Below are 57,413 nucleotides of genomic sequence, written 5' to 3' on the forward strand. Positions count from 1 at the left end.
TCAGGGGTGGTGGCGGCTCGCGGTGCCGGGCCAGGATGTTCAGCACGACGCCTGCGGAATGGACATTGTGCGACAGGGCTTCGGCGCAGGCCGCCTCGACCGCATCAATCCCGTCGGTCAGCACGGCGCTCAGGATGTCGACCATCTGCCGGTCACCGCCCGGCTGGCGTTCCAGCTTGCGCCACACGCGGCGGATTGGCACCGGCAGCTCCCATTCCCTGAAGGGCGCCCCGTTGCGAAGGGCGCCGGGTTTGCGGGCCAGAACGGGGATGTAATGCAGGGGATCGAAGATGGTTTTGTCCCGCCCGAAGGCCCGCTCATGCTGGCCAACGATTTGCCCATCCTGCCAGCATTCCAGCCGGGCGGCATAGGCCCTGATCTCCACCGGCCGCCCGACCGCCCGGGCATCGACCGAGTAGCGGTTCTTGTCGAACCGCACGAGGCAGGTCTTGGACACCGATGCGGGAACTGCATGGAATCCATCGAAAGGGCCGACGTAAGGCACAAGGCTCGGGCGCTCGTCCTCGAACACCTCCCAGATCGTCTTGTCGCGCAACTCTGGATGTTTGTTCGCCTTGGCATAGGCCAGGCAGCGATCCTCCAGCCAGGCGTTCAACTCGGCATAGGATTTGAACTTCGGACGCGGCACGAAGAAGCGCCGGCGGATCACGCCGACCTGGTTCTCGACTTGGCCTTTCTCCCAGCCCGAGGCCGGGGTACAGGCCACCGGGTCGACCAGGTAATGGCCGCACATCTGCTGGAACCGCCGGTTATAGGCCCGATCCTTGCCAATGAAGATCGCGTCAACGGCGGTCTTCATATTGTCGTAGATGCCCCGCGCACAGGCCCCACCGAAGAAGGCAAACGCCTTGTCGTGGGCGTCGAACACCATCTCCTGTGTCTCTCTGGGATAGGCCCGCACAAACGGCATCCGGCTGTGGCTCAGGCGCACATGCGCAACCTTCACCGTCGTGGTCACGCCGTCAATCAGGACAACCTCATGGCTCCAGTCGAACTGATAGGCTTCGCCCGGGTCGAAGCTCAGCGGCACGTAGGCAGCGGCGGAAGCTTCCCGGGTCGCCTTCGACCAACTCGCCGCATAGCGCCGCACCGCATCATAGCTGCCGTCATAACCCCGGTTGCGCAGCTCTTCGTAAATCCGAACCAGTGTCAGCCGCTGGCGTTTGGGTTGCCGGTCATTCTCAGCCAGCATCTCATCCAGATCGGACCGCCACGGGTCGATCTTGGGGCGGGGCTGCGTGGACCGGTCATAGCTGAACTCGGTTGCCCCGGACCGCACCACCTTCCGCACCGTGTTCCGTGATACCCGCAGCTCCCGGCAGATCTGCTTGATCGACTTCCCCTGGATGAAATGCGCCCGCCTGATCTTCGCAATCGTCTCCACAACCAACATCCCCAAATCGCTCCCTCAATCCTTTGAGGAAGCTTCTGAACAGAAATATCAGGGGGGTCACTTTTGGACGCCGATTACCCCAATACAGGGGTCAATCTTGCATGCCGGTTCACACGCCAGAGCCATTCTCCGGGCCGTAGAGTGCCGGTCTCGCGTTTTCGGCCGTCAACCGCTGGACTAGAAGAAGCGCGCCTCTACGGCCCGTTCTGGAGCGATTTTGGCGGGTGCAAGAACCTGCGTAAGTCGCCACTCGTGCACAGTTCTGCTCCAGTGAGAAGAGTGGCAAACGGCACACAGACCAATTTCATCTACACCAGTAGATCCATCGGTCTTGAACACTTGCCGAGTGCTGATGTGGCCATCTAAGAAGACGTAGAAGGGTCCTTGATCTGTGGCGGCTTTTCGAACGGTAAAGGCGACACGCCCACGACGGCACAATTCTGCGGAACATTGTTTCGCAATAGTCTAGGCGTGCGGATCTGTTTCGCGAATACTGCGGTCCGCCTGCTGTCAGGAGGGAATGATAGTGACGAATGACGACCCAACCTTGATCCGATCCGCAAAAAGCCAACGGATTCTGGTCGACGGGCTCCCGTTTGCGATTGAGATCTTTCGCCTTGATCATCACGCCGACTGGACACTCGAGGTTGTTGATCCGGATGGAACTAGCCACGTCTGGGACGACACGTTCAAGAAAGACAAGTCCGCCCGGGATGAGGCCATTCGTGCGCTTCAAGTTGGCGCAACAGCATTCATGTCAGACTTGGGCGATAGGTCGGTTTCCCTGCAATAGGCAACTCGTCCAGAGGTCACGAGGATCCGGGTCTTTCTAACCATGCTGGATCAGCAGGGCCGCCGCGTATGAGATCCCTCGTTCCCAGGACGCCATGACCGAATAGTGATCATCTGAACGTTCCAATAGGCCGCGAACAATCCCTCCATCAAGCGTATCCTGGTGCGGTTAGGTGCGCTCCTTCGTTGGCGCAGCGGGAGAGTTGCGGCGCGACGCCAAGACGTTCAGGTGACGCACTCAGCCAGCTCAAGGGTCTTTTCGTGTAGCGGGGTCTCAGTCGTCTTCCTCAAACGATGCTGTTGCTACTTCGATCTGATCAAAGGTGTCGAGCGCCCGCTTGACACTGGAAGCAGTCCAAAGCTTGTGCCGGGTGGTTCGAAAACCCCTTTCATTGGCCGTCTTGGCAATCGAATCGAGTGTCGCCTTGCCGCCCCCGCTCACAATTTCGTCGCGGACTTCTGCAAGCATGATCGCTTTTTCTTCCGCTTTTCTCTTGCGCACAATCAAGCTTGCTTGGGCGGCGATCTTTACAGAGTCGTGCCGTTTGTCTGCATCAAGCACCTGACGCTTCACCCCGGCGATGTTGAACTCACTCCGGCCAGCGCCCAAGACCAATTCAATGACTTGACCGTCTGAAAGCTCATCAAGGCGTTTGCCTTGCCGAATGCCCAAGATGTGCCGACGATAGGGCGAGATTTCCCGAAGGAAAGGTTCTCGATATTGATTGGGAGAGTTGCGAAAGAGCCTACCAAGGTCATCCACCAAAACGAGGCCATTTCCGATGCGTTCAGCCCTTTCAAGCAGACCTCGCAAGATGGGAAGATCATGAAGAGATCTAGGTTTGCGTCGATACTCATATGCGCAGGGTAGTTTCTCGAAACCCGAAACATCCCGCCAAGCAGCGAGATTTGCGTTTTGCATGCGCGCTCCGGGGAGTGTTCCGATTGATCGGCCGTTCTTTGCACCATGGGAAACAAGAACATAGCCAATCAAGCCGCCGATCGGCATTGTGCTTTGCGTAGTCATACGTAAATGCCAAATCTCCCTGAGCCCAGCTTTCACAATCGCTGTTTCTCCACGGGGATAGCTAGGGGCTATGAGGGGTATCAGCTAGGTGTGAAACGAAACAAATGAACGTTTGAGTAGTTGGTTGACGGAAAAATACAAGAAATTTCAGTGGCATACTGGGATTCACCCCGACGGCGAACATCTTGAATGCTATAATATGTTCATCGTCGCAAATCGAAGGAAATCCCCGTATGACTGGGTCCCCAAAAACCGTCTATGTCGCGTGTGAAACGTGGCTTAAATCCTGTGAACGCAACCAACTCGAACGGTCGACCTTGAAGGCATATCGTAGCCATGCCCGGGTCCACATTGAACCGAAGATAGGGCATCTTCTGCTCACTGAGCTCAAACGCAGCGACGTCCGCGACTTCAAGGACAGCCTGATCGACAGAGGTGTCTCTCAGGCGCAAGTCAAGAAGATCATGGTTAGCCTACGGGCAGTCATTTCAGAAGCGGTTGAACGCGAATGGGTAGACCGCAATGTCGCTTCTGAGGTGAAGTTCAAACGATCAACACGCCGCGATAACAAGCGAGTCGAAGTCCCGACGAAAGACGAGATCCGCACGATCATTGAGAAGGCGCCGGACTCCCATCGCGCGATGTTCGTCACTGCGATCTTCACTGGCATGCGGATCTCCGAACTTCGGGGACTGAGTTGGGCCGGTGTCGATTTTGACCGGGGCACAATCAAGGTCTTCCAGCGCGCAGACGAATACTGTGTGATTGGAGATCCTAAGAGCCGGGCAGGGGTGCGTGAAATCCCGATGTCGCCGACAGTGCTGAAGACGCTCCGTGAGTGGCAGCTTTCATCGAAACCGAACGAACTCAATCTCGTGTTTCCGAACGGCGTTGGAAAGGTTCAGAACTACTCCAACATCTACAATCGCGTGTTCAAGCCGATGCTCGTTTCGAATGGTATTGTCAATGAAGCTGGCGAGGCGAAATTCGGCATCCACGCGCTTCGCCACGCGGCGGCATCGCTGTTCATCGAACAGGGGTGGAATCCGAAGAAGATCCAGACGCTCCTGGGGCACGCGTCAATCACTATGACGATGGATACCTACGGACACCTGTTTGAGAACGCGGAGGAAGACGTTGCTATGTTCGAAAAGCTGGAGCGTGACCTCCTTGCCGCTTGAGCACTTTTGACAAAGCAGGCGAGCTACGGTGCGGAGAGAACCTGTGCCCTCGGATCGGGAGCCTCGGCGTTGCATGCGCCGAGGCTTCGTCCTTTCCCACCAGACATTCCCTAACCCCTTAGGATGGATTGAAAATCCTCGTGTCGGTGGTTCGATTCCGCCCCCGGGCACCACTTCACCAGAACGCCTCGCACCTGAACCGGCCCCTCCGCCGCCCTGGCCTTCACGGACGTCCCCCCGACGAAACCCGTTGGCCACAACCGCCGCGCGGCGCCCATCATCCGGCCTGAACGATTGACAAGCCCGCCGGCTTCCCCTTCCGTGGAGGGGGGACGCAAATCGGGGGGAGCGCGGTGACGACGACATTTGACAGGGTGGCCGGGATCATTGCCGAGTGGTCAGATGTCGAGAGAGACGAAATCCGGGAGGACAGTCACCTCGTCGAGGATCTCAAGCTCGACTCGGTCGATCTTTTCGACGTCGTCTTCGCGCTGGAGCGGGAATTCGACATCGAACTGCCCATCGAGGATTTCGGGGAAGAACGCGACGGGCAGGAGGCGATACAGGCGCCCGAACTTCTCATGAACGCCTTCTGCGCACGGATCGACAGGCTGGTCGCCCAGAAAGCCGAAGCCTAGTGGTGCATCACGGATCAACGACCGGGCGCGTGCAGTGACGGGGCGCGCGACCGACGTCGTGATTTCGGGTGTCGGTGTGATTTCGGCCTGTGGTGCGACGGGCGCGGCGCATCTTACTGCCCTCGACGGCACTCGTTCCGAGCCCGACATGGCGACCTTCCGCCCGTATTCCGTTTACCGCGCCGCTGCCTTCGACGTCGCAGAGGCGATCCCGAGCAAGAGCGACCGACGGCAGATGGAACCGTGGCAGCATCTTGGGGTGGCGGCCGCACGACAGGCGCTGGGCGATGCCGGTCTGATGGACACGGCGGCGCTCGACGGCCTTTATCTCAACATCTGTGCCAACGGCGGTGCACGCGAGGTCGAGGTGGATTTCGAGGTGCTTGCCGATCTGCGTGCCTCGCCCGATCCCGACGCGGATCTCGTGGCGGCGCAGGCGCGAAAACTGCGGCCTTCCTTTCTGCTGGGGCAGTTGTCCAACATGCTCGCCGGAAACCTCGCGATCATTCTTGGGGTCGGGGGTGGCGCGCGGACGTTCATGGGGGACGACATGGCCGGGGTCGATGCGATGGCGGATGCGATTGCGCGGGTGGCCGCAGGCCAATGCGACAGGATCATGGTCGGCGGGGTTCTGGATGCCGAACGTCCTGACCTGATGCTCGCACATGCTCTGGGCGACAGGCTTGCGTCGGATGCGGTGCCCTCCGTTCTCGACCCAGCGCGTCGGGGCGTGGTGCCGGGCAGCGTGGCGGCCTTCGTCGTATTGGAGAGCGCGCGGGTCGCGCAGGATCGCGGGGCGGGGCCGCTTGCCGGGGTGTCGCCTGTGAGCGTTGCGGCGGAGGGCCCGGCGCTCGTTGACATCCTTGGTCAGGTGGCGTCCGGCCCGTCCATCGACGCGATCTACACCAGCGTGTCCGGCGCGCAGCCCGTGACCGCCGATGCGGTGAAGGGCCTCAGGTCAGCGCATCTCGACACGCCGGTGACCGCCACAGCCGATCTCGTCGGACATGCAGTCGAAGCCGCGTTTCCCTTCGCGGTCGCGCTTGCGGCGCTTTCGGTGCGGTCCGGCCGTGAACGGCGCATTCTGGCGACCACGGCCTGCGAGAGCGGGGCGGCGGCCCTTGTGGTCGAGGCGATGGCATGAGCGGGACCGGGTCCGTCGCCGTCACCGGGATCGGCATCGTGACCGCGCTCGGTCAGGGCGCTGCGGCGAACTGGGCGGCGATGCGCGCGGCGAAATCGGGGGCGGCGCCGGTCCGCCGTTTCCCGACCGAAGGCCTTGCCACGCGGTTCGCCGCAACGGTCGATGCGTTCTGCGACCCCGCGCTCAGACCGACCGAGCGCACCGCCGAGCTGGCCCTCGTGGCCGCGAACGAGGCGCTGGCGCAGGCCGGGCATGAGCCGGGGGCGACGTTTCCCGGCAAGCTCGTCGTTGGCATCCCGCCGATCCAGATGGAATGGTCCGACCGGATCGCGCTGGACCGGGCGACCGGGGGCCGGGCCACTGGCTATGGCGACCTGATCCGCATGGCCGGCGCGGCCAAAAACAACGGTCTTTTCGATGTCCTGCGGTTCGACGGCACGACCCGGCGGCTCGCGGCCCGCGTGAAGCCTGTCGGGCGGCCCGTGACCATCACCACGGCCTGCTCGTCCGGCGCGACGGCGATCCAGATCGGGGTCGAAGCGATCCGGCGGGGCGAGGTCGACCGGGTGCTCGCGGTCGGGGCCGATGCCTCGGTCAGCCCGGAAATGCTTCTGCGCTTCGGCCTGCTGTCGGCGCTGTCGCGCCGGAACGACAGCCCCGAAACCGCCTCGCGCCCTTTCGACAAGACGCGGGACGGGTTCGTGCCGGGCGAGGGGGCCGGGGCGCTCGTCCTCGAACGGGCCGAGGCCGCCCATGCCCGTGGGGCGAACGTCTTGGGGTATGTGCGCGGCGTGGGCGAACGGCTCGACGCCTATCACCGCATCCGACAGCGCCCGGACGCGGGTCCGGTCGGGGCGGCGATGGCCGCTGCGATTGCCGATGCGGGCCTTGCGCCGCAGGATATCGGATACGTCAATGTGCACGGCACATCGACGGGCGAAAACGACCGGGTCGAAAGCGTCGGCATAGGGCAGGTCTTCGGTCCGCGCGCCCCGGACCTTCCGGTGTCGTCGCTCAAATCCATGACCGGACACATGCTCAGCGCGGCGGCGGCGGTCGAGGCGGCGGCGTCGCTGCTGATGATCGCCGAGCAGACGCTGCTTCCGACCATCAACCATGAAACGCCCGACCCGGAGATCCCGCTCGACGTCGTGCCGAACGTGGCGCGCCCCGCCGATGTCACCCATGTTCTAAGCAATTCCTTCGGCTTCGGCGGGCAGAACGTCTGCCTCGTGCTTTCGGCCGAGCCGTGAGGCGGTCCGAGACAAATGCCCGCACGCGCCATGTGACGTGCTAGACAGAACAAAACCGATCAGGAGCGACATGCCTGCATATCTGAACGCAATCGGAACGGCGGTGCCGGCCCATGATGTCCATGCGCCGTATCTCGAAATCGCGCCCTATTTCCTGACCTCCGAGACGGATCGCAAGAGCTTCGCCAAGATGGCGCGGCGCGCAGGCATCACCCATCGCTATTCGACGCTGGAGCCTGCGGACCCGTCGCGATGGACCGACCGCTACGATGCCGAGGGGTTCTACCGCCCCGGCGCGTTTCCATCGACGGGCGCGCGCATGAAGCGGTATTCGCGCGAAGCCCCGGCGCTTGTCGACGGCGCCATCGCCGATCTGGCGGGGCAGGCCGGTCCCGACTGGGCCGAGGGGCTGACGCATCTGGTCATCTGCACCTGCACCGGGTTCTCGGCGCCGGGGATCGATCACCACATGGTCAACGCGCATGGCGTGCCCTCGACGGTCGAGCGGACGCTGATCGGCTTTATGGGCTGCAACGCCGCGATCAACGGCTACAAGACCGCGCGCCACATCGTGACGGCGGACCCGACCGCCAAGGTTCTTGTCCTCAACGTCGAGCTTTGCGGGCTGCACTTTCAGGAAAACGCCCCGCTTCAGACCGCGCTCATGTTCATGCTCTTCGCCGACGGGGCCGCCGCCGCGCTGGTCAGCGCGGAGCCCACGGGGTTCAAACTCGAAGCGTTCCGCTCCGACATGCTGCCCGACAGCGAAGGCCACATCACGTGGGACATCGGCGACAACGGGTTCGATATGTGGCTGTCCGGCCGGGTGCCGCGCACGATTTTCAAAAACCTGCCGGGTCACTTCGAAACCCTTGCGGCGGATGCGGGCGGGCGCGACATCGACCTCTGGGCGATCCACCCCGGCGGGCGCACGATCATCGACGCGGTCGAGGCGGCGCTGGAGCTGTCCGCCGAAGACGTCGCCTACTCGCGCGGTGTGTTGAACGACTTCGGCAATATGTCCTCGGCGACGCTTCCTTTCGTTCTCAGCCGGATGCTGGCCGAGCCGCGCTCGGGCCGCACAGGGGTCGCCATCGGTTTTGGCCCCGGCGTCAGCGTCGAAAGCATGGTGTTCTCGGAGGCCGAGGGATGAAGCACGCTGGCTTCGTGCTGCCCGGACGCATCCACGAAGAAGAGTTGATGGATACCGAGGCGGTGCCGCAGGCGGACCTTGCCCGCTGCCTGCGTGACCTGTCCCGCGTCAATGCCCTGAGTATGGGCTATCGTCCGACGCTGCACTGGCTGGACCGCGCCGTTGCCGGACGGGATCGCGTCACCATCGTCGATATCGGTTGCGGGTATGGCGACATGCTTCGGCAGGTCGAACGCTGGGCCGCGCGGCGTGGGGTCGAAGTCGATCTGCTGGGCATCGACCTGAACCCCACGACCATCCGGATCGCCGCCGAGGCCACGCCCGACACGTCGAACATCCGGTGGGAGGTGATGAACCTTTTCGACATGCCAAAGGACCGGCGCCCGGACATCGTCATCAGCTCTCTCTTCGCGCACCATCTGGGGGATGCGGAGCTTCTCGACTTCGTGCGCTGGCTGGATCGGAACTGCCGGGTCGGCTGGTTCATCAACGATCTGCACCGCCACTGGATTTCCGCCTGGGGTCTGACGCTGATCTTCGCGGTCTGGCCGGTTCATCGCTTCGTGCGTAACGACGGCCCTGTTTCGGTGCGTCGTGCTTTCGTGCGTGACGATCTCAACCGCGTGGCCGAGGCTGCGGGGCTGCCGTCTGACGGTCTCACGCTCCGGTGGTGGTTCCCGTTCCGCTTCGGCTTCGGCCGCCTGACGGGAGGGGCCGGGCCATCGTAGAGTTCGTGGTGATCGGCGGCGGCCTTGCCGGTGCGGCGACCGCGACCCACCTCGCACGTGCAGGCCGCGAGGTCATCCTGCTGGAACGCGACCGAACGCCCAGCCACAAGGTCTGCGGCGAGTTTCTGGGGCAGTTGGCCTGCGGCGAGCTGGACCGCTTCGGCGTCGATCTCGCCGCGCTCGGGGCCGTGCAGATCGCACGAACACGGCTTTTTGCGGGTCGGGCCAAGGCCGAGGCACCGTTGCCCTTTCGGGCGGCGGGCCTGTCGCGCGTAACGCTCGACCCCCATCTGCGCACCCTTGCCGCCGGGGCGGGGGTGGAGCTTCGCACCGGCATTCGTTCCACGGGTGTCACCCCGGGGGCGGTCGAGGTCGAAGGCGGCGCATCCATCGCCGCCGACCATGTGATCGTCGCCACCGGCAAGCATGAGGTGCGCGGTGCCCTGCGCCGAACCGTGGCCAAGGCGAAGGATTCCAAGATCGGGATCAAGGAGCATCTGCGGCTGACCGGCGAGCAATTCGATGCCCTCGGCCCAGCGGTCGAACTCCACTTCATCCCCGGTGGTTATGCCGGGCTGATGCCCGTCGGGGCCGGGGCCGCGAACCTGAGCATCGCCATGGAAACCGGGGTTTGGCGCGAACACGGGCTGACCCCTGCGAGCTATCTCGATTGGCTCCGGTCCGTGTCGCCGTCCCTTTCGCTGCGGCTCGACGGGGCCACACGCCTTTTCGAGCGGCCCCTGATGGTCAGCGGCGTGCCCTACGGTTTTCGCCTGTGGGGGGCCAAACCGGACCAGCAGGGGATCTGGCGCGTGGGCGATCAGGCGATGGTGACGCCCTCGCTGACGGGCGAGGGCATGTCGCTTGCCCTCGGAACCGCCAAATGCCTTGCCGATTGCCTGCTGAACGGCGCCTCGACCAGCGACTATCGCGCGGAGCTGAAACGGAGGTTCGGCAGGCAGATCGCGGTGGCCCGCGCCTTCGATGTCGTGCTGCAACGCGAGTCGCTGCATCCGCCGATCGTGGGCGGGCTGGCGCATTGGCCCGCGTTGCTGAGTGCCGGGGCAAAGTGGTCGCGTGGCGGCTGACAAAGCCTCTTTTATGGGCGCGTGCTTCTTCAAGAGCACCTACGACGCGGCCCAAGATTATGAGCCCGTCTCATAATTCTGTGTAGATTTATGAATTTGAATGCTTGTGGCCGGTCGCGTACACCGCCCACAAGAAAGCAGGACACCTATGCGCGCATTCAACATTCCGCCCACGGACACCGAGGCGGCCCTGAAACGGGCGGCCCGCAAACGTATTCTCATTCTCGACGGTGCGATGGGCACGCAGATACAATCGCTCGGCCTCGATGAAGACGCCTTTCTGGGGCATGGCGGGCATAGCTGCGCCTATCACTCGGACCATCCGCAGAAGGGCAACAACGACCTTCTGATCCTGACCCAACCGGACGAGATCGAACGGATTCACTACGATTTCGCCATGGCCGGTGCCGATATCGTCGAGACGAACACGTTTTCGTCCACGACCATCGCGCAGGCCGATTACGCGATGGAAGAGGCGGTTCACGATCTGAACGCCCAAGGTGCCCGGATCGCACGCCGTGCGATGGATCGCGCGACCGCCGAGGACGGCAAGCCGCGCTGGGTGGCGGGGGCGGTGGGGCCGACGAACCGCACCGCGTCGATCAGCCCGGACGTGAACGACCCCGGCTACCGCGCCGTGACCTTCGACGATCTGCGCCGCGCCTATGGCCAGCAGATCCGGGGGCTGATCGCGGGCGGGGCCGACCTGATCTTGATCGAAACCATCTTCGACACGCTCAACGCAAAGGCGGCGATCTTCGCCTGTTTCGAGGCCTTTGCCGAGCATGGCAAACGCCTGCCCGTGATGATCTCCGGCACGATCACCGACGCTTCGGGGCGCACCCTGTCGGGCCAGACGCCCACCGCCTTCTGGCATTCCGTGCGCCACGCGCGGCCCTTCACCGTGGGCCTCAACTGCGCGCTCGGCGCCAACGCGATGCGCCCGCACCTCAAGGAATTGTCCGACGTGGCCGACGCGCTCATCTGTGCCTATCCCAACGCCGGGCTGCCCAATGCCTTCGGCGAGTATGACGAGGGGCCGGACGACACCGCGCCGCAGGTCGAGGAATTCGCCCGCGAAGGCCTGGTGAACGTCGTCGGTGGCTGTTGCGGCACCACCCCGGACCATATCCGCGCCATTGCCGAAGCCGTCGCCAAGTACGAACCGCGCAAATTGCCGAGTTACACCGATGCCTGAACCGCTTCTCCGCCTCTCCGGACTCGAACCCTTCGTCCTGACGAAAGACATTCCTTTCGTGAACGTGGGCGAGCGCACGAACGTCACGGGGTCGGCCAAGTTCCGCAAGCTCATCACCAATCGTGACTACGCGACCGCGCTCGACGTCGCGCGCGATCAGGTCGAGAATGGCGCGCAGATCATCGACGTGAACATGGACGAGGGGCTGATCGACTCGAAACAGGCGATGATCGAGTTTCTGAACCTGATCGCCGCCGAGCCCGACATCGCCCGCGTGCCGATCATGATCGACAGTTCCAAGTGGGAGGTGATCGAGGCCGGGCTGCAATGCGTGCAGGGCAAGCCGGTGGTGAACTCCATCTCGCTCAAAGAGGGCGAGGAGGCGTTCATCGAACAGGCGAGCCTGTGTCTGGCCTATGGGGCCGCCGTGGTCGTCATGGCCTTCGACGAGGACGGGCAGGCCGACACCTTCGCGCGCAAGACCGAGATTTGCGCGCGCGCCTACAAGGTGCTGACCGAAATCGTGGGCTTCCCGCCCGAAGACATCATCTTCGACCCCAACATCTTCGCCGTGGCGACGGGGATCGAAGAGCACGACAACTACGGCGTCGACTTCATCGAGGCCGCGCGCTGGATCAGGCAGAACCTGCCGCATTGTCATGTGTCCGGCGGCGTCTCGAACCTTTCGTTCAGCTTCCGCGGGAACGAGCCGGTACGCGAAGCGATGCATGCCGTGTTCCTCTACCACGCGATCCACGCGGGCATGGACATGGGGATCGTCAACGCGGGTCAGCTTGCCGTTTACGACCAGATCGACCCCGACCTGCGCGAGGCCTGCGAGGACGTGGTCCTGAACCGCACACCCGCAAACGGCGGCAGCCCGACCGAGAACCTGCTGGACCTCGCCGAACGCTTCAAGGACGCGGGGCGCGAAGAGAAGAAGCGCGACCTCAAATGGCGCGAGTGGCCGGTGGAAAAGCGGCTGGAACATGCGCTGGTCAACGGCATCACCGAATTCGTGGACGAAGACACCGAGGCCGCGCGCCTTGCCGCAGACAAGCCGCTCGACGTGATCGAGGGGCCGCTCATGGCGGGGATGAACGTCGTCGGCGACCTGTTCGGCGCGGGCAAGATGTTCCTGCCGCAGGTGGTGAAATCCGCCCGCGTGATGAAACAGGCGGTCGCGGTGCTGCTGCCCTATATGGAGGCCGAGAAAGAGGGCGGGCGCGACACCGCGGGCACCATCCTCATGGCCACCGTCAAAGGCGACGTCCACGACATCGGCAAGAACATCGTCGGCGTCGTGCTGGCCTGCAACAACTACGAGATCATCGACCTGGGCGTCATGGTCCCGCCGCAGAAGATCCTCGAGGTCGCGCGCGAGCGGAAGGTCGACATCATCGGCTTGTCCGGCCTAATCACACCATCGCTCGACGAGATGGTTCATCTGGCCTCCGAGCTGGAGCGCGAGGGCTTCGATCTGCCGCTTCTCATCGGCGGGGCCACGACCTCCAAGGTTCATACGGCGGTGAAGATTTCGCCCCGTTACGCCCGCAGTCAGGCGATCTACGTCACCGACGCCAGCCGCGCGGTCGGCGTCGTCTCGTCGCTTCTGAGCAAGACGCAGAAACAGCCCTATATCGACGATATCCGCAGCGAATATGCCGAGGTCGCGGAACGCCACGAGCGCAGTGAACGGGCCAAAGAACGCCTGCCGCTGGCCAAGGCGCGGGCGAATGCGAAGAAGATCGACTGGTCCGAGTACAAGGTCGAAACCCCTTCGTTCTTCGGGCCGAAAGTGATCGAGAACTGGGATCTGGCCGAGATCGCGCGCTATATCGACTGGACCCCGTTCTTCCGCACGTGGGAGCTCAAGGGCGTCTATCCCCGCATTCTCGAAGACGAGAAGTATGGCGAAGCGGCGCGCGGCCTGTTCGCCGACGCGCAGGCGATGCTGCAACGGATCATCGGCGAGGACTGGTTCGCGCCGCGCGCGGTGGTCGGGTTCTGGCCCGCGAACGCGGTGGGCGACGACATCCGGCTCTTCAAGGACGAGGGGCGCAAAGACCCGCTCGCCACGCTCCATACGCTTCGTCAGCAGCATTCCAAGCGCAAGGACAGCCCGAACGTGGCGCTGTCGGATTTCGTCGCGCCTGAGGGCACGCCCGATTACGTGGGCGGTTTCGTCGTGACCGCCGGGCCGGAAGAGATCGCGATCGCGGAACGGTTCGAACAGGCGGGCGACGACTATGGTTCGATCATGGTCAAGGCGCTGGCCGACCGCTACGCCGAAGCCATGGCTGAAATGCTGCATGAGCGCGTGCGCAAGGATCATTGGGGCTACGGTTGTGACGAAGGGTTCGCCCCCGAAGAGCTGATCGCCGAACCCTACCGCGGCATTCGTCCCGCGCCGGGGTATCCGGCCCAGCCCGATCACACGGAAAAGCGCACCCTGTTCGCGCTGCTCGACGCCGAGGCGACCACCGGGGTCACGCTCACCGAAAGCATGGCGATGTGGCCGGGGTCGTCGGTGTCCGGCCTCTATATCGGCCACCCCGAAGCCTATTACTTCGGGGTGTCGAACATCGAACGCGATCAGGCGGCGGACTATGCCGAACGTAAGGGCATGAGCCTCGAGGAGGTCGAGCGTTGGCTTGCCCCGATCCTCAACTACAACCCGAACGAGGCGTCCAGCATCGCGGCGGAGTGACCCGCGCCACGGCGGTTCAGCGCGATACGAGGCCGAGCGCCACGGGGTGCACGGCCATGATACCGGACCCGCCCTGATCCAGAACCCAGAACCCGGCATCGCGCAGGGCTTTGCGGACGGCGCGCCGGCTGCGTTGCGGGATCTTGCGGCCTTCGACCTGAATGTAATTCGGGGTCGGCAGGTCTCCCGCGTCGATCGCCGCGAGGCACGCCTCGACCGCTTCGGGATCGCGCCCGGCAGTCGCCAGCGCCACGACCTGCGGATCGTCGATCCCCGCCAGTGTCATAAGCTCGGGCCAGACCCTTGCCGGGCGGCGGGTGCGCACCCAGTCGGGCCTGCGGCTTGGAAACAGGCGCTGTAGCAGCCCCTCGATCCCGGTCGCGGGGTCGATCACTTCAACGGTTGGCACATCGTCCGCGCGGCGCACGACCTCCATATCGCCGTTCTCGACGGCGAAGGCCGCCTCGACGATGCGGGCGAACGGGCTGGTGATCCCGGTCTCCAGCCGCTCGATCCAGCTTTGATCGGTGACGCAGATCGCGGCTTCGGCGTTCGCCCGGTTGATGAGGTCGAGGATCGGCGCGACCGGATTGCCGATCTGAAGCACCTTCAACCCGGCGTCCTCGGACAGGATGTCGAACACCTCGTTGCGCAGGTTCCGGCCCTCGCGCGCGCGGTCCCACATATGGCTGGCGCGCAACGCGGCGGCCAGTCGGGCGTCCGACAGGCTGCGGGCGACCTGCGGCATCGCGGCGACTGTGGGCATCTTGGTGAACTGCACCGCGATATCGTCCTCGTCGCGCAGGAAGGTGGCGAAACGGTCGTCCGACAGCTTGCGGATCAGGTCGTCGGTGCGCTCCCGGTCCATTTCGTTCACGGCGTGGGAGTGGATGACCTTCACCCCCATGTTCGCCCCTTTGGACTGGTTCGAAAACTCCGCCCGGAAATTGTATTCCGGCGGCAGGACGAGGAACCGGACCCGCGACCGGTAGAGCAGGCGGTTGAACGACGGTTGGTCCTGCCGCGTCACCTCCGACGTGTCGCGGTAGGCGTCCTCCCAGGCCGCGACGAAGGCGGCGGTGTCGGGGTCGGTCAGGTTCAGGCCCAGAACGCCGCCGTTCAACCCGGTGAAGCATTCCGGCAAGGACGCATCCCAGGCCCCGACGGGCGAGCGCCGGATGGGCGCGTGGCTTGCGGCAAGGCCGAAGTCGTCGAGCGCGGCAAAGATCGAACCGACATCGCCCGCGAAGATCGTATCGGTGTCGACATAGATCACCTTGTCGTATGGCGCCGTCGCGATGGCCCTGATCTTGCCGATCCGGGTGTGGTCGTCCGGGGCGACCTCAAGCTGCCGGATGGCGTCGAAGCCATCGACCTCCACATCCGCAAGCGTGGTGGCGAGGGTCACGTGGACCTCCGGCATGACGCGTCGAAGCGAGGCGACCGACCGCTCGGCCTGCGCGATATAGCGCGGCGCGTCCGCGTAATAGAGTATGCCTTCAGATGCCACGACCCGTCCCCCGTTGCGCCCGTTCAGGATGGCAGAACGGGCGGGGGGATCAATCCTTCGCCCCGCCGCGCCCGCCGCACGGAAGCCTGCGACCGGCACGCCTTATTGCGGATGCAGAATTTCCTCGCGTCGTGCCCGCTCGATCTGCGCGAAGTGCTCGAAGACCTGAAGCTGATCTTCGTTGAACCCGTGGGAATCGATGTCGAGCGCGTTCAGCGCCTCGGCGATCCTGCCGCGCAGGGCGAGCGTGTCGGCGGCGTGAACGCAATGGAGTTTCAGAAACCACGTCAGAAAGCGGTCGCGGAAATCCGGGTCGAGCCGTTCGGCATCGGCCAGTGCTTCGCCCAGCTCGCCCAGCCGGTTGAACGACCGCGTCGCGATCTCGAAATCCGACTTGCCGAAGGTCACGACCGGCTTGCCGTGGATCAGCGCCTCGAACAGCACGCCCGAATTGCAGCCGACGACCGCCTTCGACTGCCCGATCAACTGGTGCACCGACGCGGTCGAAAGCCTCAGGTTCGCGAAATCTCGGTTCAGGTCTTCGAGCCGTTCCTCCACCGCCTGCGATTTGCACAGCGGGTGACGCTTGACGACGACCGCGGCGCCGGTGTCCGCCGCGACCTTGGCAAGCTGGGCGGCCACGTCGAGCTGATCGAGATAGGCGAATTGCGCAACCGGGTCTTCGACCGTCTGAAGCGGCAGGAAGTAGAACTCGCGCGGCAGCTTCGCATCGCGCTCGGCCGGCTGTTCGTATTTCGACACGTTCCGGTCCAAAGCTTCCTGCCGGATGTCCGAGACGAACTTTCGCGCCTGACGTTTGGGGATCTTGCGCACCTCGTCCGCGACCGCATCCGGATTTCGCGCGAGTGTCGAGAACCCGGAGAACCCGCGCGGGTCGGCCGTGTAATAGGGCGGCCAATAGGATTCCTTCAGCCGAAGCACGTTCCCCTCGGCGCCCTGCGAATGAAAGCTGATGACAAGCTGCCCCCGTTTCGTCGCCCGTGGCGCGGCATCGGCGGCATAGGGCAGGCGGATCGGGCGAACCGTGACGCACAGGTCGGCAAGCGCCACGAGGATCGAGGCATAAAGACGCTGGTGCCGCAGGCAATCCAGCGGGTTATCGAACCACGCCGCCGGAACCTCGAGCACGACATCCGCGTCTTTCATGCCCAGCCCTACCGGATTTCGCCGCGCGGAAAGACGATCCGCGACAGGATGCGGCCCGGCTTCGACGGGCTGGCGCGCATAAAGGCGATGGGATCACGTTCCAGCGCCGGGATCATCCCGGTGTTCCCGGTCAGTTTGAGCGCGGTCCGGATGATCGGCACCCAGACCTTGAAACCGCCAAGCGCGGGCGTGTTCGGATAGAGCAGCCCGATGCGGAACGGCGTGTATTGCGCCCAGTTCTCGCGCGCGAAATCGGCAGGTTCGCGGCGGAAGGCCGGAAGGACTTCGGGCATCGCGCGTTTGACGTAAAGGGTCTCGAAGATCGGGGTGAGAAGCCAGAGCCGCCAGCCGAAATGGCCGTAATTCACCACGCGCGGCCCGGTCGCCCGTTGGGTCAGGCGATCCGGCACACCGTCGTCGACCACGTCCTCCGGCTTGGCCGCGTCATAGGCGGCCGCGACAAGGGCGAACTCCCCGGCATGCAGCGCATCGTCCTGTGCGGGCGGGCGCTGGGCCTCGCCGTCGAACAGAACCCCGTCCTCCCGCCCGAAATAGGTCCGGGCGATGGCCGCGTTCGTGTCGCGGGCGTTGCGCATCAGGGTCTCGGCAAGCTCCTCGGTCAGGAACCACGGGCGCCCCATCTGCAACCCGCGATCCGCGCGGAATTTCTGAAACCCGGTCGTCACCGTTTCGATGAAGGTGAAATAGGCATCGCGATTGCGGAACTCCCGCGCGTTGTACATGCGCACAAGCTCGACATGGGCGGTCGACAGGCGCGCGGAGTTGGCCTGTAGCGCATCCGGCTGCGGCAGGTCGAGCAGAACGGGAAGGTCGGTCACCTTGGCGAAATCCGTAAGCAGATCGCCGCCCTCGAACGCCCGTTTGTCGAACAGGCGCACCTTGACCTTGTTTCTGCCGATCACCTCGGCCCAGCGTTCGATGTTCGCGGCATAGTCCAGTCGCGCGATCGTCTCGGGCGTGGTCAGCCATTCGGCAAAGCTTCCGTCGACGCGGCCGACCGCGCCGCCCGCCACGAACTCGGCATATTGCGCATTGGCCCATTCGTCCTGCCGCCGCAGATAGACGACCATTTCGACGTCGTAATCCGCGAAATAGTTGGCGATCTGGTAAGCGTTCTCCTGAAGAAAGAACGCCTCGCTCGACAAGACGATGGTGTGGATGCGCTCGCCCATGAGCGCGAGGCCATGTTCGATATGGGCGCGCAGGCCGGGTTCGTTGCGCACCGCGTTGCGGGTGAATTCCGAATGTCCCGCCTGTTTGTGGGGCCGGACCCTTTGCCAGAACAGGCCGACCTCGGGATACCAGACGCCATCGCGCATCAGGGCGGGGCGGTTCGTCTCCATCAGGTGCTGGAGGAAGGTCGAGCCGGTCTTGGTCGCCCCGATGTGAACCACGATCCGGGGGCGCTTGCCTGGTTTCGGCGCGCGTCCGGCCTGTGTCTTGACCAGCCCGTTGCGGGCATAGTGGTTCAGCGCGGCCTGAAGGTCGCTGTCGTCTGGCGTCTCGGGCGCCTGTCGATAAACCTTGTAAAGCTCATCCTGCGGGATCGGGCGCAGGTTCACCGCCGCGTCGAGCAGGTCGGGACGGCCCGCGCGCAGCGCCGCGATGGCAAGCTGGAACGCCCCCGCGCGATTGTGCTGCACCCGGCGCTCGGTCGAGGTCGCGTCGTAGTCGCCCGCCCGGAAATCGTATGACTCGAGCGTCCCGCGCACCCGGTCCAGAAACGCCTGGAACGCCTCGCCGCCCATTTCCTGATAATAGGCATAGGGCTCGGTCAGGATCATATGGTCGATATACTGCGACATATGAAAGGCAAGGTGCGGGCGCAGGGGCGAGGTCCGGTCGCGCGCGCCGTGATCGCCGAGCGCCTGAAGCGTCGTCTCGAAATTCATGAACATCCGGTCGAAGTCCTTCGGCCCCCTCTTGCGGCGCGCGGTCGAGGCAGGCCGGATGCGATAGGTCGTGGTCGGACAGGTCGTCAGGCTCAGAACACGGGCATTGGTCAGCGCCCGGACCAGAAACGCCCGCTCCTCCCACTGGGTCGTGACGAAGCGCCCCTCGATCTCGTTCAGCCAGTCGCGACGGTAAAGCCACGTCCAGAAATGCCGGTTGCGCAGAATGCGCGGCGTCTCGGCATAGGTGGTGCGGTCGATCTGCTGGTCGAAATTGGCTTCCGACGCGTCGGGACGGTCGTAGATGTATTCGCCGTTCTTGCCGAAGACCGCCTCGGCCGCCTTCTTGCCCCGCACCATGTCGGAGCCATTGGCTTCGGCCACGGCGACCAGCGTTTCCAGCGCCTCGGGGTTCGGCATCCAGTCATCGCCGTCGATGAACCAAATGAAGTCGCCCTTGGCCTGATCGATCGCGATGTTGCGCGCAAAGCCCTGGCCCACGTTTTCGTCGAGCACGATGGGCTTGATCCGGGGATCGGCCTTGGCCAGACGGTCGATGATCGCCTGCGCGTTGTCCGGGGTCACGTCGTTCACCGGCAGGATCTCGATCTCGCGCAGAGTCTGGGCCTGCACCGAAGCGATGCAATCCTCGATATAGGCCTCGACCCCGTGCACGGGAATGATGACCGAGACCTTGGGGGCCGCGTCCAGTTCCGCCTGCGTCGGCGGAAGCGGGAACGGTCGGTGCGTTTCGATATAGTCCAGCGCATCCTCGACCTGCGAGGGCACCGCGCAGCCCGGCACATGATAGATCGTGTACCAGATGTAGAAGGCGTGGAAGATGTCCTCGAGCGTCCGGGCGCGATGGCGATGCGGGATCGCCTGCCGATCGTCGGTCAGACCCCAGCCGCCGTAGAAGGGCGCGCCGAAGGTCACGACCTTTTTGCCCGCGAACAGCGCCTCAAGCCCCATCTGGCTCGTGCCGACATAGACCGTGTCGACCATGTCGAAGATCGTGTAGGGGTTCACCGGATCGCGTAGGACGACGATCCGTCCGGTCGTTTCCAGATGCGTGTAGTAGCCCGACCGCTTGCCCTTTTCCCAGCTCGAATCCGGGTGCGTCTTGACGATCACCTGCGCATCCGGGTTCTCGGTCAGGGCGGCGATCAGCATCCGCTCGAAATCGCTCTCGGTCAGCTTGCCGTAAACGGTGGACGCATCTGCAAACGCCTGATCGCAGACCAGAACGGCGCGGTCGTAGCCCTCGGGCAGCGTCGGCGCCTCCATCGGCTGCGCGTTGTATTTCGAGATGCGGCGCTCGACGAGCCGGTCGATCAGGCCGCGCGCGCGCGCCCTTTCCGCGTCGCTCAGTTCGCGGTCGCTGTTCAGGCGATGGATCAGGCGGTTCGGGTAATCCGCCATGAAGTAATAGGCGATGTCGTCGTAGACATAGCCGAGGCAGGCGTATGACGCGTTGCCTTCCTTGAAGGAATGCGCCCAGCTGTGCGAGGTCGCGACGAAGCCCGCCTCGAAAAAGATCGGGTCCGTGCCTTCGGGCATCGCGTCCAGCGCGCGCACACCGCCTTTGTGGGAATGTTCCGGGTCGCGGTAGATCGACCCGGAAATCAGGAAATCCTGGCTCTTGGCGAAGGCGCTGTCATCGACGCCGACCGCCGCCGGGAAAAGCTGGCGCAGGTTCGCGCCGAAAAACCGTGTCAGGTTGTCGTTGATATAGCCCACGCCGATCTTGTGCGTGCGCCGGGCGAGGACGTGTTCACGGATGTCGATGGTCGGGTCGTGGCGGACCTGTCGCTGATCCAGAAGCTCCACGAAACGGCGAAAGGCGCGGTCGTTCTGCTTCATCTTCAAAAGGCCTTCTTGACCGGCGTGTCGACCTCGGCGGTGCCCCAGACCATTTCCCACAGCTTCAGCCGGACGATCTCGTCTCGGCTCGGTGCGGGCGCGACGGGACCGATGTCGAAGGCTTCATAAAACATGTCCTCCCACATCGCGAAGACGACCTCGTTCGAATAGTTCCCGGCATAGCGTTCTTGCCCGGCTTCGCCCATGCGCTTGCGCAGATCGCCGTCGTCCATCAGCGGACGCAGCGCCCCGGCCAGCGAGGCGACGGGATCGACCCCATCGGCAAGCATCCCGGTCTCGCCATGAACGACCTGAGTGTTCACGCCGTTGCAGGTTTCGAACCCGACCACGGGCAGGCCATGCGCCATCGCCTCACAGACCGTCATCGGGAACCCTTCCAGAAAGGACGGGATCGCGAAGATGTCGGCAGCGGCGAAGAACGGGTAGGGGTCGCTCGTCTCGCCATGCAGCACGACACGGCTTCCCAGACCGAGCGAGCGGATCTGTTTCTTCAACGCGCCGGTCATCGAGCCGCCCCCGACGATGTCGAGCGTCCAATCGGGAAAGGCGCGCGCCAGCGTCGCGAAGGCCCGGATCAGGGTATCGACGTTCTTGCGTGGCACGAGCCGCGACACGGCGAGGATCGACTTGCGGCTCCGACCCGCGCCGGGGGTCGCCATCGTCGCGGGCGGCGCGATGGTGTTCGGAACGATCCTGATCCGGTCGTGCAGGCTTTCGTGCAGCGAGGCGCGGAACGGTTCCACCAGCAGGTGAATGAGCGTCGCGCCCGCGAACGAGATTTCGCGTTCGACAGGGTCGAACACGTCGAGCCACTTGGGAAAGCGCGGGTCGATATGTTCGGACAGGACGATGGGCACGCCCACCTTCTGTGCGCAACGCACATAGCGGCAGAAGGTCCGGTTCATGTGCAGGCCGACGAGCAGGTCCAGAGACTTGGCGGCGACTGCGAGCACCATCTTGTCGTCAGCCTGCTTGTCGTCCGCTTCCGGCAGGTGCACGAGGTCGATGCCGTCGTCGAGCGGCCAGCAGGACGGTCCCTTGGCGTCGTCGAAGGTAAAGATCGTGACGTCATGCCCGCGCTGCCGCATGGCGTTCGCCATCATATGACCGACGTTCTCGGTGCCGCCCCGGCCCTTGGTGATCCACGGAACGAAGAAGCCGATGCGCAGGCGGCGTCTGTCTTGCGTTCCGGTCTTGGCCATATGGTCCTCGTCGTCTGGTGCCGCGGCGCAATAAGGATCAGTGGTCTACTGAATGAGTTCCCGCGTCAACGCGTCGTAGCGCACGAGCGCGCTGAGAACGCCGGCAAGCTCGTCGACCGGGATCATGTTCGGCCCGTCCGAAGGCGCGTTGTCCGGGTCTTCGTGGGTTTCGAGGAACACGGCGGACACGCCCACCGCACAGGCCGCCCGCGCGAGGATCGGCGCGAATTCGCGCTGCCCGCCCGAGGTGGTGCCTTGCCCGCCCGGCTGCTGCACCGAATGGGTCGCGTCGAACACCACCGGGTATCCGGTCTGGGCCATGATCGGCAGGCCCCGGAAATCGGTGACGAGCGTGTTGTAGCCGAACGAGGTGCCCCGGTCGCACAGCATGATCTTTTCATTGCCGGTCGAGGCGATCTTGTCGGCGACGTTCCCCATGTCCCAGGGTGCCAAGAACTGCCCCTTTTTGACGTTGATCGCCTTGCCCGTCTCGCCCGCCGCCAAAAGCAGGTCGGTCTGGCGGCACAAAAACGCGGGGATCTGGAGCACGTCGACCGCTTCGCCCACCGGGCCGCATTGATGCGCGTCATGCACATCGGTCAGGACCGGCACGCCGAACTCGTCGCGGATTTTCGACAGGATCGTCAGACCCTCATCCATCCCAAGGCCGCGCTTGGTTGAGATCGACGAACGGTTCGCCTTGTCGTAGCTCGACTTGAAGATGAACTTGGCACCCGCCGTCTCGCATGCCGCCGCGATCTTTTCGGCCATCATCCGCGCATGGTCGAGGCTTTCAAGCTGGCAGGGGCCGAGGATGAAGGCGACGGGGTTCTCGCCGCCCACGGTCAGGTCGAGGATGTCGACGGTCTTGGTCATTGTGCGATGGCCTCCAATGCCTGTTCGATCCGGGCGGTGTCATGCGGGTTGTTGAGTTCCCAGAACACCCGCCCGCGCCCGTCCACTTCGACGCAGCGCACCGACGCGCCGTTGGCGAGGAAACGAAGCTGCTCCAACCCTTCGAGTTGCTCCAACTCGCACTCGCCCCATGCGGCATAATCCAGCAGGGTCTGGCGACGGTACGCATACACACCGACATGGTGAAACACCGGGATCGGGTCCATGTCCGCGACCTTTTTCGGGTCGAGCCACGGGATCACCTCTTTCGAGAAATACAGCGCGTTGCCTGCATTGTCGCGCACGGCGGTCGTGCCGCCGACCATGCCGTTCTTGCGGTCCTCGACGAAATTCCCATAGGTCTCGCGGTCGCAGCGGATGATCGGCGTCGCCATCACCGCGTCCGGGTCACGCTTCATCTCGTCGATCAGCGCCTCCACGAACCACGGCGGGGTGAGCGGCGCATCGCCTTGCAGGTTCACGATCAGGTCCGCATCCAGCCCGCCGTTCGTCACCGCATCGGCACAGCGCGCCGTGCCATTTTCGCAGTCGCGCGAGGTCATGATGACCTCGGCCCCGAACCGCTTGGCCGCATCCTCGATCCGCGCGTCATCGGTGGCGACATAGACCGCATCCACGCCGGGCACCGAACAGGCGGCTTCCCACGACATCTGGATCAGCGACTTGTGGCTGCCGTCCGGCTGGCGGACCGTGACCAGCGGCTTGCCGGGATAGCGGGTGGAGGCATAGCGGGCAGGGATCAGGATGACGGTCTTCATTGGACACCCAAGCGCAGAAGGTCGTGGAGGTGGACGATCCCGATGGGCTTGCCATCCGCATCCACCACGAAAAGGGCCGAAACCGCGTGTTCTTCGATCTTCGACAGCGCCTGACTCACCGGCACGTCGGTCTTGGTCGTGATCGGCGTCTTGGTCATGATGTCGCGCGCGGTCTTGTCGAACAACCCGTCGATGTTGCGGCGCACGTCGCCGTCGGTGATGATCCCAACCAGCTTGTCGCCCTCCATGATCCCGGCGGTGCCGAAGCCCTTTTCCGAAATCGTCAGAACGGCTTCCTTCATCGGCGTGTCCGGCGTCAGGATCGGCAGGCGGTCGCCGTCATGCATCACCTGACCCACGCGCATCAACTGCACGCCCAACTTGCCGCCGGGGTGGAACACGCCGAAATCCGTGGGGCTGAAGCCGCGCTTCTGCATCAGGCTCGCCGCCAGCGCATCGCCCAAAGCCAGCGTCATGGTGGTCGAGGTCATCGGGGCCAGCCGGATCGGGCAGGCCTCCGGCACTTTCGGCAGAAGAAGCTGGCATTGCGAGGCGAGCATCAGGGTCGAGCCGGGCACGGAGGAAATCCCGATGATCGGAATGTCGAACCGCTGGCAGAATTCAATCATCACCAGAAGCTCGCTGGTCTCGCCCGAGTTCGAGATCAAAAGCGCCGTGTCATGCTCTTCGATCATCCCAAGGTCGCCATGCGCGGCCTCGGTCGGATGGATGAAGAACGCGGGCGACCCGGTGGACGACAGGGTGGCCGCGATCTTGCGCCCGATATGGCCCGACTTGCCCACGCCACCGACCACGACCTTGCCGTTCCGGTCGAGGATCAGCTGCGCGGCGGCCTCGAAATCTGCGGGCAGGCTGTCTGCAAGCGTGGTGAGCGCCGCGGCCTCGGACAAGAGCACATCGCGGGCGGTATCGATCACGGTCGTCGGCATGTTTTCCACAGTGTTTTCAGGCCGCCCCCGCGGTGGCCCGGTCGCGCGGACTCCTGTCACAATCGCCCCGTCGCGTCAACTTGGCCGCTCCCCCTGAACGGGGGTGCCGGGTCAGGCTGCGTGATGCCCGTCCAGCCCCGCGCGGATCAGCGCCGACAGCTCACCGGGGGGTGACGGCTTCTGCACGACGGGCGCGATCACGTCGCCCATCTGCTCGTCCGAAATGCCGGTATAGCCGGACATGTAGATCACCGGCACCTTCGGGGCCATCGCGCGCACGGCGGCGGCGATTTCGAAGCCGCTCATCCCCGGCATGACCACATCCGTGAGGAGCAAATCGCAAGGCCCCGCGCTTCCCAACCGTTCGAGGGCTTCTGCACCCGACCGGGCGGTGGTCACGCGGTAGCCGAACCCTTCGAGCATGTCGCGCGTGATGGCGAGCAGATCGGGCTGATCGTCGACGACGAGGATGTGTTCGCCCGCACCGGGCGTGACCGGCTGATCGGTGGAGCGGCTCGGCGCGGCGCCTTCGGCGCTCCCGCGCGGCAGGATCAGACGCACGGTGGTTCCGCGCCCGACCTCGGAATAGATTTTCAGAACGCCGCCGGATTGCTCGACGAAGCCATAGACCACCGACAGGCCCAGCCCGGTGCCGTCCTGCTGGCCCTTCGTGGTGAAGAACGGGTCGGTCGCGCGGCGGCGCACCTCGGCACTCATGCCCGGCCCGTCGTCGCTGACCGAAAACTCCACGAAATCGCGTGCGCCCCCGTCCAGCCCCGGACGCCCCAACTGGCGCGACGACATGCCGTCGAGCGCGCGCGCCCGGACGGTGATCGTGCTGCCATGTCCATTTGCCCGGATCGCGTCGCGGCTGTTCAGCACAAGGTTCAGGACCGCGTTTTCGAACTGCCCGTCATCGCATTGGACCCAAAGCGGCGTTTCCGGCTCGACGATCTCCAGCCGGATCGAGGCGTCGAGCGCCGGGCGCGACAGTTCCGCGACATTCGCCATCAGGGCCGCCACATCGTGCGACCGTGGCGCTCCCGGCTGGCGGCGCGCGAAGGTCAACATCCGCCGGGTCAGATCGGCGCCGCGCCGGACCGCGTTGCGCGCCGTGTCGAGATAGCGGTTCCCGGTCTCAGACACGTCGTCGCGGGCAAGCTCGACGGCGTATTCGATGGTGCCCAGCAGGTTGTTGAAGTCATGCGCGATCCCGCCGGTCAGTTGCCCAAGTGCGTCGAGCCGCGCCGCGCGCTCGGCCTGTTGCCTGTTGCGCTCAAGCTCGCTCACATCGTCCAGCAGCACGACCGCCTGCACATCCTCGGAGGGCCGCGTGGCGATCGGCGCGCTGGACACCTTGAGATAGCGCGGCATCTCGCCATCCCCGATGATGACGAGCGCGTCGCGGATCGTTTCGCCCCGTGCAGCGCGGACGAAGGGGTTCGCGGTCCCCGTCAGGGGTTCCATGTCGTCCACGCCGCGTGTCGGGATCAGGTCGGGCCAGTCGGCACCGGCCCCGAACACCTCCGGCGGAAGGATCGCCCGCGCCCCGGCGTTGTCGGCAACGATGGAGCCGCCCTTGTCCAATCCCAGAATACCGCTCTGCGCCGTTTCCAGAATCGCGTTCAGACGCGCGTTCAGCGCCGCGATCCGACTGGTGTCGCGCGCCTTGGCCCGTTGCGACGACACGAGGGTCAGGGCGATCAGAAGGTTGCCAAGGAAGAACGCCCCGATCAAGGACACGACGAGCGCCGTGATCCGCAGACGGTTGCGGTCGAGCTCGGCGCTCAGGGCGGCGTCGAATTGCAACTGGATGTCGACAAGATTGGCCACCGCGTCCTCATCCGGCAGGCGCACCGCCGCGTCGATCTCGCCCGGCGAGGCCCCGCTGGCGTGAAGCCTGTCGATCTCGTCCAGCATGGCGTGATACTTGGCCAGCGTCGTCCTCAGATCTTCGCTCTGGATCGGGACTCCGACCTCTGCGCCCAATTCGTCCAGGGCGTCGAGCAGCTCCATCGCTGTCTGATAGTCGGCCCGTGCCGCTTCGCCGTAGCGCCCGACATCCGCGCGCAGAACGTGGTTTTTGAAGTTGTGGATGAAACCGCCGTAGCCGATGGCCCGCTCCAACCCGCCGACGATCCGCGGCACCTCGCCGGTGACCAATTCCATGTCGGCTTCGGAGTCGAGAACGGTGCGGTAAAGCGCGATGGACCCGACCGCGAGGATCAAGACGATCAGAACCGCGACCGCACCGGTCCAGATCTTTCGGCCGGTCGACAGCATCGTGCTGGCCGCACGCCCCCGTGTCACTGATCGTTCCCCGCCTGACGGCGCGCAAGCAGGTCGCCGATGATCCGGTTCAGCTGCTCCGGGTGGAAGGGTTTCGTCAACACCTCGTCCGCGCCAAGGCTTCCGGCGATCCTGAGCAGATGTTCCTGGCCCGTGTGGCCGGTGGCACCCGACACCGCGATGATCGGAAGGTCCGGCGGGGCCATGATCTCGGACTCGGGCCCCGGTCGCCGCACCCGGTTGATGAGAAGCAGGCCCCCGTCGGCCACGGGTCGGCCAAGGTCTCTTACGTAGATGTCGGTGATGAGCAGGTCGACCGCTTCGCGCGAGAGGATTTCCAGCGCCGCCGCTCCCCGTGCGACGACCGTGACCCGGTATCCGATCTTGCGCAGGCTGACCTCGAGCAGAAACCCGAAGTCGGGGTCGTCATCCATAATCAGGATGTGAGGTTGGAACGGGTCGACCATGTCCGGGTTTCGCGCGCCTTATTCAACCGGGGCGAGGCCCGGCCATTCGTCACGCAACCCTCGCATGAAGCCTTGGGCGTGAAAAGGGGCACCGAACGCGTCGATGCCCCTGAAAAATCGTGAGTTTTAGATTACTTGGTGTGCCCGTCAAGCGTTTCGGCGAACCAGTCCGCGATCAGCGAGCGGCCGTAGGACATATTGTCGGCCCCGACATGCTCGACCCCGCCCTCGTAGGGGGTGAAAATCTTCATCTCGCGGCGCGGGCTGTTGACCAGTTGGTCGTAACTTTGGTGCGCGTATTCCAGCCCGATCTGGCGGTCGTTCTCGCCGTGGGTAATCAGGAACGGCACCTTGATCTTCTCCATCTGGCCTGTCAGGTCCATGCCCTTGGCCTTTTCCATGAAGTCGTCTTGATCGGTCGCATCGAACACCCACCAGACGTGGTGCCAGTAGTGCGGCACCGGGTTCTCGCCCTCGCGGCGCATCCGCTTTTCCTGCACTTCGGCCCAGTTGTGGTTGGCGCCCCAGACCGCACCGGAGGCATAGCGCGGCTCGTTCGCGACGACGCGCGGGACGTAGTAGCCGCCCAGCGAAATGCCCGAGCAGCCGACGCGGGCGGCATCCACATCCGGGCGGCTTGCGGCGTATTCATAAACCGGCGTGCCCCAGCGTTCGCTGTCATAGGTGGCGTGAAGACCCTGCAGCCGGATCGATTCACCCGTGCCGGGCTGATCGACGCACAGGGTCGAGATGCCGCGCCGCGCCAGTTCATGCGGCAGCCATGTCCAGTAAAGCAGCTCCTTGTTGGAATCGAGCCCGTTCAGGAACACGACGCAGGGGCCTTCGCCTTCGATGCCCTCGCCCTTGGTGAAATACGCGGGGATCACCTTGTCGCCGTAAGGGATTTCCACCCGCTCGCAGTTTTCGTTGCGATAGCGGGCGTATTTGTCGAAACATTCCAGCGCCTTGGCGAATGTTTCCTTGCGGCCCGGATGCCCGTGGCCCTGCATCCGCTCGGCGGTGAGCAGGTAGAGACTGGCCCGGCGCAGCTTGTCACCGGCCGAGAACAGCCGATCCTTGCCCTCGTCCTCTTCCGCCTGCGCGATCAGGTCGTTTGCCTTCTTCATCCATTCCTTCAGGAACTCCGCCGTCCCCGCGTCCTCGCCCGCTTCCGCCTTTTCAAGCAGGGGCTTCGACATATCCATGATCTCGCCAAGCTCGGCGCCGGATGCCATCGCGATCGACAGCGACAGGTTCCACACGTAGTTCGGAAAATACTCGAAAAGTGCCATGCACGTCCCTCCTCAGATGTTGGGCGGACGCTAATTAGACGAGCGACCAATGTGAAATTGAATCGGTGCACCCAAGGTATCTGTTTCGTGGATAGCGTGGATGGGAACAAACAATTTCTCCAATACCAAGCGGGATCATAGGTTGGCCGCTGACGACGAATTGGGAGGACAACCATGCGTATCATCGGACCCGATGAGATTGTGTTCGGGGTCGACGACCTCGACGCCTGCCGCGCGTTCCTGACGGACTACGGTCTTGACGAAACCGCTTGGACCGAGGGCAAGGGCGGCACGTTTTCCGCGCTCGACGCGACCTGCGTATCGGTCTGGAAACGCGACGACGCCGACCTGCCCGCTGCGCTGCCTTCGGGCAACACGCTGCGCCAGACGGTCTATGGCGTCGAAAGCGCGAATGTCATCGACGAGATCGAGGCGGAGCTGTCGACCGACCGCGAGGTGACGCGCCATCCCGACGGGTCGATCACCTGCGAGGACGACTGCGGTTTCGCCCTGAAGTTCCAGGTGACCAAACGGATCAAGACCGATCTGGAGCCGGAACGGGTGAACAGCCCCGGCGCGGAACCCGCGCGTCTGGAAAACCAGCTTGGCACCACGCAGGACGCCGCCTGCAAGCCGCGCACCCTGTCGCACATCGTCTACTTCTCGCCGGACATCAAAAAGCATGAAGCGTTCTACATGGACCGGCTCAAGTTCGTTCTGACCGACCGCTTCACAAATGTCGGCCCGTTCCTGCGCCCGCAGGCCTGCCGCGATCACCACACGATGTTTCTGCTCGACACGCCGCCGCACATGGCGGGGCTGGAACACATCGCGTTCCACATGCAGGGGCCGACCGAATTGATGCTGGCGGGCAGCCGGATGATCCAGAAAGGGTGGGAATCCTTCTGGGGGCCAGGGCGGCACGTCTTCGGCTCGAACTGGTTCTGGTATTTCAATTGCCCGCTCATGACGCATTTCGAATTCGACGCGGACATGGACCTGCACGACGACGACTGGGAGCCGCGCTTCGTCGAAGCCGGGCCGCAGACCGCGCAGGTCTTCCTCTTCGAGAACACCGAGAAGTGGTTCCCCGGTGCCCCTGGCGATTGACGACAGACCACCCGTCACCGTCGACGCGCCCCTGTGCCGGGTCGAGGATCTGCGCGATGGACATTCGCGGGGCTTCGATCCGCTGGGCGAGGGGCGGGACACCATGTTCATCGTGCGGCAGGGCGACAGGCTGGTCGCATGGCGCAACAATTGCCCGCACTACGACAATGCGCGGATGGCATGGAAGAAGGACGAATTCCTGAACGCCGACCGCGACCGGATCGTCTGCGGGGCGCATGGCGCGCTGTTCGAGATCGACAGCGGGGTGTGCGTTCAGGGGCCCTGTCTTGGCGACAAGCTGATTCCCGTCGCACTCGATATTCGCGATGGCGAGGTCTTCCTCGCCGCACCTTATAAACACGGGATGCGCCCAAGACCGGGCCGCCCCCATAATTGACCGAGGAGGCCCAGATGGCCCGTCGCATCGTCGACCTGTCCGTTCCGCTGAAAGCGGGGATCGCCAGCGATCCGCCACCGCTTCTGCCCAAGATCACCTATCGCGACCACGCCTTCGGTGCGGCGGAATTCGCCCCGATGGCGGGGCTTGAGGCGTCGGATATGCTGGGCGGGGCGGGGCCTGCGTCGGAGGATCTTCAGATCACCACCCATGTCGGCACGCATATGGATGCGCCGTGGCATTACCATCCGACCATGAACAACGGCGAACGCGCGATCACCATCGACGAGGTGCCGCTGGAGTGGTGCATGGGGCCGGGCGTGAAGCTCGATTTCCGCGGGTTGCCCGACGGCCATGTCGTCACGGCGGCCGAGGTCGAGGCGGAACTGGCCCGGATCGGCCATGACCTGCAACCGGGCGATATCGTGCTGGTGAACACCGCCGCCGGGGTGCGGTATGGCGAAGACGACTACCTCACCCGCGGCATCGGCATGGGGCGCGAGGCGACGCTATACCTGACCTCGAAGGGCATGAAGGTCTGCGGCATCGACGCCTGGGGCTGGGACGCGCCGCTTGCCTACCAGAAACAGGCGATCGCCGAGACCGGGGACAAATCGCTGTTGTGGGAGGGGCACAAGGCCGGGGCCGAGACGGTTTATTGCCACATGGAAAAACTCCACAACCTCGAAGACCTGCCGCCCACCGGCTACACCGTCGCGGCCTTCCCGGTGAAGGTCGAAGGCGGCTCGGCCGGCTGGACCCGCTGCGTGGCGATCTTCGATGACTGAGCGGCTGGCTGGGAAGCGCGCCGTCGTCACCGGCGCCGGGCGCGGAATCGGACGGCAGATCGCGGTGATGTTCGCGGGGCAGGGGGCAAAGGTGCTCGCCTGCGATATCGACGCGGATGCGCTGGGCCGGTTGGCGGGCGAACACCCCTCGATCCTGACCCATGTGGCGGACCTCACGACCGAAGACGGGGCCCGAGGGTTGGGCGAGGCGGCGGCGGAAGCCTTCGGCGCGGTCGACGTTCTGGTGAATGCGGCGGCCATCGTCCGCTTCGCACCGATCCCGGACATGACGCTCGCGGATTTTCACACGACGACGAAGGGCGAGATCGACACCGTTTTCCTCGTCACCCGCGCGCTCTGGCGCCTTCTCGAAGCCTCGGGTGCCGCGTCGATCATCAACTTCGCCTCCGCCAACACGCACACCGCGCTCAAGGGCCTGCCCGCCATCGCGCATACGGCTGGCAAAGGCGCGGCCTATGCCATGACGCGGCAGATGGCGATGGAGGGCGGGCCGTTCGGCATTCGCTGCAACTCCATCGCGCCGGGGTTCACCGTGACGGAAGAGACCGAGCAGCATCTGGATGGCCCGCTCATGGACAACGTGCGCGCCAAACTCATGGTCGGACGGCTGGGCACGACCACCGACATCGGCCATCTCGCGGTCTACCTCGCCTCGGACGAAAGCGGGTTCGTGACGGGCGCGGATTTTCGGATCGACGGCGGCGCAACCGCGTGGTGAGGGCAGATCGGGCTGCGCGTGGCCCGATCAAGGGGGCCGGGCGGGCCTAGCTTCCGTCGTGGATCAGGGTGCCGCCATCCACCACGATGGTCTGCCCCGTGGTGAACGCGCCGCCGGGCGAGGCAAGCCAGAGCGCGGTGGCCGCGATTTCCGACGGCTGACCGACACGGCGAAGCGGCGTGGCCTGCATCCGGCGCGCCATGAACTCGGCGTTCGACATAAGGCCGCGTGAGAACGGCGTTTCGATCAACCCCGGCGCGATGGCATTGGCGCGGATGTTGTCCGGCCCGTGGGCGACCGCGATGTTGCGGGCAAGCTGGGCGAGGGCGGCTTTGGTCATCGAATAGGTCGCGATCGCCTTGTTCCCCCGCACCGCCGACAGCGAAGCCATGAGGATGATCGCACCGCCGCCCGCCGCCGCCATGTCGGGAATGAGCGCGGCGGAAAGCCAGGTGGCGGCGTGAAGGTTCACCTCGAAGGCCCCCATATAGCCCGCTTCGTCGAGGTTTGAGAGGCCGGTGACCGGCCCCTCGACGCCCGCGTTCGAGACGAGGATGTCGATGGGGCCACCAAGTGCGGCCTTCGCGTCGCGGGCGAGCGCCTCGGCTGCGCTGCGGGTTCCAAGCACCGCGTGAATCCCGGTCGCGCCGATCCGGCCCGCCACGTCAGGCACCTCCTCCGCCCGGTCCCCGGCGATGACGACTCGCGCGCCCGCGGCCACGAAGGTTTCGGCAATGGCGCGCCCGATACCTGTTGCGCCGCCGGTGACCAAAGCGCGTTTGCCGGTCAGCCCGAAAATGTCCGAGATGTTCATCGCGATCCTCCCGCAGCCCTTGTGCCAGCCGCGCAACTATTTACAAAACCGCTAATTCGGATAACTTCAATCCGTTTTCCAGATAGGATGGACATGCGCTTCAAAGGGCTCGATCTCAACCTGCTCGTCGCGCTCGACGTGCTGCTTCGGGAGAAGAACGTCAGCCGGGCGGCCGAGAAACTGTTTCTCAGCCAATCGGCCACCTCCGGCGCGCTCGCGCGGCTCAGAGAGTATTTCAACGACGATCTGCTTGTGCAGGTCGGGCGGCAGATGGTGCTGACCCCGCGTGCCACGGCGCTGTCCGGCAAGGTGCGCTCGGCCCTCGTCCAGATCGACGGCACCATCATCCAGTCGCCGGAATTCGACCCCTCGACCGCTGTGCGCACCCTGCGCATCATCTCGTCCGACTTCATCACGATTTCCGTGTTGCGCGAGGCGGTGCGCGAGATCGGAAAATCCGCGCCGGGTCTGACCATCGACATTCAGCAACCCGCCAACAAACCGCACGAAAAGATCGAGCGGGGCGAAGTCGACCTTCTGCTCATGCCCGAGCTTTACATCTCGCCCGATCACCCGTCCGAGCAATTCTTCACCGACGATTACGTGGTGATCGCATGGTCCGGCAATACGCAGTTCGGCGATACGATCACCGAGGATCAGTTCTTCGCGGCCCGCCATGCGACCGTGATGTTCGAAAGCCACACGCCGTCCTACGAAGCGTGGTTCATCCAGAACAAGGACGGGCGCGAGCGCGACATCGCCATCGTCGTCGGCAGCTTCTCGGCGCTGCCCTTCATGATCGAAGGCACCGATTACCTTGCGCTCATGCACCGCTCGATGGCCGATATATTCGCCCGGCAGATGCCGCTCAGGCTTCTCCCCTGTCCGATCGACATTCCACCGCTGGTCGAGAGCATCCAGTGGCACACCTATTCCGACGGCGACGAATGCCTCGCCTGGGTGCGCGAAAAGATCCACGAACAGGCGCGCGGTCTGGCTATCGGCGCGGTGGATACGACGCATTAAATCAATCTATTTCACCGCTAGCTCACGGCCAGCTACTGTCGCGCGGTGAGGAATTTCCGTGGGAGGACACGATGAGCGGTAACCTGTCGAAACACGTCAAGACGGCGTTGATCGTCGGCGGCGGTGTGGGGGGACCTGCGGCTGCGATCCGCTTGGCCGAAAACGGCGTGACCGTCGATCTGGTCGATATCGAAGAGAACTGGGGTGCGGCGGGGACGGGCGTGACCCTGTCGTCGCTGACCTGCCGGGCGCTGTGCGACTTGGGTTTTGCCGACGACCTGATCGAGAAGGGGCACCTGCACGACGGCCTGACCATGTGCGACCCGGTCGGCAACGTCATCAACGATATCGAGGCCCCGCGCCTTTATTCGCCGGACGTGCCGGGCGAGGGCGGCGTGATGCGCCCGGTCCTACACGACATGATGGTGAACCGGATGCGCGATCTTGGCGTGACCATCCGCACCGGCACCACCGTCACGGCGCTGGAGCAGGACGGGCTTGCCGTCACGGCCCGTTTCACCGACGGAACGACGGGCACCTATGACCTCGTCATCGGGGCGGACGGGCTGTTTTCCAAGGTGCGCGAGATGGTGATGCCGGACGCGCCCAAGCCGGAATACACAGGACAGGTCTGCTGGCGCGCGCAGATGACGCTGCCGCAGCATTGGGAAAAGGCCAAGATGTTCATGGGGCCGGTCAAGGTCGGCTTCACGCCTTACGCCAAGGACCGGATGTATCTGTTCCTGCTGGAGAACGTGAAAGAAAAGCCGTTCTACAAGGAGGACGAGCTTCTGCCGAAGCTGCGCCAGCTTCTCATGCCGTTCGGGGGCGAGCTTGCGGGCATCCGTGACGAGATGGACGAAGACACGCCGATCCTTGCCCGCCCGCTGGAATCGATCCTGATCGACGGGCCGTGGAACGTGGGCCGGGTGCTGCTCATCGGGGATGCGGCCCATGCCACGACGCCGCATCTGGCCTCGGGCGCCGGGATGGCCGTCGAGGATGCGATCGTGCTGGTCGAGGAGTTGGACAAGGCCGACACGTTCGAAGGCGGGATCGAAGCGTTCATGGCCCGCCGCCTGCCGCGCGGAAAACTGGTCGTCGGCAATTCGCTGAAACTGGGCGAGTTGGAGCAGGAGGGGGCCGGGATGGACAAGATCGGCCCGCTCATGGGGCAATCGCTGGCTGCGATCGCGCAGCCCTACTGACGACGTGCGAATGGGTGGAAGAGGGCGGCCACGACGGCCGCCCTTTTTCGGTCAGCGGCTGGAAATCCCGGTGCTGAACAATTCGACCATGCGCGCGACCTGAACCGCGCGACGCGCACGATCCCCCGGTTGCAGGCCGAGGCCGAGGGTATCGACCAGAAGGGCGATGTCGTCGCGGTGGAAATCCGGCCGCAACTCGCCCGCTTCGATCCCCGACCGCCGGAACCGGTCGAGCACTTCGACCACCCGATCGCGCAAGTCGCTGAGGTCGCTTTCGGCCTCTGTCAGGGCAAGCGCCTGACCCAGTGCGGCATGGGCGGCGATGTCTTCGGCCAAGGCGTCGAGCATGAACCGGAACCCCTGCGGCGTGGCCGACACCTTTTCCGCCAATTGTTCGAAACGTGCTACGTTTTGCTCGAATACCGCCATGGCGAGGACGGAACGGTTCGAAAAGTTACGGTAGAGCGTGGCGCGCCCGACGCCGGCCTCGACCGCGATCCGGTCCAGCGCGATCACGAAACCGTCCCGCGCGAACACGTCGGCTGCCGCCTTCAGAATCGCTTCGCGGTTCCGAAGACCGTCAGCGCGCATCTTTTTCTGTCCCATACCTTTGATTATCTGGGCCTTCTTCGTTGAGCAAGTCAGTGCTGTCGCGGGGGGCGCGCCCGCCCCGGTCTTATACGTTCGGCACGGGCACCGTCTCGCCCGCCATGTGGCTGGCGGCGACGAAGCCGAAGGTCAGCGCGGGGCCAAGCGTCGCGCCGGGGCCGGGATAGGTGCGGCCCATGACGCTCGCCGTGTTGTTGCCGGTCGCATAGAGCCCTTCGATCACCTTGCCGTCCGAAGTCAGCACGCGGGCGAATTCGTCCGTCACCAGACCGCCCTTGGTGCCCAGATCGCCGGGGTAGATCTTGGTCGCCCAGAACGGTGCCTGTTCGATCCGTCCGAGGTTCGGATTCGGCTTCACGCGCGGATCGCCATAGTAATTGTCGTAGGCCGTGCGCCCGCGCTGAAAATCCTCGTCCACGCCGCTGTCGGCGAACCCGTTGAACCGCGCGATGGTGGCTTTCAGCCCGTCCACGTCCACCCCGGTCTTCGCGGCCAGATCGTCGATGCTGTCGGCCTTTATCAAGAACCCGCTCTCCAGCCAGTCCTGCGGCGTGCGCCCGCCCGGCGCGGTGCCGAACATGTACCGCTTGCGATGCCGGGCATCCATGATGAGCCACGCGGGGATCGCCGCGACCTGTTCGTTCCGGTCAAGCTGCGCGCGCCCCGCGTCCACGTAACTTTCGCTTTCGTTGCAGAACCGCGCCCCGGTCTGATCCACCATGATCGAATGCGGCAGCGACCGCTCCCACACCGGGAAGCCGGTGGTGCCGTCTGGGTAGAGCGTCGAGGGCCCCCACCACGCTTCGTCCATCAGGGCGAGGCCCACGTCCATCTCGTTCATCGTCAGGCGGATACCGTCGCCCGTATCCTTGGGGCTCGTTGACGACCATGTGCCGTCCACGGGCTGATGCGCCGCGCGGAATTCGGGATTGTGGGCGAACCCGCCCGCCGAGAGCAAGACACCCGTCTTGGCCTCGATCCGTTTGGTCGTGCCGTTCTCATCGACGACAAGACCCGTGACACGGCCCTCCGACTGCACGAACCCCGCAAGCGCCGTGTTGAGCCGGATTTCGGCATTGGTCTTCGTCGTGAAGATGTGCATGAGCTGCCCGGTCAGGGTCTGCCCGATGGTTTGGGGCATCCGCCCGGTGATCCGCCATGCCGCCGTCGTCAGCAGAATTTTCGCCAGCCGGAGCGCGGCTTTCAGCGTCCGGGTCGCAAGCGGCAGCAGGTAGACGTCATCGGTGGCAAAGGCCATCGCGGGGGCGTCCTGTTCGCCCTTGCGCTGACTGTCCTTCCACGCGCCCAGCTTGTTCGCGTCGAAGGTCTGGCCTTCGATGATCCGCCCGATCTTGCCGCCGGGCCGGTCGGGGTAATAGTCGGGATAGTTCGGCGCGCGCTGCCAGCGAAACCCCATCTTCTCGGCATATTCCGCCATGCGCGGCGCGTTGGCGATGTAGGACAGCTTGCGCTGGCGGGACGAGCAGGGGCCGACCTCCTCGATCACGTCCTCCATATAGGTCAGCGCCTCCTGCGGGGAATCCGCCGCGCCATCGGCCTTCATCAGGTGGTTGTTCGGCACCCAGACCCCGCCGCCCGACAGGGCAGATGTGCCGCCCCATTTGTCGGTCTTTTCGATGAGCAGGACGGATTTCCCCGCATCCGCCGCCTTGATCGAGGCCAGCAGCCCCGCGGCACCCGACCCGACCACGATTACGTCGACGCTTTCATCCCAGTTTTCGGCCATTTCGCACCCTCCCGTTCGCGTTGTGGACATGAGTGTCCACTTGTCGCGCGTTCCGGTCAATACTGTCCACTTCCGGGCCGCACAAAAAAGGCGGCCCGCAAAGGGCCGCCAGTCCATTGCCCGAGGGCAACTGGGAGAAATTCAGGCTGCGACGACTTTCTGGTCGATCGCGCCGAAAACCGATTGTCCGTCCGCGTCGAAGACTTCCATCTTCACCGTGTCGCCGAAGCGCATGAACGCGGTCCTGGCTTCGCCCTCGTCGATCATTTCGATGCCCCGACGCTCGGCGATGCAGGACGAGCCGACTTCGCGGTAGGTTTCGTTCGACACGGTGCCCGAGCCGATGACCGTTCCGGCCACGAGATCGCGGGAATAGGCGGCGTGCGCGACCAACTGGTCGAACCCGACGGACATGGCATAGCCGTTCGCCGCGCCGAATTTCTCGCCGTTCCACCAGACGTTCAGCGGCAGATCCACGCGCGCGTCGCGCCATGCGTCGCCCAACTCGTCCGGCGTCACGGCGATGGGCGCCATGGCGCAGGGCGGCTTGGCCATGACCCAGCCGAAGCCCGATTTCATCTCGAGCGGCGCGATCCGGCGCAGGGACCAGTCGTTGATCTGCACGATCAGCCGGATGTGCTTGCGCGCATCCGTGGCCGACGTGCCCAGCGGCACCTCGTCGGTGATGATGCCGAACTCGCCCTCGAAATCGATGAAATCGTCTTCGGTGGGGAATTTCACATCCTGCGTCGGCCCGTAGAACTTCGACGAAACCCCCTGATACATATAGGGAAATGGAGGTTTGAACTTGTCCTCCATGCCGAAGACCTTGTCCATCAGGTCGCCGTGGCTGTCAAAGGCCGACCCGTCCAGCCATTGCCATGCGCGCGGCAGGGGGGCGAGTGCGGCGGCGGGTTCGAACCCGCCGCCAAGCCCGTTGTTGACCGCTTCGTATTCCATTTCGAGCTGGATCTCGACCTCGTCCCAGCGTTCCATCAACTCCTGCATCGTGTGGGCGCCCTTGGCCGGTTCGATCCGGGTCAGGTCGCGACTGACGATGAAAAGCCGCCCGTCCTTGGTGCCATCGGGCATGGTTGCGAATTTCATTCTGTCCTCCCAGTGGGTTGTTCTTGTTCGGTGTCAGATCATCGCGGCGGCGACAAGGGCGGCCGCATCCGCATCGCGGGTAAAGCCCAGCCGGTCCGCCGTCTCGGTTTCCAGACGCGGGTACGATCCGAACAGCGCGACGACCTCGGGGTGCGGTGCAAAGGTGACGGTCGAAGGACTGCCCGGGAACCGGGATTTGAGCGCCGCCACCAGCTCCCCGAAGGTGAGCGAAAGTGCGGGCAGGGTGAATGCCCTGTCCGGCCCGATGTCCGTCAGCTTGGAACCGTGGACGAAGTTGGCGGCCACGTTGTCGACCGAGGTGAGCCATGTGCGGCTGTCCTCGGCCACCGGGAGCGTGATGTCCTCGCCGCGTTTCACGCACCAGAACAGCCGCGACATGAAGGCTGTCTTCAGCCCCGCGTCGGCCCCGTCCCGCGCCATAACGCCGGAGGGGCGCAGAGACACACCGTCAAGCCAGCCGCGCGCGGCGAAGTTCGACAGGGCGACCTCCATCATCAGTTTCTGCGCGCCGTAGATCATCGTGGGGGCAAAGGGCGTCGCATCCGTCACCGGGTCGGGCAGGGGTTTGGCATAGACCGCGATGGTCGAGGCAAAGACCATCCGCGTGTCGGGCCGCGTGTCGCGCAGATGCTCGAACAGCCCGAGGGTCGCGTCCACATTGACGGCCCGCGCCAGCGCATAGTCCGCTTCCGCCGCTCCGCCGAGGATCGCCGCGAGCAGGATCACCGCATCGGTCCCGTCCAGCGCCGCATCCCGCAGGGCAGGGTCCGCGAAGTCGCCGACATGGGTCGTGACGGGTTTGCCGTCCGGGGCGGGCATGTCGACGCGGTCGACCATCGCGATGCGCTCGATATCGGGATCAACGGCCAGCCGACGGGCGACCCGTTGTCCGACGAACCCACCCGCGCCAATCACCGCAATCTTCATTCTGGACGTCCCGTCTTGCAAATTGAACAGTTGACCAAGTAATAAGTCCCGGACCGTGCAGAGACAAGGAATCCCGGCCGTCCGGCGCATTTCTTTTTTCGCGGTAAGGTATTGGCCCGATCCATAGATGCGGATGGCTTGGCGGGTCCGGTGAGGCGAAAGGATACAGGCATGACGAACCCCCTGATCGGATTTCAGATCGACCCGGCGGAGCTGTCCTATATCGGGCACGACCTCGAACGCCCGGAGTGCATTCTGGCCGAACAGGATGGCACACTCTGGAGCGCGGATGGCCGGGGCGGCGTCATGCGCATCGACCCGGACGGGACGCAGGCGTTGATCCTCCAGAAGGGGACCGAGGCGAACACCGCGTCTTCGTTCGAGGATCGCCTCGTCAACACGACCGGCAGCCTGCCCAACGGCCTGACCTTCGCTGCGAACGGCGACTTCCTGATCGCGAATTTCGGCACCGACCGGGTGGAGCGGATGACGCGCGACGGCGAGACGAGCGTGGTGATCGACAACGTCGACGGGCGGCCCTTCGGCAAAGCCAATTTCGTGACCCGCGACACGAAAGGGCGGCTCTGGCTGACCGTGACGACCACGATGAACCCCTGGACCGACCACGTGAAAACGAATTCCCGCGACGGCTACATCGCCCTCATCGACGAGCGCGGCGCGCGGATCGTGGCAGACGATCTGTGCGGCACCAACGAGTTGCGCTTCGACGCGAACGAAAACTGGCTTTACGTCGCCGAAACCACCAGCCGGAACATCACCCGGTTCCGGGTCGACGGCGATACGTTGAAGGATCGCGAAATCTACGGGCCGACCGTGTTGCCGGGCTTCTGCGACGGCATCGCGCTCGACACTTACGGCAATCTCTGGACGACGCTCATAATGGCCGACCAACTGGTCGCGATCACGCCCAAAGGTGACGTGCTCACCATACTCGACGCGGGCGGTGACCCCGCGGCGCTGGCCCGGCTGGACGAGGCGTGGCGCAAGGGGCAGGTGACGCCGGAGATCATGCAGGCCTGCGGTGGTCCGCAGTGTCGCTGGATGGCCTCGCTCACCTTCGGGGGGCCGGACCTGAAAACGGTCTATCTGGGCAGCCTTCAGGGCACGACGATCCCGTATTTCCGGTCGCCGGTCGCGGGATTGCCGCTCATCTACTGGAACGGCTGAGGCTGGCGCCGGGTCGGCCCGCTCGTTAGATGGTTAACATGGAAACGATTCTGCCCGCCGCCCTGTCGCTTGCCGCCGCCGCTCTCTGGGGCCTGTGTAACCATATTCAGCGCCATGCGCTCGACGACACCGACACGATGACGGGCGCGTTTCTGTCGGTGGCGGTGGTCGCCGTATGCTGTTGGCTGGCCGCGCCCTTCTTCGTCGATCCAAGCTGGTGGAGCTCGCGCGGCACGCTCATCTTCGTCATCGTGGGCGTGTTCTTTCCGGCCCTCGGTCAACGGTTTCAGATCGCGGGCGTCTCGCTCGTCGGTCCGGCGCTGACCGCTTCCATCGCCGCCTTTACCCCGGTGATCGCGATCGGCCTCGGCGTCCTGTTCCTTGGCGAGTCCCTTGGCCTTCAATCCGCGATCGGGCTGATCCTGACCATCGCCGGGCTGCTTCTGGCGACGTGGTCGCCGCGCGGGATCAAGCGGGGGTGGCCGCTCTGGGCCATTCTCGTGCCGCTCGGCGCTTCGCTGGTGCGCGGGATCAGCCAGCCCGGTCTGAAATTCGGGATGCAGGACGTGCCCAGCCCGCTGTTCGCGCTGCTCGTCACCACGACCGTCTCGTCGCTCGTCCTGGGCGTCATGCTGGCCCTCCACCACCGGCAGGGCCGCACGCGCTTCGGGTCCGGCGTCGGATGGTTCGCCCTGAACGGCCTCGTCAACGGAGCCGGCATTCTGGCGCTGAACGCGGCCCTCACGATGGGCACCCTCACGCTCGTTTCGCCACTATCGGGCACGGTTCCGCTCTGGGCACTGCTGCTGGGTCTGTTCGTGTTCAAGCGCGAGACGCTGAAGTGGAAACACCTCGCCATCGCGCTCCTCATCGTCGTGGGCGGTGCGCTGATCGTGACGCGGTAGGCGTTCTAAGACGCCCGAGACCCGCTTTTTGCCGGTGCGGGGCGGCCCGACGGGTGACGCGCGAACGCCGCGCGCTCAGGTCGCCGGGCGTTTGTCCTGCGCGGTGCGGGTCACGTAGTGATCGACCGACCCCGGCGGCACGTCTTCGGGTGCCCAGACCCCGATCATGATGCCCGATCCCGGCCCCATGTTCTTGCGCCGCGACAGGATCTGTTTCGTCGGCACGGTGACCCGCTGCGAGTTGCGCAGCGCCCAGTGGTGCAGATGTTCGTACATCTCGGCGATCGTGTCGGCATGGTCCGGGGACTTGCCCAGATCGACCAGTTCGTTCGGATCGTTCTTCAGGTCGAACAGCACCGGGCGGAAGCCGCCCTCGAAATGGATCAGCTTCCATTCTTTCGTCGCGACCATGAACATGCGGCTGTCGTCGGGGGCGAGCCCCATGTGCTCGGCCTGCGGCGTGTGGCCGAAGTCGTATTCGCAGAAGCTGACGTCACGCTTGGTGCGCTTTGCCGTCCCGTGCAGGATCGGGATCAGGCTTTCGCCCTCGAGGATATGGTCCACATCCGTCGCGTCGCCGCCCGCCACCTCGTAGAACGTCGGGGCAAGGTCGATCATCTCGACCAGCGCGTCGCAGGTGGTGCCGCGCGTCGCGTCCGCCTCGGGCGAGGGGTCGTAGATGATGAGCGGCACTTTCACCGAGGTGTCGTGGAAGAACATCTTCTCGCCCATCCAGTGATCGCCGATGTAATCGCCGTGGTCGGAGTTGATGACGATCATCGTGTCCTCCATCCGGCCCGACTTTTCGAGGTATGCCCACAGCACGCCCATCTGGTCGTCGATTTGCTTGATGAGACCCATGTAGGCGGTCAGCACCGTCTCGCGCACATGGTCCTGCGAAAAGCTCTTACCGACCGGCGCTTCGATCATGCCGCGCACGACGGGATGATCGGTGTCCTTTTCCGCCTCGGCGCGAACGGGCGCGATGAAGTGCTCTGGCCCATACATATCGTGGTAGGGCGCGGGCACGATATAGGGCCAGTGCGGTTTTATCAGCGACAGGTGGCAGCACCACGGGCGATCCCCGGCCTGCTCGATGAATTCGATCCCGCGCCGGGTCATATAGGGCGTCTCGCTGTCCTCTTCCGCGATGTTCGCGGGCTCGGTCGAGTTCTTCAGGAACCAGCCGGAGAGCACGTTGCCCGCGTCGTCGAGGCCCGAATTGGCGTAGTCGTGCCAAGGGTTCTCACCCTCGTAGCCTTTTTCGCGCAGATAGGCGTTGTACTTGTCCGCCGAATGGGTTTCGAGGAACGGCCCGCCCTTTACCTTGCCCTCGAAGGCAAGCCCGTCGTCGCGTTCGAACGCGTCGAAACCACATTCCGACACGCGCGCGCCGATCAGGCTGTCGGGCTCCAGCCCGAGCCGTCGCATCCCTTCGGCATCCGCCTGCATGTGGGTCTTGCCGACAAGAACCGCGTCCATCCCCATGTTGCGCAGGTGGTCGCCCATGGTCATCTCGCCCACGTTCAGCGGATAGCCGTTCCAAGCGGCCCCGTGGCTGTGCACGTAGCGCCCCGTGTAGGTCGACATCCGGCTGGGCCCGCAGAGCGGCGACTGGATGCGCGCATTGGTGAAGCGCACGCCCATCTTGGCGATCCGGTCGATGTTCGGCGTGTCGAGGTGCGGGTGGCCGTAGCAGCTCAGATAATCCCAGCGCAGCTGGTCGAACATGATGAACAGGATGTTCTTGGCCTTGGCCATGGTGGCACCTCGTTTGTGCGGGTGATGGATTTATTGCCGACCGGCAAGCGCAGAGCGGCGGTAGTGCCAGTCGAGCAACCGGCGGTTGGCCCAGTTCGTCGCGCCGTTCACGATGACCGACACGATGGCGATGACGATCAGCGCCGTCATCACGCGGGTCATCGAGAAATCGGATTGGGCGATGCGCAGGTAATCGCCCAGCCCGTTGGTGGACACGATGATCTCGGACACGACGGTCAGCAAAAGCGCGACGGTGATCCCCAGCTTGATGCCCGCGAAGATGCGGGGCAGGGCGGCGGGCAGGTCGATCATGGTCATCCGCTCCCACGTCGTGAGGCGCAGCGACCGGGCGAGGCGGGCTTGCATCGGGTCCTGGACCTTCACCGCGTCGATGGTGTTGATGACGATGGGAAAGGACGCACCCCAGACCACGACGACCAGCTTGGCCGCGTCCCCGATGCCCAGAAGCATGATGGCAAGTGGGACGACCGCGATGGGGGGGAGGGGGCGGAAGAATTCCAGCACCGGCTCGACGATCTCGCCCAGCACGCGGATGCGGCCAAGGACGATGCCGAGCGGCAGCATGGTGACCAGCGCGATCAGAAATCCGATGGCAGCCCGGCGCAGGGTGTCGAGCGTGGCGGCCCAGAGGTTTGACCAGTCTTCGACAATCGTCATAGCGACGGCGCTGGCGCGCGGGAAATAGAAGCTGTCCGCGATCATCGCCCAGACCTCCCAGACGACGAGGATCAGCAGGATGAAGATGATGCCCGGCCAGTTGATGCGGCCATTGATGAACCTGTCCATTACGCGGCGGCTCCCATAGCGGAATAGCGGCTCTGCCAGCCGGCCAGCGGGTAGCGCACGGCAGCGACAAGGAAATTCATGGCGATCCCCAAGAGGCCAATGATGAACATGAGCGCATACATCTGATCCCACAGCAGACTGAAGCCCGCGTTATAGATCATCGCGCCAAGGCCCTGACCGCCGAGCAGCATTTCGGTTGCCGTGGTGGCGAGGAGCGAGACCGAGGCGGACAGCCGGATCCCGGTGAAAATCTCGGGCATCGCGGCGGGAAGGCGGATCTGCCACAGGATCTGCCAATCGGTCAGGCCATAGATCTTGGCGGTGTTCACCTGCACAGGCTCGACCGTCGACAGCGCGTTCGAGGCCGAGATGTAGGTGGCCCACATGCAGCCGAAGATGATGACGAAGTAGAACAGCGCGGGCGTGATCCCGAGCACGAAGATCAGAAGCGGCACGAGCGCCGGGGGTGGTAACGAACGCAGGATGTCTGTGATCGGCTCCAGCGCGCGGCGCAGAAGCGCGAAACGCGCGGCGACCAGCGCGACGGCGATGGCGATGACCACCGCGACCGACAGCCCGATCAGCATCCTCTGGACGGTGGCGAAGAAGTTCAGCCAGAAATCGCCGCTGGTCACGAAGGCCCAGATCGCGGCCCCGATCGAGGCCAGCCGGGGCATGTAGTCGGGCGACACGAGGCCGGTCGCGGTCACGATTTCCCAGATCACGAGGAAAATCAGAAGACCGAAGGTCCGTCTTGCGAGCAAAAGCATCGTGTCGCCCCTTGGCCTGGCTTACTTGTAATCCACGGCGCGCACGGCGTCGTTCAGGTCAAGCTTGCCTTCTTCGATCATGCCGGTCAGCACCATCTGCTCCAGCAGCGGCTCGTACTGGTCGATCGTGGTGGTGAAGCTTTTCGCCTTGAGCGGCAGCGGCGTCGCGTTGGCGGCCCCTTCGGGCATCCCGAACTCGGCCATCAGGATCGCGTTGACCTTGGACCGGTCCTCGACCAACTCGCGGTAGGACTGCTCCATCGCGGCGAGAAAGCGTTTGGCGATGTCCTCGTTCTCGGCCAGCCACTTGTCCTGCGCGAACCATGCGCCGAGCGCATATTCGGTGCCTTCGTCGGAATGGATCAGGCCATTGGCAAGCTCGACCGCGTTGATTTTGTCCGACGACATGATCATGCCGTGGAACGGCTCACCGACATGCACGGCGTCCACGTTGCCGACCTCGAGCGCCGAGGGAAGCTGCGGGAAGGGCAGGGCGACGAATTCGACCGTGCTCGGATCAGCGCCGGCGGCGACCATGTGGCTCATGAAAGCCAGTGTGGCGGGCGAGTTCTTGGCGACGACACCGATGGTCTTGCCTTCGAGCGACTTGAGGTCGGTGGTCCCGGCCTCTTCCGTGCCGATCAGCCAGTTGTGGTTGTAGTCGGGCTGACGCTCGGTGTCGCCGGTGCCGAAGACGGCGATGGGCAGACCCTTGGAGCGGGCCAAGAGCGCGATCCCGGCAGCGGTCTGGCCGATGTCTGCCGACCCCGAGGCAAGCGCGGTCATAAGCTCCGGCCCGCCGTTCACCACGGTCAGCTCGATGTTCAGGTCGTGCGCCTCCATGATCCCGCTGTCGATGGCGTATTTGATCGACACCAGCGGCGGGATTTTCATGTAGGCGACCTTGACCGTGTCCATCGCAAGGGCTGCGACGGGCGCGGCGGCGGTCAGCGCGGCCAGCGCCACACCTTTCAGAAAGTTACGTTTTTTCATGGTTTCCTCCCTCGGAATGATACCCGCGGCTGGCGGGACTTGACCTGTCAGGTCATGATCGCTTGAACGACCGGATGCGCTCGATCACCTCGTGACGGATGCGCAGGAACTCCGGGTCCTCGCGGGTTGTGAGATGGTCGCGGGGCTTGGCCAGCGGCACCTCGATCTCTTCGACGACGTGGGTCGGGCGGTTCGACAGAACGACGATCCGGTCGGCCATGTAGACGGCTTCCTCGACATCGTGGGTGACGAGGATGCAGGTCTTGTTGAATTGCTTGGCAAGCCGGAGCAGCAGATCCTGCATGTCCGCGCGGGTCTGCGCGTCCACGGCGGCGAGCGGTTCGTCCAGCAAGAGCAGCTTGGACCGCGTGGCCAGCGCCCGCGCAATGGCGACGCGCTGTTGCATCCCGCCCGACAGCTCCCACGGATAGCGATCCTCGAACCCCTTGAGGCCCACCGCTTCCAGCATTTCCATCGCGATGGCGCGCTTTTCCTCTTTCGTGGCCTTCAGACGCCGCATCGCGAAGAGCACGTTCGCGATGTTGCGCTTCCACGGCAAAAGCGAGCGGGAGTAATCCTGAAACACGACCGACAGCCCTTCGGGTGGCCCATCGACCGCTTTGCCCTGAAACAGCACCTGACCTTCGTCGGGCACATAAAGCCCGGCCAGCGACATCAGAAGCGTGGTCTTGCCGCAGCCCGACGGGCCGACGATGGTCAGGAATTCTCCGGGCTTGGCCGCGAACTCGATCCCGCCTAGGATCTTCAGACGTTCCGAACGCGATCCGAGCGATTTCTGAAGCCCGGTGACGGACAGGATGTCGACAGCCGATGCGGCTCCGTCGTCAAACATGCATTCCTCCCCACGCGACTCGCGTCACGCTTCCTTTGCATTTCGCTGAAGCTTATTTATACAATCAACCAAATAGTGGAAAATCGCATATCCCAAGGTGATGTATCGGTCTGGTCGATAGGTCGCAGGGACAGTCAGGGGAAGGTCCAATGGCAGCGGCGGCACGTAAGCAGAAGGTCACACGCCAGAACGGCGATCAGACCCGCGAAAAAATCCTCGATGCGGCCGAGGCATCGTTCGGGGAACAGGGTTTCGCGGCTGTCTCCTTGCGCGAGATCACGACGCGGGCCGAGGTGACGCTGGCGCTCGCCTCTTACCACTTCGGGACCAAGGACAACCTGTTCGAAGAGGTGGTCGCGCGCCGCGCCACGATCTTGTGCGCCGAGCGTCAGGCGCGGCTCGACGCGTTGGAGAACCCCGACGTGCGTGCGATTCTGGGCGCTTTCTTCGGTCCGCTCTTCGATATGGCCAAATCCGGCGACCCGGGCTGGCCCGCCTATTTCCGCGTGCTCGCCCGTCTGGGCGAGGGCGACGAATGGATGCATCTTCTGAGCCGATATTTCGACGAAACCGCGCAGGCCTTCGTCGCCGCGCTTCAGAAGGCGATGCCCGGCGTCGATCCGGACGGGCTCAACCGCGGCTTCGTGATGGCCCTGCACGCCATGCTCGCCACCGTGTCGCAACATGCGCGTGTGACGACCCTGACCGGGGGCAAGGTGTCGGCCCATAATCTAGAAGCCGCGCAGGAGGCGCTGTTGACCTTCGCCACCGCAGGTATCGAAAGCTTCGATAGCAGGCGCTGACTTATTCCCCGAAGCGAGCGCGCGCGGCCTCGACCTCGGCGCTGTTCGTTTCGATCCAGCGAATGACGCGGTCCAGTTCCCCGGCCAGCCCCCGGCCCAGATCGGTCAGCGCATAGTCCACCCGGGGCGGCACGGTGTCATGCTCGCGCCGCGCCACGAACCCGTCGCGTTCCAGCGCGCGCAGGCGCAGGGTGAGCATGCGTTGGGATATGTCCCGCTCCGCCGACAGCGCGGCGATCACCCGTTTCAGCGTCGCGTGGCGGAAGGTTCCGGTCGCCAGCACCTTGAGGATCAGCGCCGACCAGTTGTCGCCCATCCGCGCCAGAACCTCGCGCACGGGCGCGTCCTTGTCCGGCGGCACGTCGCCCATCTGCCGCGCCAGATCGGACAGGCCAGCCAAACGCGGGTCGTCGCCCGTGCGCGACGGTTCGCCAATGGTCAGAAGGGTGCGCAACTCGGTTTCGGTGGGCATGGCCCAAAGCTATGCCAAAACCCGCCCCCGCCGTCCATCGGCCTAGTGCGGCAGACCCATTTCGATCTCGGTGCCGTCGAGCTTGATATTGGTGAAGCTGTTGTAGGCCACCTGAATTTTGGTGAACCGACCGTCGCGCAGATCATACATGATGAGCCCGTGATAGACGAACATCTCGCCCTTTCGGACCGCGCCGAACAGCGTGTCCGGGTTGTCGGCGAGCGCCTCGAACTCCGTCCGCATCTCGATCGCGACATGGTCGTCGTTCCCGATGAAGCGCAGCGGGTTCAGCCGTTCGTCGAAGTCCGGCCAGATCTTGTTCTGGTAATGATCCTTCATCCCCGCGACCCCGGTGAACCGCAGCGCGCCGTTCAGCATCTCCATATCGTCCGCGATGTAATCCTCGAAGGCCGATGCGTCGCGGGCGTTGAACCGGGCGATGTAGTCGTCGAACGTCGCGCGGTTCACTTGGCGCCCTTCTTTTTCGGCGGTTTGGCGCTGCGGAACCAGATCGTCAGCAGGAACCAGATCGTGCGTGCGTTGAGCAGCTTCAGCGCCGCGCGCGCCTCCTCCGGCGACAGCTTCGCGGTCATCGGCATCGCCCCGAAAATCTTCCCCCGCACCACGAGGTAGTTGCGCTCATCCGCCTCGATCTTCGAGACGGTCATGAGTTCCTTGCCGGTGTTGTCGAGCAGTTTCATGCGATCACCTGTTCAAAGTCGATGCCAAGGTCGTCGAACATTCGCAGCGCGGTGGCGCGCCCCGCGCCGAACACGCCGCCGCCCGGATGCTGGAACGGCCCCACCAGATACAGCCCCTCGACCCCCGGCACGGTGTATTGGCCAAGGTCCGGGTTCGGGCGGTGCCCCATCGACTGATAGAGGAACGGCGCGCAGCCATGCATATCGCCACCGACGAAGGAGTTCGGGCTTGAGCGTTCCATGTCGAGCGGCGACCAGTGCGACGCCGCGATGATGTTGTCAGTCCCGAGGTTCGAGATGAACGGATCGTATTGGCGCAGCGTTTCCGCCGCGTAATCCTCCTTGATCTCGTCCCACTTCTCCGGCCCCTTGCCGTCGATGTTGTAGGGCACCATCGTGATCGAGTGGAAAATCCCGGCACCCGCCGGCGCGCGCGACGGGTCGCCATGCGTCTCGTCCCCGCCGCCCAGAAGCCTGCGGGCCGGGATGCGTTTGCGCCGGATGTCGTCGAAGTCGTTCAGCATCGGCTCCAGCGTATTGTAGGGGAAGTATTCCAGCATGACGGCGGCGGTCACGTCCTCGCCATAGCGATACTTGGTCTGCTCGCGCAGGTCGTAGTGGCTGACGAACAGCGACTGGGTCGAGAGCGTCACGTTCTTCGCGCGGGTCTTCACGCCCTCGTCCAGACCGTCGATGAATTTCGACAGGACATGCGGGTGGATCGCGCCGATCACCGCGTCCTTGGCCATGAAGGTCTCGCCCGTGGTCAGCCGCAGCCCCTTCGCCTCGCCGGATTCCACGATCACCTTGTCGACCTCGGCACCCAGCCTGATCTCGCCGCCCTGATCCTCCAGACAGCGCACCAGCGCGTCGGTCAGCCCGCCCGAGCCGCCGACCGGCTGGCTCACCCCGTATCGGTGGATGATGCCGGGCATGATGAAGATGCCCATGCCGGTGCCCAGTTCGTCGGGCAGTTGCAGGTTCTCGGTCACCAGCTTGATGAGGTGCAGCTTGACCCGGTCGTCCTCGAACGCGTTGTCGATGATGTCGAGCGACGAACGGTTCATCGCGTCCAGCACCTCGCGCCCCTCGGCCTCCATGTCCATCATCGCCATGAACGGCCCCCACGGCAGCGGCGGCGCGTAGGAACCCGACATGATCATCGGCAGCATCCGCATCGCGCGCTCGGCGAACCGGCGATAGGTCACCGCGTCGTTCTTGTTGAACTCGGCGATATTGGCGCAGGCCTGATCGAGGTCTTTGGGGGTGATGAGCGCTTCGCCATCGGGAAACAGCGAGGCATAGGGGACGTCCGGGTAGCGATACTCCAGCCCGTATTTCCCGATGAGGTCCAGTTCGTCCTCGGTAATCATCGGATTGCCCTGGATCATGATGTGCACCGACGAATGCAGATCGTGCCGATAGCCCGGCGTATTGATCTCGCGCGTGACGACCCCGCCACCCGGCCATTCCTGCCGTTCGAGGATCAGCACCTTCTTGCCCGCGCGGGCAAGGTAACAGGCGGCCACCAGACCGTTGTGACCGGCCCCCATCACCACGACGTCATAGTTCGACATGAAGTCCTCCCAACTGAATGGCACATCCTTATCCGGCCCCCGCCGGAGCGCGAAAGAAGGCACATTTCTGTACCCACCTTGAACGACCGACCAATTTACTGCAAGAATTGGTCGATCGACCAAATAGGGGGGCTTCGATGGTCAGCCAGAACGTGCGCCGTGTGGTTACGGGCCATGACGACAGGGGCAAGGCGGTGGTCCTGTCGGACGGCGCGCCGCCCAACGTGATTCGCCCCGAACATCAGCCGGGTCTGGCGTTTCACGAGCTGTGGCACACCGATGCCTCGCCCGCGCCGGTCACCGCGACCGAAGCCGAGCCGACCGAGCGCTATACCGAAACCGCCCCGCCGCCTCACGGCACGATCATCCGCATGGTCGACATCCCGCCGGAAGGGGAGGACGGGCCGGATTTCGACAAGGAAACCGCCCGTGCGCTGTTCGAAAAGGTCGGCCTGGCCGAAAACGCCGAACATACGATCCCTGGCCGCCACCCGCTCATGCACCGGACCGAATCCATCGACTACGGCATCGTTCTCGAAGGGCAGATCGTCCTCCTGCTGGACGACAGCGAAGTGGTGCTCGAACAGGGCGACATGGTCGTTCAACGCGGCACGATCCACGCCTGGACGAACCGCACCGACCGGATCACGCGGATGCTCTTCGTGCTCACCGACGGCGCCTTCGCCCCGGATCTCGCGCGCAAGACCGCCGAACACGACAAACGGATCAAGGAGTTGGCAGGTGTCTGACGGCGCGTTCCCAGATCTCAGGTTCCATCACGTCGGCTTCTCCGTCGCCGATATCGAAACCGCCATTTCCTTTTACGGCGAGGTGTTCGGCATGGAGGTCGAGGAGCGCCGCTACCTCGAACCCATCGACACGCACCTCGCCTTCCTGCGGCGCGACGATTTCCGGTTCGAGTTCTTCCAGAAGGGCGGCTCGCGGCCCGTGCCCGAGCATCGGCTGAAACCCAACACCGACCTTGGCGAGCAGGGCACCAAGCATCCCTGTTTCTCGGTCGAAGACCCGCAGATCGCGCTCGAACTCCTGCATGCCCGGCCCGATTGCGAAATCGTCGGCCTGATGCGCGAACTCGGCAAACCGATGCTGCACGAGGTCGACCCGGTCCTGACCGAGGGCGACCCGCGCCCGCGCGCGGTGGCCTTCTTCTTTCGCGACCCGAACGACCTCATCGTCGAAATCCTCCGGGCCGCGAACTTCCCGGACTGATCTTCTCTGTTTCAAGAAACCTCGGGGTCCGGGGCAGCGCCCCGGTCCGACCCCGCCGAAAGGACCGCACATGGCCTATTCTCTCGATGGCAAAGTCACAATCGTCACCGGCGGGGCCGGGGGCATCGGCTCCTCGGTCTGCCGGATTATGGCCGCGCACGGCGCCCGGATCGTCGTGGCCGATATCGACCTCGACCGGGCGCAGGCTCTGGCCGATGAGCTTGGCGAAGAGGCCATCGCGACCCACCTCGACCTCGCCTCCGAGGACAGCATCCGGGCGATGTTCGCCACCACGATGGATCGGTTCGGGCGCCTCGACGTGATCGACAACAACGCGGCACTCCTCAGTGCCGAAATGGCGCAGCGCGACGGCGACATCGAACATATGGCGACCGCAGATTGGGATGCGACCTATGCCGTCAACACGCGCGGCACGATGATCGCCTGCCGCGAGGCGCTGAAGATCATGTCGCCGCAGGGGTCTGGGTCGATCATCAACACCGCCTCCAACCTGGCACTTCAGGGCAACCTCATCCAAGCGGCCTATTCATCGTCCAAGGCCGCCGTGATCCAGATGACCCGTTCCATCGCCACCTCGCACGGCAAGCGCGGCATCCGCGCCAATGCAGTGCTTCCGGGGCTGACAGGCACGCCCGCCGCGCTCGCCCACCTGCCGCAGGAACTGCGCGAAACGGTCGAGGAAGAGACGCTGACACCCTATCTGGGCGGGCCCGACGACATCGCGCATCTGGTGGCGTTCCTCGCCTCGGACGAGGCGCGCTATATCACCGGGCAGGCCTTCGCGGCGGATGGCGGCACCTCGGTCCACATCCCCGGTTTCGCGCGCCTCAGCCGGTTTTTTCAGGGCTAGTCAGCCCGCGAAATCCACCACGGCCACATAGCTGCCATTGAAGGCGCGGTAGAACACGACCGTCCCGACGGGCGAGGAATTGACCAGCGCGTTGCGGGCGGCGGCCGGGTTCAGGTGGCAGTAGCTCGTCACCGTCGCCCGTGACAGAAGCGAGCGGCGTTCGACCGTGGTGAAGAACCCGTCATAGCTGTCGCTGACCGTCGATTTTCCGAACTTGTGGACATTCGCCCGGTCCTGCTGAAGCACCTGACCCGCCGTGGTCAGCCGATTGCCGGACGAGTTGAAGTGATCGAAATTCGACCATTCCGCCGAATAGGTGACGATGACCTGACCGGGGATCGAACTGATTCCGTCATTGCCGTAAGGAATGCAGGACTGGGCCCGGACGGGCGCTGCGGTCAAGACGAGCGCGACGGCGAGCGTGGCGATTTTGCGCATGGTGATCTCCTTTGTGCGCCGATGATAACATGGCGCGCCGCCTCGCGTCCTGACCCCGATCAAATCCGCGCTCTTCCCCCGTCTCGGTCGTCGCGCCGCATGGGCAAAGGCCGCACCCTGCGCTAAACGGGGACGGAAGGAGAGCCCATGCAGCCCCAGATCCCTCTGACCCGAGACCTCGTCCTCATCGGTGGCGGCCACGCCCATGCGCTCGCCGCCCGGATGTGGGGGATGAAGCCGGTGCCGGGGGTGCGCCTGACGCTCATCAACCCCGGCCCGACCGCGCCTTACTCCGGAATGCTGCCGGGCCATATCGCGGGGCATTACACCCGCGACGATCTGGACATCGACCTCGTGAAACTCGCGCAGTTCGCGGGCGCGCGGCTGATCCTCGGCGCGGCGGAGCATATCGATCCCGTCGGCAAGAACATCCGCCTGAACGGCGGGCGCAGGGTGGCCTATGACGTGGCGTCGATCGACGTCGGCATCCATGCCGAAATGCCGGGGATCGAAGGGTTCGCGGACCACGGGCTCGGGGCCAAACCGCTGGATCGTTACGCCGCGGGCTGGGCCGACTTCGTGGAGCGCGCCAGGGCGGGCGCGGTCGCGCCTGAGGTCGCGGTGATCGGCGGCGGCGTGGCCGGGTGCGAGCTTGCGATGGCCATGTCCCACCGCCTTTCGTCCATCGGCCTCACTCCGTCGGTCACTCTGATCGAGGCGGGCCCGGAGTTGAGCGGGTTCGCGCCCCGGGCCATGAACCACGTGCGCCGTGGGCTGGCACAGAACGGCGTCACGGTTCTGACCGGCGCGGCGGTCGAGGCCGTCACCGATACGGCGGTCTGTCTGTCCGAGGGGCGTATGGTGCCCGCAGCCCTGACCGTCGGGGCGGCGGGGGCCTTTGCCCACGGCTGGCTGTCGTCCAGCCCCCTGCCGCTCACCGACGACGGCTTCCTGCGCACCCGCCCCACATTGCAGGTCGAGGGCCATGACGATCTGTTCGCCGTGGGCGACTGCGCCCACCTGATCGAAACGCCGCGCCCCAAGGCCGGGGTCTATGCGGTGCGCGCCGCGCCGGTGCTGGCGGCGAACCTGCGGGCCGCCGTGGCGGGCGGCGTCCTGCGATCCTTCCGCCCGCAGTCCGACTTTCTCAAACTCGTCTCGCTGGGCGGCAAATCCGCCCTCGCGACCAAGTGGTCCGCCGCCGTATCCGGCCCGCTGCTCTGGCGCTGGAAGAACCGGATCGACCAGAAATTCATGGATCGGTTCCGGCATCTGCCCAAGATGCCCGCAGAGCCGCTCCCCGATCAGGTCGCCCAAGGCGTGCGGCAGGAGCTTGGGTCCGAGGCGCAGATGCTGTGTGCCGGATGCGGGTCCAAGGTCGGGCCGGGGGTGCTCTCGACCGCGCTCGACCGCCTTGGGTCCGGCGCGCGGCGCGACGACGTGCTGACCGGCCCCGGCGACGATGCGGCGGTGCTCGCCATCGGCGGCGCGCGGCAGGTGCTGACTACCGATCATCTGCGCGCCTTCACCGAAGACCCCGCGCTCTTTTCCCGTATCGCGGCCATTCACGCGCTGGGCGACATCTGGGCGATGGGCGCCGAGCCGCAGGCCGCGCTCGTCTCGCTCACCCTCCCGCGCCAGTCCGAGGCGCTTCAGGCCCGCGTGATCGAGGAAATGATGGGCGCGGCGCAGGAGGTGTTCACGCAGGCCGGGGCCGAGATCGTGGGCGGGCACAGCACAATGGGGGCCGAGACGGTGCTGGGCTTCACGCTCACCGGCCTTCTCGACCGCGACCCGATCACCGTCGCGGGTGCGCGCCCCGGCGACGCGCTGATCCTGACCCGGCCCATCGGCACCGGCACGATCCTCGCGGGCGAAATGCAGGGCGTGGCCGAGGGCCGCGACGTGGCCGCCATGCTGAACCGCATGGCCCGGGCGCAGGGCGACACGGCCCGCGCGCTTGCTCCGGCCCATGCCATGACCGACGTGACGGGCTTCGGCCTTGCCGGTCACCTCGCGGCGATTTGCCGGGCTTCGGACGTGGGGGCCGAGATCGACCTTGCCGCCGTGCCCACCTATCCCGGTGCCCGCGAACTCGCGGCACGGGGCGTCCGCTCGACGATCCACGCCGCCAACATGGCCGCCGCCCCGGTTGCGGGGTTCGGGGACGGCGACCTCATGTCGCTTCTTCACGACCCCCAGACCGCAGGCGGCTTCCTCGCCGCCGTCGCGCCCGAAGACGTGGACGATTGCCTGGCCCGGATCGACGCGACCGGCGAAACCGGCGTCGTCATCGGGCGGATCGTCGAAGGGCAGGGCATGCGTCTGGCCTGACGCCGCTCACACGGAGTTGAGGCGACGCGCCCGTGATCCGTGTCAGGATGCCTGCCATGTCGATGATCCGGTTTGCCGCTGCCCTCACCCTTGTCGCCACACCTGCGCTCGCGCAGGAGCGGATCGAGTCGCACTGTCACGCGCTCGCGCAGGACATGGGCGTGCCGTTTCTGCACAAGGCCAACTATGTCGACGAGGTTCCGGCGGACAATGTGCGCATCTCCTATGTCGGGCACGCCTCGTTTCTGATCCAGACGCCCGGCGGGCTGAATTTCATCACCGACTACACCGGCGATCAGGGCGGCGCGCGGCTCATCCCCGATGTGGTCACGATGAACAACGCCCATATCAGCCACTTCACCATGTCGCCGGACCCGGACATCGCGAACGTGTTGCAGGGCTGGGCCGATGCCGATGGTCCCAAGGCGCACGAACTCGATCTTGGCGAGGCGCTCATCCGCAACGTGCACACCGACATCCGGTCCTTTGACGGACGGGTCGAGGACGGAAACTCGATCTTCGTCTTCGAAATGGCCGGTCTTTGCATCGGCCACCTCGGACACCTGCATCATGTGCCGGACGCGGGCCAGTATGCCGAGGTCGGGCGGCTCGACGTGGTCATGGCCGCTGTGGACGGCGGCGTTTCTCTGGACACGCAAAGCATGATCGAGGTGATGGAGCGGTTTCGCGCCCGCGTGGTCATCCCGATGCACTGGTTCGGGCGCTACACGCTCGACAGGTTCATCGGCGGGATGCGGGCCGGTGGCTTCGACGTGGTGGATGCGGGCATCGGGTCGATCACCCTGTCGATGGACACGCTCCCACGCACCCCCACGGTTATGGTCCTGCAACCGGGCCTGTTGACCGAGTGACTTGCCCTGCGCTCTGCGCGGTGCCATCCATCTGACATGACGGACCTGACCCCTGCCGACGACGCATTCGCCGACCGCCTGCGCACGCGCCTGCCCGACGCCGCCTTTCGCGACCTGACGCCCGGATACCTCGAAGAGCCGCGCGGCCTGTTTCACGGCGGCGAGGGGCTGCTGGTCGCCCCCGGCTCGACCGACGAGGTGGCCGAGGTGGTGCGCGCCTGTGCCGAGGCGCGGGTGGGGATCGTGCCCTATGGCGGCGGCACCGGGCTGGTCGGCGGGCAGATCATGGAAAACGGCCCGCGCCCGGTGATCCTGTCGCTTGAACGGCTCACCCGTGTGCGCGGCGTCTACCCGGCGGAAAACGTGGCCATCGTCGAAGCGGGCGTGATCCTTGCGGACCTACAAGCCGCCGCGCTGGCCGAGGATCGGCTGTTTCCCCTGTCGCTCGCCTCCGAAGGCTCGGCGCGGGTCGGCGGCGTGCTGTCGACAAACGCGGGCGGCGTGAACGTCCTGCGCTACGGCAACACGCGCGAGCTGTGTCTGGGGCTGGAGGCGGTGCTGCCCGACGGCTCGATCTGGCACGGGCTGAAACGGCTGCGCAAGGACAACACCGGCTATGATCTGCGCGGCCTCATGATCGGGGCCGAGGGCACGCTGGGCATCATCACGGCGGCGACCATGCGGCTTTTCCCGCGTCCCGCCCGCACCGGCACCGCGCTTTTCGCCGTCGAAAGCCCGGCTGCCGCGCTCGACCTGCTCGCGCTCGCGGGCGCGCGGATCGGGCAGGGGATCAGCGCGTTCGAACTCATGTCGGGCGAGGGGCCGCGCTTCCTTATCGAAACGGATTGTCCCGCCCGCTGCCCGGTGGACCCGATCCCGGAGTGGTCGGTGCTGATCGACCTTGGCCTCGGCGCCGGCGACGACCCGGACGAGGCGCTTACCGGTCTGTTCGAGGCGGCGCTGGAAGCGGGGCTGGTCTGGGACGGCGTCATCGCCCAGTCCGAAGCGCAGCGCAGCGCGTTGTGGCAGATGCGCGAGGAAATCCCCGAGGCGAACCGGCGCATCGGCTCGGTCTCGTCCCATGACATCTCTCTCCCGCTCTCGTCGATCCCGGATTTCTTCGACCGGGCGCGGCAGGCGGTGGCGAAGGTCGGGGATTTTCGCATCAACGCCTTCGGGCATCTGGGCGACGGCAACCTGCACTACAACATCTTCCCGGCGGCAGGCGTGGCGCGGGCCGAGGTGATGGACCGACGCGCCGAGGTGGCGGAAGCGGTTTATGATCTGGTGGCCGGGATGGAGGGATCGTTCTCGGCCGAGCACGGTGTCGGGCGGCTCAAGGTCGGCGATCTGGAGCGGTATGGCGCCCCCGCCAAACTGGCCGCGATGCGTGCGATCAAGACGGCGCTCGATCCGAAAGGGATCATGAATCCGGGTGTCATGCTGCGCGACAGGTAAAGCGCGGCGCGTTAACGGAAGTCGCGGTATTTACCTGTTTTAAAAGGAAAACCTTTTCCGCGGCAAAGGTTTTACGGCCGAAATGCCCGTCAAAACGAAGAGCGCCCCGCCGGGGGGACGAGCGGGGCGCTGCACGGGGGGACGTGCGTATGCAAGCAGCGGTTTGCTCCTACAAACCACGCCCTGATTACGGCACAAGTGTTAACGAAACCTC

53 protein-coding genes (1 of these 53 running past the window's edge) are annotated in these 57,413 nt (G+C 64.8%); 25 read left to right on the forward strand and 28 right to left on the reverse strand.

All coding sequences use genetic code 11. From position 1 onward, the window contains the following. Positions 1-1,414, reverse strand: a 1,414-nt coding sequence (istA, locus tag FCT00_RS08080; RefSeq protein ID WP_138422590.1) for an IS21 family transposase, incomplete at its 3' end; no start/stop codon positions are given. Positions 1,415-1,940: 526 nt separating this feature from the next. Here istA and FCT00_RS08085 point away from each other — a divergent pair. Next, on the forward strand, positions 1,941-2,207 hold the full coding sequence (locus tag FCT00_RS08085; protein ID WP_212747999.1) for a hypothetical protein: 267 nt from the start codon (positions 1,941-1,943) through the stop codon (positions 2,205-2,207). 273 nt (positions 2,208-2,480) lie between these two features. On the opposite strand, the gene FCT00_RS08090 is transcribed toward FCT00_RS08085, so the two are convergent. Then, the gene (locus FCT00_RS08090) at positions 2,481-3,233 is read right to left on the reverse strand and encodes a hypothetical protein (protein WP_171042933.1); all 753 of its coding nucleotides are present in this window, start codon (positions 3,231-3,233) and stop codon (positions 2,481-2,483) included. 233 nt (positions 3,234-3,466) lie between these two features. Here FCT00_RS08090 and FCT00_RS08095 point away from each other — a divergent pair, with 233 nt between their 5' ends. The 9 genes from FCT00_RS08095 (at position 3,467) to metH (ending at position 14,326) form a co-directional block, all read left to right on the forward strand. Beyond that, entirely contained in the window at positions 3,467-4,414 is a 948-nt protein-coding gene (locus FCT00_RS08095) for a tyrosine-type recombinase/integrase (RefSeq protein ID WP_138422593.1), read from the forward strand. A 353-nt stretch (positions 4,415-4,767) separates the two neighbouring features. Then, positions 4,768-5,052, forward strand: coding sequence for an acyl carrier protein (locus FCT00_RS08100; RefSeq protein WP_171042934.1), 285 nt, complete (start codon positions 4,768-4,770; stop codon positions 5,050-5,052). 34 nt (positions 5,053-5,086) lie between these two features. Next, the gene (locus FCT00_RS08105) at positions 5,087-6,196 is read left to right on the forward strand and encodes a beta-ketoacyl synthase N-terminal-like domain-containing protein (protein WP_138422595.1); all 1,110 of its coding nucleotides are present in this window, start codon (positions 5,087-5,089) and stop codon (positions 6,194-6,196) included. Further along, positions 6,193-7,449, forward strand: coding sequence for a beta-ketoacyl synthase N-terminal-like domain-containing protein (locus FCT00_RS08110; protein ID WP_138422596.1), 1,257 nt, complete (start codon positions 6,193-6,195; stop codon positions 7,447-7,449). Before FCT00_RS08105 ends, FCT00_RS08110 begins: the two co-directional genes overlap by 4 nt. A 70-nt stretch (positions 7,450-7,519) precedes the next feature. Beyond that, entirely contained in the window at positions 7,520-8,602 is a 1,083-nt protein-coding gene (locus FCT00_RS08115) for a type III polyketide synthase (protein WP_138422597.1), read from the forward strand. Next, positions 8,599-9,330, forward strand: a complete 732-nt coding sequence (locus FCT00_RS08120) for a methyltransferase domain-containing protein (protein WP_138422598.1) — start codon at positions 8,599-8,601, stop codon at positions 9,328-9,330. Before FCT00_RS08115 ends, FCT00_RS08120 begins: the two co-directional genes overlap by 4 nt. 8 nt (positions 9,331-9,338) lie before the next feature. Beyond that, positions 9,339-10,418: an NAD(P)/FAD-dependent oxidoreductase gene (locus FCT00_RS08125; protein ID WP_171042935.1), complete on the forward strand. Its 1,080-nt coding sequence runs from the start codon at positions 9,339-9,341 to the stop codon at positions 10,416-10,418. A 148-nt stretch (positions 10,419-10,566) separates the two neighbouring features. Next, on the forward strand, positions 10,567-11,616 hold the full coding sequence (locus tag FCT00_RS08130) for a homocysteine S-methyltransferase family protein (protein ID WP_138422600.1): 1,050 nt from the start codon (positions 10,567-10,569) through the stop codon (positions 11,614-11,616). Beyond that, positions 11,609-14,326, forward strand: a complete 2,718-nt coding sequence (metH, locus tag FCT00_RS08135) for a methionine synthase (protein ID WP_138422601.1) — start codon at positions 11,609-11,611, stop codon at positions 14,324-14,326. The genes FCT00_RS08130 and metH overlap by 8 nt, the downstream gene beginning before the upstream one ends. Before the next feature lie 16 nt (positions 14,327-14,342). Here metH and FCT00_RS08140 read toward each other — a convergent pair whose 3' ends face one another. The 10 genes from FCT00_RS08140 to FCT00_RS08185 all read right to left on the reverse strand — a co-directional run bounded on the left by FCT00_RS08140 (position 14,343) and on the right by FCT00_RS08185 (position 28,673). After that, positions 14,343-15,836 (reverse strand): glycosyltransferase family protein, encoded by a 1,494-nt coding sequence (locus FCT00_RS08140; protein WP_138422602.1) that lies wholly within the window; start codon positions 15,834-15,836, stop codon positions 14,343-14,345. Positions 15,837-15,938: 102 nt separating this feature from the next. Next, positions 15,939-17,003 (reverse strand): capsular polysaccharide export protein, LipB/KpsS family, encoded by a 1,065-nt coding sequence (locus FCT00_RS08145; RefSeq protein WP_138422603.1) that lies wholly within the window; start codon positions 17,001-17,003, stop codon positions 15,939-15,941. 8 nt (positions 17,004-17,011) lie between these two features. Continuing rightward, entirely contained in the window at positions 17,012-20,779 is a 3,768-nt protein-coding gene (locus FCT00_RS08150; RefSeq protein ID WP_138422604.1) for a capsular polysaccharide export protein, LipB/KpsS family, read from the reverse strand. 2 nt (positions 20,780-20,781) lie between these two features. Then, positions 20,782-22,002 carry a glycosyltransferase gene (locus tag FCT00_RS08155; protein ID WP_138422605.1) on the reverse strand — a complete coding sequence of 407 codons (1,221 nt, stop codon included), beginning with the start codon at positions 22,000-22,002 and terminating at the stop codon, positions 20,782-20,784. Between the two features lie 45 nt (positions 22,003-22,047). Beyond that, positions 22,048-22,878 carry a 3-deoxy-8-phosphooctulonate synthase gene (gene kdsA / locus FCT00_RS08160; RefSeq protein ID WP_138422606.1) on the reverse strand — a complete coding sequence of 277 codons (831 nt, stop codon included), beginning with the start codon at positions 22,876-22,878 and terminating at the stop codon, positions 22,048-22,050. Beyond that, positions 22,875-23,675 (reverse strand): 3-deoxy-manno-octulosonate cytidylyltransferase, encoded by an 801-nt coding sequence (locus tag FCT00_RS08165; RefSeq protein WP_008334941.1) that lies wholly within the window; start codon positions 23,673-23,675, stop codon positions 22,875-22,877. Before FCT00_RS08165 ends, kdsA begins: the two co-directional genes overlap by 4 nt. Continuing rightward, positions 23,672-24,613: a KpsF/GutQ family sugar-phosphate isomerase gene (locus FCT00_RS08170; protein WP_328591397.1), complete on the reverse strand. Its 942-nt coding sequence runs from the start codon at positions 24,611-24,613 to the stop codon at positions 23,672-23,674. Before FCT00_RS08170 ends, FCT00_RS08165 begins: the two co-directional genes overlap by 4 nt. A 123-nt stretch (positions 24,614-24,736) precedes the next feature. Further along, entirely contained in the window at positions 24,737-26,935 is a 2,199-nt protein-coding gene (locus FCT00_RS08175; RefSeq protein WP_138422608.1) for an ATP-binding protein, read from the reverse strand. Beyond that, complete coding sequence (locus tag FCT00_RS08180) at positions 26,932-27,381, reverse strand: response regulator (RefSeq protein WP_040885296.1); 450 nt, start codon at positions 27,379-27,381, stop codon at positions 26,932-26,934. The genes FCT00_RS08175 and FCT00_RS08180 overlap by 4 nt, the downstream gene beginning before the upstream one ends. Before the next feature lie 131 nt (positions 27,382-27,512). Continuing rightward, complete coding sequence (locus FCT00_RS08185; protein WP_138422609.1) at positions 27,513-28,673, reverse strand: alpha/beta hydrolase family protein; 1,161 nt, start codon at positions 28,671-28,673, stop codon at positions 27,513-27,515. Between the two features lie 174 nt (positions 28,674-28,847). Here FCT00_RS08185 and FCT00_RS08190 point away from each other — a divergent pair, with 174 nt between their 5' ends. Genes FCT00_RS08190 through FCT00_RS08205 form a run of 4 tightly spaced genes read left to right on the forward strand, consistent with a single transcriptional unit; the run spans position 28,848 to position 31,707 of the window. After that, positions 28,848-29,783 (forward strand): VOC family protein, encoded by a 936-nt coding sequence (locus FCT00_RS08190; protein ID WP_138422610.1) that lies wholly within the window; start codon positions 28,848-28,850, stop codon positions 29,781-29,783. After that, complete coding sequence (locus tag FCT00_RS08195) at positions 29,767-30,180, forward strand: Rieske (2Fe-2S) protein (protein WP_138422611.1); 414 nt, start codon at positions 29,767-29,769, stop codon at positions 30,178-30,180. The genes FCT00_RS08190 and FCT00_RS08195 overlap by 17 nt, the downstream gene beginning before the upstream one ends. 14 nt (positions 30,181-30,194) lie before the next feature. Continuing rightward, complete coding sequence (locus tag FCT00_RS08200; protein WP_138422612.1) at positions 30,195-30,968, forward strand: cyclase family protein; 774 nt, start codon at positions 30,195-30,197, stop codon at positions 30,966-30,968. Beyond that, positions 30,961-31,707 carry an SDR family NAD(P)-dependent oxidoreductase gene (locus FCT00_RS08205; protein ID WP_138422613.1) on the forward strand — a complete coding sequence of 249 codons (747 nt, stop codon included), beginning with the start codon at positions 30,961-30,963 and terminating at the stop codon, positions 31,705-31,707. Before FCT00_RS08200 ends, FCT00_RS08205 begins: the two co-directional genes overlap by 8 nt. Positions 31,708-31,753: 46 nt before the next feature. Here FCT00_RS08205 and FCT00_RS08210 read toward each other — a convergent pair whose 3' ends face one another. Further along, on the reverse strand, positions 31,754-32,521 hold the full coding sequence (locus FCT00_RS08210) for an SDR family NAD(P)-dependent oxidoreductase (RefSeq protein WP_138422614.1): 768 nt from the start codon (positions 32,519-32,521) through the stop codon (positions 31,754-31,756). 87 nt (positions 32,522-32,608) lie between these two features. Between FCT00_RS08210 and FCT00_RS08215 the strand changes: the two genes are divergently transcribed. Next, on the forward strand, positions 32,609-33,547 hold the full coding sequence (locus FCT00_RS08215; RefSeq protein WP_138422615.1) for a LysR family transcriptional regulator: 939 nt from the start codon (positions 32,609-32,611) through the stop codon (positions 33,545-33,547). A 71-nt stretch (positions 33,548-33,618) separates the two neighbouring features. Next, the gene (locus tag FCT00_RS08220; protein WP_171042936.1) at positions 33,619-34,755 is read left to right on the forward strand and encodes an FAD-dependent monooxygenase; all 1,137 of its coding nucleotides are present in this window, start codon (positions 33,619-33,621) and stop codon (positions 34,753-34,755) included. A gap of 51 nt (positions 34,756-34,806) precedes the next feature. On the opposite strand, the gene FCT00_RS08225 is transcribed toward FCT00_RS08220, so the two are convergent. From FCT00_RS08225 to FCT00_RS08240, 4 genes are all read right to left on the reverse strand, one after another. Continuing rightward, entirely contained in the window at positions 34,807-35,346 is a 540-nt protein-coding gene (locus FCT00_RS08225) for a TetR/AcrR family transcriptional regulator (protein WP_161600708.1), read from the reverse strand. 85 nt (positions 35,347-35,431) lie between these two features. Further along, positions 35,432-37,111, reverse strand: a complete 1,680-nt coding sequence (locus FCT00_RS08230; protein ID WP_138422617.1) for an FAD-dependent oxidoreductase — start codon at positions 37,109-37,111, stop codon at positions 35,432-35,434. Between the two features lie 141 nt (positions 37,112-37,252). Continuing rightward, a complete protein-coding gene (locus FCT00_RS08235; RefSeq protein ID WP_008334967.1) occupies positions 37,253-38,218 on the reverse strand; it encodes a fumarylacetoacetate hydrolase family protein in 966 nt (321 codons plus the stop codon). 33 nt (positions 38,219-38,251) lie between these two features. Continuing rightward, on the reverse strand, positions 38,252-39,166 hold the full coding sequence (locus tag FCT00_RS08240; RefSeq protein ID WP_138422618.1) for an SDR family oxidoreductase: 915 nt from the start codon (positions 39,164-39,166) through the stop codon (positions 38,252-38,254). A 171-nt stretch (positions 39,167-39,337) separates the two neighbouring features. On the opposite strand from FCT00_RS08240, the gene FCT00_RS08245 reads away from it, so the two are divergent. Both FCT00_RS08245 and FCT00_RS08250 read left to right on the forward strand, forming a co-directional pair. Further along, complete coding sequence (locus FCT00_RS08245) at positions 39,338-40,354, forward strand: SMP-30/gluconolactonase/LRE family protein (RefSeq protein WP_138422619.1); 1,017 nt, start codon at positions 39,338-39,340, stop codon at positions 40,352-40,354. A 38-nt stretch (positions 40,355-40,392) separates the two neighbouring features. Next, positions 40,393-41,259 (forward strand): DMT family transporter, encoded by an 867-nt coding sequence (locus FCT00_RS08250; protein WP_171042937.1) that lies wholly within the window; start codon positions 40,393-40,395, stop codon positions 41,257-41,259. A 75-nt stretch (positions 41,260-41,334) separates the two neighbouring features. Here FCT00_RS08250 and FCT00_RS08255 read toward each other — a convergent pair whose 3' ends face one another. The 5 genes from FCT00_RS08255 to FCT00_RS08275 are packed head-to-tail and all read right to left on the reverse strand — an operon-like array spanning position 41,335 to position 46,443. Next, positions 41,335-43,020 (reverse strand): sulfatase-like hydrolase/transferase, encoded by a 1,686-nt coding sequence (locus FCT00_RS08255; RefSeq protein ID WP_138422621.1) that lies wholly within the window; start codon positions 43,018-43,020, stop codon positions 41,335-41,337. Between the two features lie 30 nt (positions 43,021-43,050). Next, entirely contained in the window at positions 43,051-43,827 is a 777-nt protein-coding gene (locus FCT00_RS08260) for an ABC transporter permease (RefSeq protein WP_138422622.1), read from the reverse strand. Further along, the gene (locus FCT00_RS08265; protein ID WP_138422623.1) at positions 43,827-44,597 is read right to left on the reverse strand and encodes an ABC transporter permease; all 771 of its coding nucleotides are present in this window, start codon (positions 44,595-44,597) and stop codon (positions 43,827-43,829) included. Before FCT00_RS08265 ends, FCT00_RS08260 begins: the two co-directional genes overlap by 1 nt. A gap of 21 nt (positions 44,598-44,618) precedes the next feature. Beyond that, positions 44,619-45,590 (reverse strand): ABC transporter substrate-binding protein, encoded by a 972-nt coding sequence (locus tag FCT00_RS08270; protein WP_138422624.1) that lies wholly within the window; start codon positions 45,588-45,590, stop codon positions 44,619-44,621. A 52-nt stretch (positions 45,591-45,642) separates the two neighbouring features. Beyond that, positions 45,643-46,443, reverse strand: a complete 801-nt coding sequence (locus FCT00_RS08275; protein WP_008334987.1) for an ABC transporter ATP-binding protein — start codon at positions 46,441-46,443, stop codon at positions 45,643-45,645. 149 nt (positions 46,444-46,592) lie between these two features. On the opposite strand from FCT00_RS08275, the gene FCT00_RS08280 reads away from it, so the two are divergent. Continuing rightward, positions 46,593-47,246 (forward strand): TetR/AcrR family transcriptional regulator, encoded by a 654-nt coding sequence (locus tag FCT00_RS08280; protein ID WP_138422625.1) that lies wholly within the window; start codon positions 46,593-46,595, stop codon positions 47,244-47,246. Between the two features lies 1 nt (position 47,247). On the opposite strand, the gene FCT00_RS08285 is transcribed toward FCT00_RS08280, so the two are convergent. The 4 genes from FCT00_RS08285 to FCT00_RS08300 are packed head-to-tail and all read right to left on the reverse strand — an operon-like array spanning position 47,248 to position 49,996. Next, positions 47,248-47,718, reverse strand: coding sequence for a winged helix-turn-helix transcriptional regulator (locus tag FCT00_RS08285; protein ID WP_138422626.1), 471 nt, complete (start codon positions 47,716-47,718; stop codon positions 47,248-47,250). A 42-nt stretch (positions 47,719-47,760) separates the two neighbouring features. Beyond that, entirely contained in the window at positions 47,761-48,186 is a 426-nt protein-coding gene (locus tag FCT00_RS08290; protein WP_138422627.1) for a nuclear transport factor 2 family protein, read from the reverse strand. Next, positions 48,183-48,419 (reverse strand): hypothetical protein, encoded by a 237-nt coding sequence (locus tag FCT00_RS08295; RefSeq protein ID WP_008334991.1) that lies wholly within the window; start codon positions 48,417-48,419, stop codon positions 48,183-48,185. Before FCT00_RS08295 ends, FCT00_RS08290 begins: the two co-directional genes overlap by 4 nt. Then, positions 48,416-49,996 (reverse strand): phytoene desaturase family protein, encoded by a 1,581-nt coding sequence (locus FCT00_RS08300; protein WP_138422628.1) that lies wholly within the window; start codon positions 49,994-49,996, stop codon positions 48,416-48,418. Before FCT00_RS08300 ends, FCT00_RS08295 begins: the two co-directional genes overlap by 4 nt. A 137-nt stretch (positions 49,997-50,133) precedes the next feature. On the opposite strand from FCT00_RS08300, the gene FCT00_RS08305 reads away from it, so the two are divergent. From FCT00_RS08305 to FCT00_RS08315, 3 genes are all read left to right on the forward strand, one after another. After that, positions 50,134-50,745, forward strand: a complete 612-nt coding sequence (locus FCT00_RS08305; protein WP_138422629.1) for a cupin domain-containing protein — start codon at positions 50,134-50,136, stop codon at positions 50,743-50,745. Beyond that, positions 50,738-51,226 carry a VOC family protein gene (locus tag FCT00_RS08310; protein ID WP_138422630.1) on the forward strand — a complete coding sequence of 163 codons (489 nt, stop codon included), beginning with the start codon at positions 50,738-50,740 and terminating at the stop codon, positions 51,224-51,226. The genes FCT00_RS08305 and FCT00_RS08310 overlap by 8 nt, the downstream gene beginning before the upstream one ends. A 70-nt stretch (positions 51,227-51,296) precedes the next feature. Next, positions 51,297-52,097, forward strand: a complete 801-nt coding sequence (locus FCT00_RS08315) for an SDR family NAD(P)-dependent oxidoreductase (RefSeq protein WP_138422631.1) — start codon at positions 51,297-51,299, stop codon at positions 52,095-52,097. On the opposite strand, the gene FCT00_RS08320 is transcribed toward FCT00_RS08315, so the two are convergent. Then, a complete protein-coding gene (locus FCT00_RS08320; RefSeq protein ID WP_138422632.1) occupies positions 52,098-52,535 on the reverse strand; it encodes a hypothetical protein in 438 nt (145 codons plus the stop codon). It abuts the gene before it with no gap. Between the two features lie 147 nt (positions 52,536-52,682). Here FCT00_RS08320 and selD point away from each other — a divergent pair, with 147 nt between their 5' ends. From selD to FCT00_RS08335, 3 genes are read left to right on the forward strand one after another with little or no spacing between them, the layout of a single operon-like run. Next, the gene (selD, locus tag FCT00_RS08325; RefSeq protein ID WP_138422633.1) at positions 52,683-54,869 is read left to right on the forward strand and encodes a selenide, water dikinase SelD; all 2,187 of its coding nucleotides are present in this window, start codon (positions 52,683-52,685) and stop codon (positions 54,867-54,869) included. 56 nt (positions 54,870-54,925) lie between these two features. Continuing rightward, entirely contained in the window at positions 54,926-55,741 is an 816-nt protein-coding gene (locus FCT00_RS08330; protein ID WP_138422634.1) for an MBL fold metallo-hydrolase, read from the forward strand. 36 nt (positions 55,742-55,777) lie between these two features. After that, complete coding sequence (locus FCT00_RS08335) at positions 55,778-57,199, forward strand: FAD-binding oxidoreductase (RefSeq protein ID WP_138422635.1); 1,422 nt, start codon at positions 55,778-55,780, stop codon at positions 57,197-57,199. Positions 57,200-57,412: 213 nt separating this feature from the next. Here FCT00_RS08335 and FCT00_RS08340 read toward each other — a convergent pair whose 3' ends face one another. Continuing rightward, on the reverse strand, position 57,413 holds a 1-nt sliver of the coding sequence (locus FCT00_RS08340; protein WP_171042938.1) for an adenine phosphoribosyltransferase. Its footprint extends 539 nt past the window's final position; a 1-nt sliver of its 540-nt coding sequence is all that appears in the window; the start codon falls outside the window, past its right edge; only part of the stop codon is in view: it crosses the right edge, with 1 base visible at position 57,413.

The organism is Maritimibacter alexandrii, assembly GCF_005871115.1.
Taxonomy (GTDB): Bacteria; Pseudomonadota; Alphaproteobacteria; order Rhodobacterales; family Rhodobacteraceae; genus Maritimibacter; species Maritimibacter alkaliphilus.

Coding starts and splice junctions, on each gene's coding strand:
- FCT00_RS08090 (WP_171042933.1), bottom strand. CDS start 3,233: ATGACTACGCAAAGCACAATGCCGATCGGCGGCTTGATTGGCTATGTT.
- FCT00_RS08095 (WP_138422593.1), top strand. CDS start 3,467: ATGACTGGGTCCCCAAAAACCGTCTATGTCGCGTGTGAAACGTGGCTT.
- FCT00_RS08110 (WP_138422596.1), top strand. CDS start 6,193: ATGAGCGGGACCGGGTCCGTCGCCGTCACCGGGATCGGCATCGTGACC.
- FCT00_RS08115 (WP_138422597.1), top strand. CDS start 7,520: ATGCCTGCATATCTGAACGCAATCGGAACGGCGGTGCCGGCCCATGAT.
- FCT00_RS08120 (WP_138422598.1), top strand. CDS start 8,599: ATGAAGCACGCTGGCTTCGTGCTGCCCGGACGCATCCACGAAGAAGAG.
- FCT00_RS08130 (WP_138422600.1), top strand. CDS start 10,567: ATGCGCGCATTCAACATTCCGCCCACGGACACCGAGGCGGCCCTGAAA.
- metH (WP_138422601.1), top strand. CDS start 11,609: ATGCCTGAACCGCTTCTCCGCCTCTCCGGACTCGAACCCTTCGTCCTG.
- FCT00_RS08145 (WP_138422603.1), bottom strand. CDS start 17,003: ATGAAAGACGCGGATGTCGTGCTCGAGGTTCCGGCGGCGTGGTTCGAT.
- FCT00_RS08150 (WP_138422604.1), bottom strand. CDS start 20,779: ATGAAGCAGAACGACCGCGCCTTTCGCCGTTTCGTGGAGCTTCTGGAT.
- FCT00_RS08155 (WP_138422605.1), bottom strand. CDS start 22,002: ATGGCCAAGACCGGAACGCAAGACAGACGCCGCCTGCGCATCGGCTTC.
- kdsA (WP_138422606.1), bottom strand. CDS start 22,878: ATGACCAAGACCGTCGACATCCTCGACCTGACCGTGGGCGGCGAGAAC.
- FCT00_RS08165 (WP_008334941.1), bottom strand. CDS start 23,675: ATGAAGACCGTCATCCTGATCCCTGCCCGCTATGCCTCCACCCGCTAT.
- FCT00_RS08180 (WP_040885296.1), bottom strand. CDS start 27,381: ATGGTCGACCCGTTCCAACCTCACATCCTGATTATGGATGACGACCCC.
- FCT00_RS08185 (WP_138422609.1), bottom strand. CDS start 28,673: ATGGCACTTTTCGAGTATTTTCCGAACTACGTGTGGAACCTGTCGCTG.
- FCT00_RS08190 (WP_138422610.1), top strand. CDS start 28,848: ATGCGTATCATCGGACCCGATGAGATTGTGTTCGGGGTCGACGACCTC.
- FCT00_RS08200 (WP_138422612.1), top strand. CDS start 30,195: ATGGCCCGTCGCATCGTCGACCTGTCCGTTCCGCTGAAAGCGGGGATC.
- FCT00_RS08205 (WP_138422613.1), top strand. CDS start 30,961: ATGACTGAGCGGCTGGCTGGGAAGCGCGCCGTCGTCACCGGCGCCGGG.
- FCT00_RS08210 (WP_138422614.1), bottom strand. CDS start 32,521: ATGAACATCTCGGACATTTTCGGGCTGACCGGCAAACGCGCTTTGGTC.
- FCT00_RS08215 (WP_138422615.1), top strand. CDS start 32,609: ATGGACATGCGCTTCAAAGGGCTCGATCTCAACCTGCTCGTCGCGCTC.
- FCT00_RS08220 (WP_171042936.1), top strand. CDS start 33,619: ATGAGCGGTAACCTGTCGAAACACGTCAAGACGGCGTTGATCGTCGGC.
- FCT00_RS08225 (WP_161600708.1), bottom strand. CDS start 35,346: ATGCGCGCTGACGGTCTTCGGAACCGCGAAGCGATTCTGAAGGCGGCA.
- FCT00_RS08230 (WP_138422617.1), bottom strand. CDS start 37,111: ATGGCCGAAAACTGGGATGAAAGCGTCGACGTAATCGTGGTCGGGTCG.
- FCT00_RS08235 (WP_008334967.1), bottom strand. CDS start 38,218: ATGAAATTCGCAACCATGCCCGATGGCACCAAGGACGGGCGGCTTTTC.
- FCT00_RS08240 (WP_138422618.1), bottom strand. CDS start 39,166: ATGAAGATTGCGGTGATTGGCGCGGGTGGGTTCGTCGGACAACGGGTC.
- FCT00_RS08245 (WP_138422619.1), top strand. CDS start 39,338: ATGACGAACCCCCTGATCGGATTTCAGATCGACCCGGCGGAGCTGTCC.
- FCT00_RS08250 (WP_171042937.1), top strand. CDS start 40,393: ATGGAAACGATTCTGCCCGCCGCCCTGTCGCTTGCCGCCGCCGCTCTC.
- FCT00_RS08255 (WP_138422621.1), bottom strand. CDS start 43,020: ATGGCCAAGGCCAAGAACATCCTGTTCATCATGTTCGACCAGCTGCGC.
- FCT00_RS08260 (WP_138422622.1), bottom strand. CDS start 43,827: ATGGACAGGTTCATCAATGGCCGCATCAACTGGCCGGGCATCATCTTC.
- FCT00_RS08265 (WP_138422623.1), bottom strand. CDS start 44,597: ATGCTTTTGCTCGCAAGACGGACCTTCGGTCTTCTGATTTTCCTCGTG.
- FCT00_RS08270 (WP_138422624.1), bottom strand. CDS start 45,590: ATGAAAAAACGTAACTTTCTGAAAGGTGTGGCGCTGGCCGCGCTGACC.
- FCT00_RS08275 (WP_008334987.1), bottom strand. CDS start 46,443: ATGTTTGACGACGGAGCCGCATCGGCTGTCGACATCCTGTCCGTCACC.
- FCT00_RS08280 (WP_138422625.1), top strand. CDS start 46,593: ATGGCAGCGGCGGCACGTAAGCAGAAGGTCACACGCCAGAACGGCGAT.
- FCT00_RS08285 (WP_138422626.1), bottom strand. CDS start 47,718: ATGCCCACCGAAACCGAGTTGCGCACCCTTCTGACCATTGGCGAACCG.
- FCT00_RS08295 (WP_008334991.1), bottom strand. CDS start 48,419: ATGAAACTGCTCGACAACACCGGCAAGGAACTCATGACCGTCTCGAAG.
- FCT00_RS08300 (WP_138422628.1), bottom strand. CDS start 49,996: ATGTCGAACTATGACGTCGTGGTGATGGGGGCCGGTCACAACGGTCTG.
- FCT00_RS08305 (WP_138422629.1), top strand. CDS start 50,134: ATGGTCAGCCAGAACGTGCGCCGTGTGGTTACGGGCCATGACGACAGG.
- FCT00_RS08315 (WP_138422631.1), top strand. CDS start 51,297: ATGGCCTATTCTCTCGATGGCAAAGTCACAATCGTCACCGGCGGGGCC.
- FCT00_RS08320 (WP_138422632.1), bottom strand. CDS start 52,535: ATGCGCAAAATCGCCACGCTCGCCGTCGCGCTCGTCTTGACCGCAGCG.
- selD (WP_138422633.1), top strand. CDS start 52,683: ATGCAGCCCCAGATCCCTCTGACCCGAGACCTCGTCCTCATCGGTGGC.
- FCT00_RS08330 (WP_138422634.1), top strand. CDS start 54,926: ATGTCGATGATCCGGTTTGCCGCTGCCCTCACCCTTGTCGCCACACCT.
- FCT00_RS08335 (WP_138422635.1), top strand. CDS start 55,778: ATGACGGACCTGACCCCTGCCGACGACGCATTCGCCGACCGCCTGCGC.